Here is a 56,080-nt window from a genome sequence, read left to right as displayed (position 1 = left end):
TCTGTGGCAAGGGGAGTAGTTTCCTCTGTTTATGAAAGGTATCAGGGGTTAATGAGAAAAAAGACCGATTTGGATGCGACTTTGCTTCATTCACTCGACTTTCAGTGCTACAACACGTATCAGGCAATCCAGTTTTTGTTTGAAAACGATATCAGAAATCTGATGAATAAGTGCCAGTTAACTCATGTCGAAAACAACAACTGGTTGATGGAGCGTGCGGAAACCTACATAAAGAATTATTACACTACAGACATCAAAGCACAGGAAGTAGCCGATGTCATCAATATTTCCCCGAATTATTTTAGTTCTTTGTTCAAACAAAGAACTGGCAGGAATTTTAATGAATATGTGAATGTACTTCGGGTCGAACAAGCGAAGACACTACTCGCCGACACTCCTTTCAAAGTAAGAGAGGTCGCAGAACAGGTCGGCTACCATGAATACAAATACTTTGTAGAAGTCTTTAAAAAATTTGTAGGGATGACTCCGACAGAGTATCGAAAATGGAACACGACCCCAGTAAAGTGAATCGGCGGATTTACTGTTGCCGAATTCCAATATTACCAAAAAGGAGCGATAACGATGCAAACAAAAACGATTCGAGTACCAGAGAATTTCATGATTGGAGCAGCAGTATCCGCCTGGCAGACAGAAGGCTGGTCAGGGAAAAAAGATAGTCAGGATTCCTATTTGGATTTATGGTACAAAAATAATCAAAATGTCTGGCATGACGGGTTCGGACCGGCTGTAGCCACCGATTTTCGCAATCGCTATAAAGAGGATATCGGTTATATGAAGGAAATCGGTCTGACGCATTTCCGGACTTCCATCAATTGGTCTCGATTTCTAGAAGATTATGAAAATGCTGTTGTTGATGAAGATTATGCTGCCTATATCGATGACATGATCAATGAATTAATCGCGAACGGTATAGAACCGATGATTTGTCTGGAGCATTACGAAGTACCGGCTGTTCTATTTGAGAATTATGGCGGCTGGAACTCAAAGCATGTTGTCGAGCTTTTTGTAAAATATGCAGAGAGAGTGTTCGAGCGGTACGGTGACAAAGTCCGGCATTGGTTCACTTTCAATGAACCGATTGTTGTTCAGACAAGGGTATATTTGGATGCCATCCGTTATCCCTTCGAACAGAATACAAAGAAATGGATGCAATGGAACTTTAACAAGGCACTTGCCACAGCCAAGGTGGTTTCTTTGTTTAATAAAAGAGGGCTGAACCAACGGGGGAAAATAGGTGTTATTTTAAATCCAGAGGTCACTTATGCCCGATCTTTGTCGCCTCACGACCAGGAGGCGGCCCGAATTTATGATTTGTTTTTTAATCGTGTCTTTTTGGATCCCTCAATTAAAGGGGAATATTCTCAGGAACTATTCGATTTAATGGCAAAACATGATATAACATTTGAGCATACGAAAGAAGAACTACGAATCATACAAAACAATACGGTCGATTATGTAGGGCTCAATCTTTATTTTCCACATCGTGTCCAGGCTCGTACATCAGCCTGGAACGAAGGGGCCCCTTTCCACCCCGCCTTTTATTACGAAAAATTTGACCTGCCTGGCAAAAAAATGAACCCATACCGAGGGTGGGAAATCTATCCGCAAATTATGTACGATATGGGCGTTCGAATGAAAGAAGAGTATGGCAATATCGAATGGTTCATTGCCGAAAATGGAATGGGAGTAGAAAACGAACAGCGTTTCAAAAATAAGGATGGCATGATTGAGGATGATTATCGAATAGAATTTATCAGTGACCATTTAAAATGGCTGCTAAAAGCAGTCGAAGAAGGCGTGAATTGCAGGGGGTATATGCTATGGGCATTTTCTGATAATGTTTCCCCGATGAATGCATTTAAAAATCGTTATGGTCTCGTCGAGATCAATTTAGAAGATAACAGGAACCGCAATCTTAAAAAATCTGCCTACTGGTATCAGCGGTTAATTGCCGAAAGACAATTCGAAACGATAGTTGACGAGTATAAGTGAGATGACCGTTCATTCATAAGGATAAACACGGAGAAGAAATCGGTTCGCTTTAAGTGAAAGAGGAGAGGAGAAAAGCCGTGGATCATGTTTTAGCAGTAGATATAGGCGGACATTTCTAAAGTATGGGATTGTTACTAGGGAGGGGGATATCCTTTCAAGCAGCAAAATGAAGACACCGAAAACGATCGATGAATTGCTATTATTTCTTGAATCCCGAGCAATGTCTCAACCTCTTCTTACCGGAATTGCTGTGAGTTCGCCGGGAGCCGTATCAGAGGCTGGCTTTGTCTATGGTTCGAGTGCTGTCCATTATCTCCACGGTCCTAACATGAAAGAGTTGATCAAGGAAAGAACTGGATTGCCGGTTTTCATGGATAATGATGCCCACTGTGCTGCTTATGCAGAGATATGGAGAGGGGCGGCGGCAGGTAGAAAGGATGTAATGGTAATGGTTATCGGGACGGGAATTGGCGGAGCTGTTGTGAAAAATGGAGAGCTGCATAAAGGAGATCGTTTGCACGGCGGAGAGTTTGGTTACATGCTGCTTACCCCTGATATCCATAGTAGTGACGAAGTCTGGAGCCGGATTGCTTCTGTAAAAGCCCTCGTAAAAAAGGTTGCGAAGAAAAAGCGGCAAGATCCATCAAGGCTGACTGGAGAAAAAATATTTGAAATGGCAGAAACTGGCGATCCTGTTTGCCGTGAGGCAGTGGATGAGTTTTACCATCTATTGGCAGTCGGGATTTATAATTTGCAATATATTTATGATCCGGAAATCATTCTTATCGGTGGTGGAATAAGTGCACGTCCAGATTTAATAGAACACATAAACGGCAAGCTGGACAGGATTCTTGATTTAATTGATTTAGCTCAAATTAAGCCGCGCATTGAAGCCTGCCATTTCCGACAGAATGCCAATATACTTGGTGCCGTATATGGGTGGCTGAAACAAGAACAAGATAGTAGAGAAAGGATATAAAAAAACGAAGATTAAAAAATGTTAAATGAAATACTAATTTATTGGCGTTTCATTTGATTTTCCCTCCTGTGTAAGTAAAAATGGGTGTAGTGAGATTTTATGCAGGAGGATAAGTATATGGGACTATTTGGCGGAAATAATGAAAAGAAACAATCAAAAGAAGAAAAGCAGCTGCAAAAATTTATGGAAAAATATCAGTTAGAGGATTTGGATGAAAAGGATTTGGTAGTTCTCCAACGGATTGCCAACGATTTGGCAGGTAATAATTTTTTTAAGGCCGGAATGGCATTAAGTTTTGCAAAAGCAGAAGAACAGGCAAAAGTTACCTATTTATCTACTCTGGTAGAACAGAATTGGATGATTATACGCCAATTAGGACGGATGAATAGTAACATGGAAGAATTGTTGAAAAAACAAGAGCAAAAATAGCAGGTGAAAAGGTGCTTTTTAAAGGCTGAAACCCTAGGGTTTGGTCTTTTTTAAAAGGATTAGAAGAATTTATGGTTTTATCTTGATGGTGGTGGTGTTTCTCTATCTTGATATAGGCTGGATCAGTGTGTGCGAAAAAAACTCCTTTCCTTTGTTCCCCTAAAGTTATGCTGTACTCATATGTTTGTTGATGACGCACCTTACGAGTACATGGGAAACATCATCATTACCACACAACCTGTTTGTACAGAATGACCTTCAACCAGTTACTCCGATTAATGGTTAAAGAGACTCTATAAAATGAAATAGTGCGGGAGGAAATCAGCGAGACTCCTCCGAAAAAACGGACGATCGAGGCCCTAGTCCGAATTTGAGAGTAGGCACGTGCGTCCGGGAAACGAATTCTTTTGATGGAAGTTACCTTTCGATAGAGAGCTTGCGGAGTGTAGAGTTCACCAACTCATTTGCAAGAGAAACAACTTTTCTTCAATGCATCTGGACTGTCTTGTTTCATTACATTTTCCTGCTAGGTTTTAAATTCATTTTGTTGTGGCAAAAATTAAAAAAAGACTATTTTTTGTTTGTCCATGACAAGTATTATATAATAAACCTTTAATAGTGAGGAAATAACCTCATCTGGAGGGAATATTTTGCAAATTGCAGCTATAGACTTTGAAACAGCGAATCGTTACCGTACGAGTGCCTGTTCGATTGGTGTTGTGATTGCCAATGAGAACGGCATAATAGATGAATTTTATAGCTTGATTAACCCATTGATGGAGTTCGATTCTATGAATACGTATATCCATGGGATCGAGGAACAAGATGTCGTTGACGCACCAACCTTTGATGAGCTATGGCCGACATTAAAGCCGTATTTATCCGGCAGGCTGGTCGTCGCCCACAATGCTAGTTTTGACATGAGTGTATTGCGACAGACATTGGATCGATTCGAACTTACTTATCCGGAATTTGATTACCTTTGTACGGTCACCATGTCGAAAAAGGTTTGGCCGGAATTGCCAAATCATAAATTGCATACAGTTGCGGGTCATAATGGAATCGAATTTTACCACCACAATGCTTTAGAGGACGCAAGGGCTGCGGCGTTATTAATGGTGGAAGCAATAAAGCTTCAACAGGTCGAGGACCTTAACGCCTTGGCAGCCTTCTATGGATGTAAAAAAGGAAGGGTTTATGAGCGAGGTTATTTCCCTCCCAAAACCGAGAAAAGACGGCGGAAATCAGCTAATCGGAAATAAAGAAGGCAGCCACAGGCTGCCTTCTTTGTTTATCTGCATTCATGGCAGCACAATCATATAGAAATGGAGTGGATGGAGGAATGAAAAACTATCTAGCATTTGATATAGGCGGTACCTTTATTAAATTTGCTTTAGTTCAGGAAGACGCGACAATTTTGGAGGAAACAAAATCGGCAACACCTGAAACGATTGATGGATTAATAGAATTGATAACGAAGTATGCCGGAGAAAATCCAGAAACTGCAGGTATAGCAATCAGTGCACCTGGTGCCGTTTCAGGAGAAGGTATAATATATGGAGCCAGTGCTTTACCATATATTCACGGACCCAATTTGTTACAATTGGTAAAGGAAAAAACGAAGTTACCGGTTTTTATGGAGAATGATGCCAACTGTGCTGGTTATGCAGAGGTTTGGAAAGGAGCCGCCCAAGGTAAGCAAAACGTGCTGGCTGTTGTAATCGGTACCGGAATCGGGGGGAGCGGTTATTAAAGATGGAATCTTGCATAAAGGGGCCAATCTACATGGTGGCGAGTTTGGATATATGCTTTTACGGCCGGATTTGAGCGAAGAAAATATTACGTGGAGTGCGACTGCATCAACCGCAGCTTTGATTCGTCACGTAGCAGCCGAAAAGCAAGTAGACAATCGTTCACTGACTGGAGAAGCTATTTTTGATATGGCGGAAGCTGGAGATCTTGTATGTTTAAAGGCGATCGAACGTTTCTACCATCATTTGGCTGTAGGCATTTATAACTTGCAGTACATATACGATCCGGAAGTCATTTTAATTGGTGGAGGAATTAGTGCCAGACCAGACTTGATTGACAAAATTGACGAGAAACTAGCAATGATTCTTCGTAAAGTGGATATTGCTACCGTTAAGCCTAAGATAGCAGCCTGTCATTTTCGGCAAAATGCGAATCTGCTTGGCGCGGTATATGGGTTACTGAAGCAGCTTTATCCTTCTCTATAGACGAGGAAAAAACATAAAAATAGGTAAATTGTAGGAATTTTCAGCAAACTCGGTTGACAATCTGTTGACTGAGTTTTATGATACAGCACATAACAACGTTGTTATAAAATGAAAGCGTTTGCTTGGAGGGGGGGAAAGTCGCAAGGTTTTGAAGGATAGAAAATAGGAGGAGTGAATAAATGAAGGAAAAATGCTTTCGCTTGTTGATTGTTTGTGCCATTTTTTTGCTGTTATTTGGTAATCTTACCACGACTGTTTTCGCTGCTCAAACCTACTTGAATACCGATGAATGGCAGTTTGCTGCATTCGGATCCAATACAAGTGAAGAAAAAAATCCGCCTCCGGTATTTCATGAAGATGGGTCTTTCAGTATAGATGCGGCCGGTGGAAAAATAGCGAGCAGTGAAGAAGGATTGTCTTATTACTTTAAGGAGATATCCGTTCAGTCTAATTTTGAATTCCATACGAGAGTGAAGGTGGATCGCTATAACCCAGACAGTCAACGTTCTTTTGGATTAATGATTCGGGACCAAGTAGAAGGAAATGGAGATTCCGGCAAAGCGGCTTCCAATTATTTGGCCGTCGGGGGGCTGGATGATAAAATGCGTGGTTTTTATAACCAGGACGGTTTAACTAAAATGGATTCCTTTTCAGATAGTAACCCTCCCGTGACAGGTGAAGTTTATGACTTATCCATTAAAAAGTCCGGGGAAGCGTATGAAGTTGCGGTCAACGGAGAACAACAGGTGGTTACTCTTACAGAAAGCTTTTCAGACAATTTATATGTCGGGTTTTATGTGGCTCGTGAGGCTGCTGTTACTTTTGATGATTTTTCTGTCGAAGTAATAAAACCGGAACCGGACAAGCTGCTACTCGATGCTGAAAATATGAAGAAAGATTATTTAATCGGGGAAAAGCTCGAACTAGAAGGACTTCAAGTTACAGCTGTTTATCCTGATGGCAGCACACAGCTGCTCGATACGGAGCAATATTTTGTTACTGGCTTTGACAGTATGGAAGCAGGCGACAATCAGATTACCTTCCATTATGGAGGTGCTTCGGCTGTTTTGGATTTGACCATCCGCGAATTAGTCCTTACAGATTTGCGGGTCAAATACTATCCAGCCAAGTTGGATTATCATTTGGATGATTCTTTTGAAGCAGATGGATTGGTTGTGGAGGGTGAATATGACAATGGTTACCTGGTAAAGGAGCTTGATGAAGAGATGCTCCGGTTTGTTATTAATGGAGAAGACATCGATTCCTCGGACTATCGATTTACCGAGCCAGGTGTCAAGACGGTAACGGTTCAATCAAAGCAAGAACCTAGCATCACAAGTTCGTTTGATGTTTCTGTTTCTAACGCAGCACTTACCGGATTGGAGATTGAACAGCTTCCGGAAAAGACTACCTATTACCCGGGGGATGAGTTGGATTTGGCTGGTTTGATCGTCAATGCAACTTACAGTGATGGCACTACGGAACGGGTAATGCTACAGCAGCTAACTGCATCTGATATCGATGATGAAGTAATCGGAGAACAGCAGGTAAAGCTTTTTTATAAGCATGCCGAGACAGCCTTCTCCGTTAAGGTACAAGAAAACGGAGTAAGAGGTTTGAAGCTTGTTAACTACCCTAAAACTACCTATCATATTGGGGAAGACTTTGATTCTAGCGGTATTCAAGTCGGAAAATTCTACGCAAATAAAAACGTGGAGCTAATCGATGAATCAGATTATGAAATAGACATTTCTAGATTTGATAAGGAACGCGTTGGAGTTTATACTGTCGAGATTATCCCGAGTATTGCTGATATCGAACCGGTTACCTTCGAGGTTACCGTAAGGGAAACTTCTGAACCGGAGTGGAAAGTAACCCAGTTTGGTCAATCAACAGGAGCGGAGAAAAACTATATCGAACCATTGAGTGATGGAGGAATCCGGCTGGTTGCGGAGCCTGGAGCCGGCAAAATCACCGGTGATCATGACGGCATCACTTTTTATTATACGGAACTGGATGCGGAAGCGGATAATTTCCGGATTTCGGCTGACATTAAGGTAAATGAATATGCCAAAAGCCCAGCCCATGATGGACAGGAATCGTTTGGTATCATGGCAAGGGATGCAATCGGGGAGGAAGATGATTCAAGTGTTTTCGCCTCAAATATAGCAGCGATTGGTGGCTTCAGCGGCGGAACTCAGGAGGAAAATGGTACCCAACTGTTTATCCGGACAGGGGTAGAGACGCCAGATGGAGCTGGCAGCAATGGCATAATGAAAAACATGTTGAAGGCCGAAAAGCCCGGACTTGAAAACACCTACCCCGAAAATGATTATCGTCTAACACTTTCCAAGACTAACAGTGGCTTTACAGGTCAATTAAATGATGGGGAGCAAGCAATATTTTTTGAACCGGAAATATTAAATGTTCAGGACGCTAAGATGTACCTAGGGTTTTATGCAGCACGACTGGCTGATATCGAAGTTCATAATCTGGAGTTTGAGTCAACAGCTCAAGCTACTGATCCACCCAAAGTTGTCCCGCCCCACGAGCCGATTGAACCCGAGCTGAATGTACTATCACGCACTACTGCTTCTGAAACAGACTATGAATTATTGGTGCAACCTAACGTAGATGGTTTCGTCACCATTAGGCAAGGTATGGACACAATTGTCCGTTACCAGCCGATTCAGGCAGAGGAGACGAGTGTTTTTTCAACTGAATTGGAAGCAAGTGCGGATAATGACTTTAGCATATCTTTTATACCAGATGATACGCAGGATTTAACCAATTATAATAAAATAATACGTAACTATACGGTTACCATGAAGACATACCGGAACGGTCAGGATATTCACGTTTCTCCCGATGGGAATAATCTGGGAAACGGTACAAAAGACAATCCGCTTGACCTTGACACGGCAATTGCCTATGTCCAGCCAGGTCAAAAAATTATTCTTGCTGATGGAACGTATAAGCGGAAAGAGAGATTACTGATTGAGAAGTTTAATGATGGAACGAAAGAAAAAAGGAAGTATTTGATGGCGGAGGAAGGGGCAAGCCCTGTAATCGATTTTGACAAAAAATCCGAAGGGGTGGTATTGAGCGGTGACTATTGGCATGTAACCGGTATTGACTTTACAGGGTCAGCTGGGAATACAAAGGGATTCACGGTAGGAGGTAGTCATAACACTATTGAAAATAGCAGATTTTATGGAAACGGAGATACCGGTCTGCAAATAAGCCGCACAAGTCCAGATTCAGCCCGAGAAGATTGGCCGTCTCATAATTTGATTTTGAATAGTGAATCTTTCGATAACCGTGATCCCTCTGAAAATAATGCAGATGGATTTGCCGCTAAACTGACAGCGGGAGAGAACAACGTTTTCCGTGGCTGCATTGCACACCACAATATTGATGACGGGTGGGACTTATATACAAAGGCAGGAACAGGGGCAATCGGCTCCGTCCTGATTGAGGATAGTATTGCTTATCAAAATGGCACTCTTACCGACGGCACGGTCGGTGACGGGGATAAAAACGGTTTCAAACTAGGTGGGGAAGGGATACATGTACCGCATGTCATAAAAGATAGTATCGCATTCAGCAACGGTGCGGCTGGTTTTACTAGTAATAGTAATCCTGGAGTTATTGCAGTGAATAATGTCTCCTATGATAATGCAGGTGGTAATATCGATTTTTCTACCTATAGTACGATTGAACCTGATTTTACGATTGATGGTTTTGTATCTTACCAAACGCAGTATAATGTACGTGATTCTTTGCCGAGTGAACTGGTTTCCGAGTCGAACTTTTTCTTTAACGGAGATTCCTCGGAAAACAGCAATGGTGTACAGCTTACTGATGCAAGTTTTGTCAGCTTGGAGCCTGCATTGCCATACCAGCGCGATGGAGAAGGGAATATTATAAAGGGAGGTTTTCTTCAGGTTCTATTGCCAGCAGCAGTCACCATCGACCCGTCTGTCATCAAAAAAAGACAGGGGCAAGAGAATAAGTCTAGTAAACAAGGAGCTAAGCTAAACGTGTTTATTGAATTGAATCGGGCTATAAATCCAGAAGACATAGAGGAAAAAACGGTCAGATTAGACGGAGATTTGCAACCAGTCAGTGGAAAATCAGCCAAAATAGTGGACCATGACAATGATGGTACCCAAGAGCTGAAACTACAATTTTCCAAAAGTGAACTGGAAAGGAAACTCGAAAAAGGTGACCAGATGATAACGTTGAACGGAGAGCTTGTCTATGGACTTCCTTTTCAGGGGAAGGTGGAAGTACTAGTTAAATAGAAGACGTGCGGCTGCCCCATAAGTCTCTTATTAGACTAATGGGAGCCGCTTTTTTTATAATTAAAATCAAATCTAGTCTTTAAAGAAAAATGCGAAAGAAAAGACTTGAAAATCATCAGAATATTTTATAAACTGAAATAACAACGTTGTTATTAAAAGGAGAGGGTAATCGATGGATCGTTTTATAAAAGCTTCAGACCAAAAAGGATATCAAGACATATTTGGTGAGGATTATGAATTACTTGAATACCTTGCATTTGGGAAATTAACTTTGGACAAAGGAGGATCCTTTACTGCAGATACTGGCTCCTATGAAACTGCATTAGTGATTTTAAGAGGAACTGCATCACTTGAAACAGAAGGTCAAAACTGGAACGAGCTGGGTGGAAGAGAAAGCGTTTTCTCGGGGAAGGCAACTACTGTTTATATACCTTGTCAGTCTTCTTACCAAGTCGTAGCTGATACAGATGTACAAATTGCTGTCTGTAAAGTGAAAGCGGAAGAAAAATTCGAACCTTTTGTCGTCAAACCTGACGATATCGTCGTACATAAGCGCGGAGAGAAACAATGGAATCGAACCGTATGCGATATTATCGCCGACAATGCAGATGGAAGAGTCCATCGGATGGTACTAGGGGAAACAATCAACGAAGCTGGTCAATGGTCTGGTTATCCACCACATAAGCATGATGGGGAATTTTCGCCGGAAGAGCCTAACTTGGAAGAAATTTATCATTACCAAGTAAATCCAGAGCAAGGATTTGGTGTGCAGCACCATTATACGAAAGACGGAAAAATTGATACTGCCCATCCGATTAGACACGGAGACAGCTTTGCGATTGATATAGGTTACCATCCAGTTGGCGCAGCTGGTGGCTATCAGGTTTACTACTTGTGGTTTATGGCTGGAGAGTCAGGTCGGAAACTCAATCCTTATGAAGACCCAGATCACAAATGGCTGCATGATAAGTAGGGAATTTGAGGATAATGAAGAGAAACAGAGGGGGCATGGATTGCTCCCTGTTTTGTTTTTAAACATGGAAACATTCACTCAAGTTCCAGGAAGAATGAAGTAGTAACATGGATTATTTATGGAGTTCCTAAAAGGGGTTGAAAGGAATGGGTGTCAATAGTGGAAAAGTAGATCGGATACGTGGTGTGTTATTAGATTCGGGAAAAAACGGTTTATTGCTTTCCCTGCAAAAAAATATATCTTGGCTGACAAACGGACGAAGTTTTATCAATACAGCAACGGAAAAATCTCCGGCAAGTATCTTGGTTACCGAAACAGAGGTAGGATTGTTTGTTAATAACATAGAAGCAGAACGTCTGGTTGAAGAGGAATTTGATTTCGATTTTGATTTCATCGAAGTATTTCCCTGGTATGAACCAAAGCTGTTTGAAGAGTTGCTATTTGACTACGTGGACCGCCAAGAACTTTTATTAGACACGGATGTAGAGCAGCAGCTAATCGGAGTTCGAACGATATTGACAGGCACTGATATAGAGGAAATTCGTAAGCAGGGAGTACTGACCGGAAAAGCAATCGAACAAGCTGCTTTTGAACTTAAACAAGGGGAGAGTGAATATCAACTTGCCGGACGGATTGCCAAGGCATGCCTGGAAAGAGGATTGGAGCCGATTGTGAATCTGGCCGCAGTAGATGAACGGATATTCAAGCGCCGTCATCCACTTCCCACTTCCATGCGTTTGAATCAATATGCCATGCTGGTTGTCTGTACAAGGAAAAACGGGAAGGTGGTATCAGCCTCAAGACTTGTTCATTTCGGAGAACCCTCTGAGACGATTAAAGAGAGGCATCGCGGAGTGATCGCGGTAGATTCTCGCTTGATTGCAGCTACAGAAGCCGGCGTTGATTTTCGGAGTCTGTACGAGCAGATGCAAATTGCCTATCGTGATGCTGGTTATCCTCAAGAATGGAAGCAACATCATCAAGGAGGACTCTCCGGCTATAATTCAAGGGAAAAACTGCTTCTGCCATACCATGCGGATACGGTTGTCCAGGTTGGGCAGGTATTTGCGTGGAATCCGAGCATTGCAGGCGTGAAATCGGAAGACACCATCCTCGTCGGGGAAACGGGATCGGAAATTATCAGCTATACAGGTGATTATCCAATGCTGGAAGTGAAAGCTGGGACAAAGGTTATTGAACGACCGGATATACTCATTCGGTGAATAAACGAAAGTAAAAGCATGGAAAGAAGGGCGACAACCAGTGACTAAACAATCCCAAACATTTGGCTATAAAGAACTTGCGGGATTTTTTATTCCGCTCGGTTTTTCGGCAAGCTTGACTTCGATTACGCACGTAATTATTAACGGGACATTAAGTCGTGGCGAGCATGCAGCGTTTATTATAGCTTGTTATGCAGTAGCATTTTCGTTATTCGGAATTATTGAACGACCAATCATTGTGTTTCGTCAGACATGTTCAGCATTGGTTAAGGATAAACTTGCCTTTAGGAAGCTGTTGATGTTCATGGTGTATATATTGACAGTCATTATCGGTCTAAGTATGGCGATGGCCTACAGTACAGTTGGTGACTGGGTATATATCCACCTATTCCATGCCGATGAAAACATGGTCCAGACGATTTCGTCTGCATTTAAAGTAATTACCGTTGTCATCATTTTTTCAGGAATTCGTGGAATATATCAAGGTATTATCATCAATCACTTACAGACGAAGTGGCTAACCATAGGGGTTATTGTCCGTCTGCTTGCCATGTTTCTTATTGCCTATTTGTTTGTATTCTTCGGATACGTTACTAGTGCAACAGGTTCTGTGATTTTTTTGACGGGAATGATTATTGAGTGTGGCATTAGTGTGTGGAAAGGAAGAGAGATTCTAGCAACGCATTATCCAAAAGAGGTCCAGCCACTTGCGATGTTAGAGATAGTACAGTTTTATATGCCTTTGGTCTTTTACTTTGTAATTCAAACCATATTGATTCCGATTATTTATGTCTTCTTAGCCAAATCAGAAAATATGGAAATAGGGATTGCGTCGTTCGCGCTAGCCTACAGCATTACCCAGATGCTGTTGAGTTTCTTTATGTACACCCATCAACTGGTATTACAATTATATGAAACTAATAAACAAAAAGTGGTCAGATTCATGGCTGTTGCCAGTATTCTCCCAACTCTGCTCCTTTTGCTGCTTTGTTATACACCCGCTGGCTTTTGGTTCATGGATACTGTTATGGGGGCGAAGGGAGAATTGGCTGTCTCGACATTAGCTGTGATGAAATTTTTTATCATAAAAACCTTTGTATTCCCTTGGGTGGACTTCTTAAACGGTTTCCTAATGTTGAATCGTCAAACGAGGAAAATGCTGATCGCCCAGCTTTTTAACATGATGACTGTGATTCTTAGTATTTGGTTATTTGTCGGGTTGTTTCCGGAATGGAACGGCATAAGTGGTTCATTTGCTGCGTCTTTGGGTGAGTTGGCGGGTCTTGGACTTGTTAGCTTGATCGTCTACCAGATGATGAGGCAGCAAAAACGAAGAAAGCAGGACTTGGGGGCAGGATAACAAACAAGTGAAATGTCACCGCCTACTGTCCAGTAGAAAGTGCTATAATGATAGAAAATGTAAGCGCTTGACAGGGGGGTATTATGCGGTTTCGTCCTTTTTACAGCAGCATTAAAATAAAAAATAAAATATTTTCGATTTCGTTACTGCTTTTACTAATTTTTTGCATCATTGGAATGGTTACATACCATTACTTTACAAAGCTTTATGAAGAACGGATCTATCAGGAGTCGGCAGATATGCTTCAGTTGTCCTCCACTGTCATTGATGAAGAATTGAAAAAAATAGAGAATCTGACCTTCCAGGTCAGTACCGATTCCCTCGTACAGGAATATATGGAAACGATCAATGAGCGGAAACTCGGATTTGAAGATTATAAAACGAAAGCAAATCTGCTCGATCGTCTGCTTACTTTTGCCTCAACCGAAAGATACATTTCTTCCATTCAAGTAGTAGACAGATATGGTGAAAAGTATACGACGGGCTATGACACAAAGATAGAAAACGACGTTGAAAAAATAAGGGAACTGGTATATGCCTCGGAAGGTTCGAATAACTGGTCTAAAATCCCTGGAAAGAACGGAATTTCCGCTGCCAGGTTAATACGCAGAACGGAAAATGTCAACTTGGCAAACATGGGAATTCTGATTGTATCTATCGACATGAATAAATTTGTGGACCAGACGCTTGATTTTTCCAGACATAAAAACTTCATCGTAACGAATGGGAATGAAATCTACTACCAAAATGGGGAAATTGATTTAAATCTAAAAGAATTGCCGACAAGGAAAAACGGCTACGACATCATGGAATTGGACAGAAAGGATTATCTGCTCACTTATAAACATTCACGATTTTCCAAACTTACTTATTTTCAAGCACTGCCATTTAGTGATATTACTAGGCAATCCAAAACAATAAAACGAATTATGGTCATTTGTTTCCTGTTTATGCTGACGTTGACCGTCCTTTTGAGCAGAAAGGCTGCAGAGTACATTTCAAAGCCACTGGAAGCGTTGTCTGTGCGGATGAAACAAGTCCAGGACGGTAACTTTGAAGAGCAGGCTTCTGTTCCTGAAAATTATTACAACGATGAAGTTGGACAGTTACATGTTAATTTTCGTTTGATGCTCGATAAAATCAATCAGTTAATCAAAGAAAACTATACGAAACAATTGATTATCAAGGAAACGGAATATAAAGCATTACAGGCTCAAATCAACCCCCATTTTCTCTATAACACGCTTGATTCTATAAATTGGATGGCTAAACTTAACCAACAGGAAAAGATATCGGTAATGGCTGAGGCGCTAGGCAATATGATGCGGAATATTATCAGTAAAAAAGCAGCTATGATCACAATAAAAGAAGAATTGGAAATCGTGAACAATTACATTACGATACAAAAGTATCGCTATGAAAACAGACTGGAATTTCATCTTAGTGAATGGCAACCGTTTAAAGATTGCCAGATTCCTAAGTTGACCATCCAGCCAATCATAGAAAACGCAATTCAGCATGGTTTGGAAGAAATGGTTACTAAATGCTGTGTGACGGTCCGTTTTGAGCATGTCGGAGAGAACCTGCTAATCGTAGTAGAAGATAATGGACCTGGAATTGAGCCAAGTAAGCTGGAGGGAATTTACAAAGGGGAGATCCGTTCGAAAAGTTCAGGTATCGGGTTAAAAAACATTAACGAGCGAATTAAGCTGATGTTTGGCAAGGATTATGGAATCATGATTGAAAGCCGTGTTGGAGAGGGGACACAGGTAAGTATCTTAATACCGAATATGGTGGGGTGAGGACCATGTATGATGTGTTGTTAGTAGACGATGAAGTGAATATATTGGAGGGAATCGCCGCTTTGGTCAACTGGACAGCTTGTAAAACGTCTTTACAGGCCAAAGCTTCCAATGGGCAAATGGCTTTTGACCTTATCAAGCAAAGTCCCCCTGATATCGTCATTACCGATATAAAAATGCCAGGGATGAATGGAGTGGAGCTGATTCAACAAGTTTACAGCCTAAACCCGGAAATCCGTTTCATCGTCTTATCGGGATATGATGAATTCGAGTTTGCCAAAACGGCCATGGAATGCAACGTAAAGCACTATTTATTAAAACCGAGCAATGAAAAGAAGATCGAGGCAGCATTGCGAGAAATTGTAGGAGATCTTGATGAAAAAAATCAAAAGCAAGCATTCCTGGAAAGAATGAGAAGCCATTTGCAAAAAGTGATGCCGAAAGCAAAAGAGCAATTTTTGAAAGACTACATTACGAATAAGAGCTACAGTATTCAGGATTGGGAAAACTACAGTCAAATGTTCGGTCTGCAAACAACATCGAAATTGTTCCGGTTATTGGTACTGGTAGTTGACGGCAAACATGAATACGAACAACAATTTGCCCTCAAAGAAATGGTGACCGGACAGTTGGGTGAAGTTCAGTCGGTGCTTATGTCTACGACCATAGGTGAGCGAATCGTGCTCATGCTTGAGGATATATCGGTGGAAGAATTATCTCATCATTTGAAAGAAATTAAGAAGTCGTATACAAGTTTCTATCAAAAGACTTTTACTACTGCAATTAGCAATCCCGGCAGTATTAGCGAATTGAGGATGCTGTACAACGAAGCGATCAATTGCCTTACCCAACGATTTTATCTTGCCGATGGAAGCATTATCACGGTTCAGGATGTTGGGAATCCGGGGGGTGCCAGATTTAAAGACTTGCAATACGATCATGAAGATTTGCTGCTGGCCGTACGTAGTGGTAACGCTGAAGCGATGCGGCGTTATTTAAGTGATTTTTTCGAAGACATACACAGTCGAAAACTTGAGGCACGTCTGGTAAAATCCCATTGTTTGGAATTATACATGTCGATTATACGTCAGGCGGAAAAGCAGGCGATGGATCATTACTTTCAACAAATCGTTTTCTTTCAGCAGTACAATCATTTCCTGGAAATAAAACAATATATTATGGAGATTGCGGAAGAAATTACTGCTCATCACTATGAACGAACAAAGCAAACCCAGACAAACATTATCACCAGGGTGATAGAATATGTGGAAAACAACCTTGCAGAGCAGGAATTATCCTTGTCAAAGATTGCTGCCGATGTACTTTACATGAACCCTGACTACTTAGGAAAGCTCTTCAAAAAGGAGAAAGGGGAGCGGTTCTCAAACTTTTTGGTTAACCTTAGAATAGATGCAGCCAAAGAACTGATAGAAGAGACAGATCATGTCAAAGTGTTTGAAGTAGCAGAAGCTGTAGGATTCGGAAATAACCCCCGTTATTTCGGACAAGTTTTTAAAAAATATACAGGGATGACCCCCACTGAATTCAAAACAAATATCGTTGAAAAACAGGGTTGACCCAGTAAAGGGATCAACTCTATTTTTTATCAATCGCTATGCTGAAAATGAGTTGCTTTGACGCAGTTAATAGAAACTCCGAAATGAATGGCTCTTGACTTAGTTTCGTTGAGTAAAAACATGTAGATTAACCGTTGTCGTAATAATTTCTACGTAGGACTGGTGAGCTTCCTTGACTGTGCTCGTGTTCTGCGGAATCTCGTCGAAGACCTTTTCCCGTAGAAAGCGAGAGTGCTCCCGCAGCATGGTCAACCACTTGAAATCATTAAATTTGGAGAAAGACTAGCCGAAAAACTACTTATCGTTTCAAACTCCAAGCAACGTTTCCAAAAGGAATCTTAAGGTAAATGACCATATCTGTTTTTTGTACATAGAAGTCTGAAAATTTTATTTTTTCTGTAGATGGCTTGATTTATGATGGGTTTAAGTGATAGAAAGCGCTTTCAAAACAAAGGGGAGATGTAAAGATGAAGAGGAATTTGTTGTGGAGTTTTTGTTTATCATTAATTTTGATTCTATTGTTATCCGCATGTTCAGGTTCTGATGAAGCTTCCGGTGAGGGGAACAGTGATGAGGGAGGAGACGACGGCGATCAAGTGACCTTGCGGATGACTTGGTGGGGATCCCAAAGCCGTCATGACCAAACACAGGAAATAATCAAGAAATTTGAAGAAGAAAACCCGGACATCAAGATTGATGCCGAATTCACCGGATTTGATGGTTATTTCGAGAAGATGGCTGCACAGGCTGCCGGAAACAATCTTCCAGATATCATGCAGCAAAACTTCGGTGAATACCTTAATCAGTATGCGGATAAAGGTCTTCTTGCAGATTTATCCGAATTTGTAGATAGTGGTGAAATCAATGTTGAAGGCGTGAGTGACACGGTAATGGAGTCAGGAATGAAGGATGGTAAATTGCTTGGTATCCCGACTGGAACCAATGCGTTAACTGCTTTCTATAATACCGATATGTTAGAAGAGGCTGGAGCAGAACTTCCTGACGAAAATTGGACATGGGAAGACTATGTAGAAACAGCAAGAAAAGTACATGAAGAGACAGGAGAATTCGGAGCTAGATTGATGGAACCGAAAAACCTTTTTGAATACTATTTGCGCGAGAAGGGCAAAAAGTTGTTCAACGAAGATGGAACAGATTTAGGCTATGATGATGATCAACTACTTGCCGATTATTTCACCATGAACAAGCAATTGGTGGATGACGGGGTAGCACCTGGTTATGACACCATCCAGCAAATAAAAGGTGTTGAAGATGAATTGATTGTCCATGGAAAAGCACCTTTCGACTTTAGATGGTCCAACCAAGCTACTGCTTTAACTAGTGCTGCCGGAGATCGTAACTTGGAAATGACTTTGCTGCCAGGTACTAATAATACGGAAGGAATGTATTTAAAGCCGGCAATGCTTTGGTCTGTTAGTGAAAACTCCGAACACAAGGAAGAAGCTGTAAGATTTATCGATTTCTTTACCAATAATATAGAGGTCTACAAAATCGGTGGATCAGACAGAGGGGTACCGATCAAAGAAGAAATTCGTAACCAAATGTCCGATGAATTGAGCGAGACTGACAAGAAGGTATTCGATTACATCGAATTGGTAACAGAAAACAGTTCGCCAATCGATTCCAATTTCCCACCAGAGTCTTCTGAAGTATTAGCGGCTTTAGAGGAAGTAGATGAGCTGGTTATGTATGGGGAATTGTCTCCAGAGGAAGGTGCAACCCAGTTTAGAGAGAAAGCAACATCGATCCTGAGCAGATAATAAAAAAACAAAGATGGCCCTGAGCGAGGTGATCAGGGTCATCTTTCTAATTTAATCATTACAGAACATCCCTTGTAATGTTGTTGTATGACGGAGAGGAAGTTGATTCTTCTACATTAATTACAAAAGAGGTGAGGGCAATGTTACCGAAAAGAGAAGAAACCGCAGCAACCGTAACTGAAGTGTCTCCCAAACCCAACGTAAAAAAGCAGATGGAGCCGCTCAAGCCTGCCCGGCGAAAAGTGAAGTCAGGCAATCATAATGCAACTGGTTATTTGTTTATTTCACCATTTTTGCTGGGATTTTTCACGTTGACAATTTTTCCAATCCTGTATTCCTTGTATTTATCATTCACCGATTATGACTTGATGGGGACTCCCAGTTGGATCGGACTCGATAACTACGTAAGGATGTTTACGAATGATCCCACCTTCTGGAAATCGATGAAGGTAACCTTTTTTTATGCCGGAATTGCCGTTCCGATACGTCTCGTTTTTGCACTTATGGTTGCCCTGGCATTGAATAAAATTGTGGAGATGGTTGGGCTATACAGGACACTTCTTTATTTGCCTTCTGTTGTTGGTGGCAGTATTGCCGTTTCCATCATGTGGCGGCAATTGTTCGGAAATGAAGGGGCAGTCAACTCGATTTTAAGTGCTCTTGGCTTACCGACTCATTCCTGGCTTGGCGACCCGGACACGGCCATATGGACCTTGATTGTGCTTTATGGCTGGCAGTTTGGTTCGTCGATGCTGATATTTCTGGCCGGTCTAAGAAACATACCCAAAACTTATTATGAGGCATCCAGTGTAGATGGTGCCGGGCCGGTAAAACAATTTTTCATTATTACTATTCCTTTACTCACACCCGTCATATTGTTCAATACAATCATGCAGGTGATTCAAGGGTTTATGGCTTTCACGCCAAGTTTCGTGGTCACCAATGGCGGACCGGTCAACAGTACGTTGCTATATGTTCTTTATATGTACCAGCGTGCATTCGAATACTTTGACATGGGTTATGCTTCTGCCATGGCCTGGGTAATGCTTGTGATTATTGCTATTTTCACAGCACTGATTTTCAAAAGCTCTCCCCATTGGGTTCATTATGAATCCGACAATAAATAAGGAAAGGAGAATTTGGGCATGAAAAATAAAAAATGGAAAAAGCTCGTGCAGCATACCGTTATGATTGTTTTCACTCTGATCATGATTTATCCGCTTGTATGGATGATCAGCAGTTCCTTGAAAGAGAGTTCCAGTGTGTTTGTCGACGCCCATTCCCTGATACCAGAAGGCTGGCATTTTGAGAATTATATTACTGGCTGGAAAGGTTTTGGCGGAATCTCCTTTAATACGTTCTTTATCAATTCGGCCATTATTTCTGTAGTGGCTACTATAGGGAGTATTTTATCTTCGACTTTGATTGCCTATGGATTTGCCCGAATCAAATTTAAAGGTAAAAATATTTGGTTTGTCTGTATGATGTTGACGATGATGCTGCCATTTGAAATGGTCATGATCCCGCAGTATATCATGTTTAATAAATTTCACTGGATCGATACTTATTTACCGCTGATATTGCCGACATTCTTCGGTATTCCATTTTTCATCTTTTTAATTATGCAGTTCATCCGTACAATACCGACTGAATTGGATGAAGCGGCGAAAATCGATGGGTGTAATAGTTTCCAAATCTTCTATCGGATTATCGTTCCATTGATTGTACCAGCCATGATGACTTCCGCTATCTTCTCTTTTTACTGGAGATGGGATGATTTCATGGGACCGCTGATCTATTTATCTACCCCGGAAAAATATCCAGTCTCCCTGGCTTTAAAGCTGTTTTCCGATCCAAACTCGGTGACAAACTGGGGAGCTATGTTCGCTATGTCAACGCTTAGCATCGTGCCTATTTTCGTTATTTTCTTTATCTTCCAGCGCTACATTGTCGATGGCATTAGTACAAGTGGATTAAAATCATAAGGATAAAAAGGAGAGATTTGGAATGGTGACAACCAATCGAACAAGGACGAATGATCAATTAAAGACACCGTTGGACTGGGCAAAGGCTGCCTGCGAATCACTTATGGATGTGTATAAACCATCAGAACTGCCGCCTGATGGACGCTGGCATTACCATCAGGGGGTATTTCTGGAGAGCATGCGCCAATTGAAAGAGCGTACAGGTGGAGAAGCATTCCAAAGCTATATTAAAGCTTATGTAGATTACAATATTGATGAAAACGGTAATTTTTTGTGGAACCGAAAGGAATTGGATGCCATTCAAGCAGGACTGTTGTTATTTGAACTAGATGAGAAAACGGATGATCAACGATATCGGATAGCGGCAGCAAAATTACGAAATATGTTCCCAACCTTAAATCGGACCTCAGATGGCGGTTTCTGGCATAAAGACGGTTATCCTTATCAAATGTGGCTCGACGGCCTGTACATGGGTGGAGTTTTTGCCTTGAATTATGGCAAAAAATTTGATGAACCCGAGCTATTGGAAATGGTATTGGAACAAGAGCGGCTAATGAGAAAACATACGAGGGACCAGAAAACAGGCCTATATCACCATGCCTGGGATGAAAGTAAGAAACAACCATGGGCTGATATGGAAACTGGAAAATCTCCTGAATTCTGGGGCAGGGCTATTGGCTGGTATGGCATTACCTTTAATGAGATTCTGGACTTTCTACCTGACAGTCATGCATCCCGGATGGAAATCGCGTCAGCTCTGCGAGATTTGGCTGTTAGTCTCGTCAGATATCAGGATGATGAAACGGGGTTGTGGTATCAAATAGTTGATAAACCGGAGCAACCTGGCAATTGGATTGAAACGTCTTGCTCAGCATTGTTTATCTACACAATCGCACGTGCTATTCATGGAGGACATCTGGATAAAAGTTATCTTCCATATGCAGTAAAAGGATACAGGGGTCTAATCCAACGGATGAAATTTGATTCCAACGGGCGATTTATCATGCCGGATATATGTATTGGTACGGGAGTTGGTGACTATCAGCATTATATAAACCGACCAAAAACAGAAAACGATTTACATGGAGTCGGGGCATTTGTTCTGGCTAGTATAGAAATGGAAGATCTATTGCCTAATTTATAAATCAGTCTAATAGAGTATGGAGGGGAAACGATGAAAAAATTTGCCGTGTGCGGGGTGAGTAAACGTGCAATGAGCATGTTTATTAAACCCATGTTGGAGAGCTTCGCAGCGAATAGCAAGCTGACAGCCCTCCTCGACATGGATTCAAAGCGGTTTGCTGTTTGTAAAGCGGAATTCCCTGCAATAGAAAATGTACCAGAGTACAGGGAAACAGAGTTTGACAAAATGGTGGACGAAACCAAGCCGGATGTCATCATCGTCGCCAGCAGGGATGATACCCATGTGGAGTATATTTTGAAAGCATTGGAACGGGACATTGATGTGATAACAGAGAAGCCTATGACGACCACGGCAGCTGATAGCAAGAGAGTGATGGACGCCGAAGCGAAAAGCAAAGGAAAAGTAACTGTTACCTTCAACTATCGCTATAGTCCTTACCATATGCGGATTAAGGAGTTGATTCTTGCCGGCAAGGTGGGGCGTGTTACCTCTGTGGACTTGAATTGGTATATTGATACGTATCATGGATCGAGTTATTTTCAGCGCTGGAATAGAAAGCGTGAATTCTCGGGCGGCCTTTCCATTCACAAAAGTTCCCATCATTTCGATTTAGTTAACTGGTGGCTTGATCAAAAGCCCGTGGAGGCCTTTGCTTTTGGCGCGCTAAATTACTATGGACCGGAAGGGGAGCATAACCCTTTGAAGGAAGACGGACGCCACTGTAAGACTTGCCATGTCAAGCAAGAATGTGAGTACTACATGCGCTGGAATTCCAGAAGCGATAATGTGATTGTCCAGGATGATCACATCGATTCAGATGAAGCGAGAAAAGATGCTTATACCAGTTATCGACCTGATCAGTGTGTGTTTGATTCTGCGATTAATATCGAAGACACCTATACGGCGACAGTCAGGTACGATAAAGGTGCTCTATTAAGCTATTCGATCAACTTTTCTTTGCCTTATGAAGGTTACCGACTGGCCATTAATGGTACAGAGGGAAGGATAGAGACAACGGAATTCCATGCCCCTTCCCGTGTTCCGTTTCCCGTGCCGGAACAGACGATTGAATATTACCCTTTATTTGGCTCAAAGGAAACGATCCATGTGTTGAAGCGGGAAGGCGGACATGGCGGTGGTGACCCGGTCATACAGGAAGATATATTTTTGGGAGAGGACCCAAAAAGACCTTATTCCATTTTATCGGGAAGCAAGGATGGATCATATGCCGTAACGTTGGGAGAAGCTGTATGGAAGTCTGCTAAGCAAAACATGCCTGTTCGAATTGAGGAACTGCTGAATCAACAAAAAGTAAGCACTTGACAATTAGTATTATGGAAAGAGAGATAAGGGAGCAAACCGGGAGGGATAACCATGCAGATGGGAAGATTGTTGAATGGCGTGATGGCATGTTGTAAATGGATAACACACTTTGCCTTATTAAATTTACTATGGGTTGGCTTCACCCTGCTAGGGGGAGTGTTTTTCGGGCTTGCGCCTAGTACTGCGGCAATGTATTCGGTAGCAAGAAAACAAATGCTGACGGAGGAAGCGCCTCTTTTCCGTACGTTTTGGATGGTTTACCGCAAAGAATTTCTCCGGGCCAACGGGTTGGTGTGGTTGTTGGCTGGCATAGGATCTGTATGGTACTTTGATCTTCATTTTTTCCGACAGTTTGAAGGCGTGTTTTATTCCTTGATGAATTATGCCATGACCATGATCGGCCTGATATTTATTATCTTGCTGCTGTATATTCTTCCGGTTTTTGTTCATTATGACCTGAATATTCGAGGGTGTATCAAACAAGCGCTGATCATAGGTTTTCTGCACCCGGCCAATCTTGTCTTGATGCTAATTATAGGGTTATCATCGTACTACTTCTTCATTTATTTCCCTGGGTTAATCCCATTATTCGGCCTGACAGTTTTTGCTCATATAAATATGTGGCTGTCACTGAAATGTTTTGACCAACTAGAGGAAGCGAAATTCTCTGAAGGGGTAGTTTCATAAGGATGCAAGTATGGTCTGATGGAAGGTGACTTCTACAGGCCATGCTTTTTGCTGTCGATTCGGCTTTTCTTCGATTTTATTCTGAATTCCTTTTCGCTTTTTAATACCACTAGCGACTATTAATGAATAGATTTGAAAAATCTCCTATAAACTCAAAAAACGATGTTACATACAGGTGATAAGTATATGGAACTCTTATTTATATTTTTAAATATTATCCTTCCGGTTTTTATTCTTATAGGCATCGGAACATGGCTGCACAAGCTGTTCACATTAGATCTTTATACATTAGCCAAGCTAAACATCTACTTCCTGAGCCCAGGATTTGTTTTAATAAATCTCTATGAATCTGATTTTTCTCTTCAAATCCTTTGGGAAGTTTTTTGCTTTTTCGTTTTGTTTATCATAGGTCTGTATTTGATCGTCAAAATAATAGCTAGAATTGGCAGGTACCGTAAAAGTTTAGAAGGAGTGTTTACCAATAGCATACTCCTTTATAACTCAGGGAATTATGGTGTCCCGGTCAATGATTTGGCTTTTAAACAAGATCCGCTAGCAGCAACCATCCAGGTGATCGTTATGACTTTTCAAAATGTGTTGTCTTATTCCTTCGGTATTTTTTCTTTGAAAGCAGTAAGTGAAGGGAGGATCAGGGCGTTAACTGGTTTGTTACGCATGCCTGCAATATACGCGATGACAGCGGGGATATTATTGAATGTGCTGGAAGTCAAACTGCCTGTTTTTTTGCTTAAACCGGGAGAGTATATTGGCAGTGCTATGATTGGCATGGCTTTGTTGACCTTGGGAGCCCAGGTGGCACAATTAACCTTCCGTCCGAAACTTATGGTTGTCTATGTCAGTCTGGCGGTAAGGCTGGCATTGGGGCCAGCCTTAGCCGTCCTTTTGATTTGGAGTCTTGGATATGAGGGACTGCTTGCACAGGCACTGCTCGTGTCATCATCGATGCCAAGCTCTGTCAATAGCGCCATCATTGCACAAGAATATAAGAACGAGCCGGAACTTGCCGCCCAGATTGTCCTTGCTTCTACCATTTTTAGCATGTTTACGGTAACGATTACCATCTATCTATCCGGTTTACTTTATGGATGATGAACAGCGACTTTTGCTTCTTTTCGTTTTTGTTCAAGAAAGGTTTTAGAAATGTTTCGCTGATCGGTTGTATTGGCAGCTTCCATGATAATATCTGCCTCAGGCTTATAACGTTGCAATAATTGGAAATAGAAATCATAGTTCAGCTGCCCACTGCCAGGGGGGACGGTGATAATCTGTCCATCTTTTATGATTCTGTCTTTTGCATGGCATGCGAGAATTCTAGTACCCAGCCGTTCGAAAGCTTGTTCGATGACGTCATCCTGTTTATGAAAATTTTCCGCTGTCAGCAAGTTTCCAGGATCGAGTATGGCTCCTATGTTACTGGAAGGGAGTTGTTCTAGCATGTTATCAAGTGTATCGGCGTCACCAATCAAATGGTCGTTCGCAGGTTCAATCCCGATAAACACACCGTGCTTTTCCGCTTCTTCTGTAAGTATCGCCAAGCTTTCCGATAATACCTTCCAATCATTGGTAGTGAAACCTCCAGGCATCTTCCCCACTTCTGCGGCGACAACATAGCAATCGAAGAGGGGTGCATAACGGATCAGTTCTTTAAACCGATCAAGGTTCTCCTGTCGCTTTTCTGGGTCTCTCTCAAAAAGATGTAAGTAGCAGGCAAGTACCGAGATAGAAATCCCTCTTCGCTTGAATGCCTCCTTAATGCTCCTGGCAAGGCCGGGACTTAAATATCCTGGTTTCCGGAAATCCGGTGATTCAAATGCTTTCCATAAAGCAAGCTGGACATGAGAAAAACCCTCGATATCCACTTTTTTAGCCAATTGATCCCAATGCTGTTTTCCAAATAAATGTGCTAAAACCCCGATGCTCACGGTATCACCCCTAATTTGATTTACTGGACGGAATAATTATGCAAGAAAATCAGCCAAAGGTAGCTGTAATTTTTTTATCTTGTCGCAGACTAATCCTGCTACTTTATCGGCACCTTGTTCGTTAAAGTGGGTATTGTCTTTTAAACCGTATGGATAACTGTGGGAGACTCCTGGTTCGATCCACATAAACAGCTTCTTTGATATCTCTGGTCCTAGTCCTTCGAGAAGGACAGTCGTATCCTTGGTTAAATCAATGAGTGGTACCGATTCAGAGGTGGCCAGTTTTCTTACCGCTATCGGATAATCACCATGTGTATCTTTCACTCTGCCATTCTCTGAAAAGTAACGTCTTTGGACTGGAGTCACTAAAACAGGGTTTGCTAGTTTCTGCCTTGCAAATGAAATATACTGTTTCAAATAATCTTGATAAGTAATAAACGGATGTGTGCGTCTCTCGTGTTCCGGCTTGCTGTCGTTATGGCCGAATTGAATCAGCAAATAATCATCTGGTTTTAGTTCATTGGCAATGGCTTTCAATCTTCCTTCATTGATAAAGCTTTTTGAGCTTCTTCCACCGACAGCATGATTGATGCACACCGCTCCCGGTTTTAAATAACGGGGAAACATCTGCCCCCAGCCAGCCTGTGGTGCTCTTTCTTTGCCGTAAGTACATACGGTAGAATCACCTGCTAAGTAAATCTGTAATTCATCCACTTTATCTCCTCCACTTTCGACTGTTCAAGATATTGGCCGACAAGAACTGGATAAAGTTAATTCGGGTTCAAGATAGATGGCAGGATCCAAAGGTTTGTCCTCTATGACAGCCATCAATGCTTTTGCCAGCTCATCCGCAATCGTATCCAGGGGGACTCCTACAGTGGAAAGGGAAACTTCCATGTCTTCGGTTTGAGGCAGATTATCGTAACCTATAATTGAAACATCTTCCGGTATGCTGAATCCTTGTTCATGGAAAGCGCGTATCACTCCTTTGCTCAGATCGTGACTTCCACTGACAATTGCAGTGGGCAGGTCAGGCTGTTGCAGAATTTTTTTAGCAGCAGCATAGCCGTCATATTGCTCCAACCCAGATACTTGATTCAACTGTGCTTTTATAAGCGGTTTAGCTTCAGAAACTGCTTCTTGGAATCCTTTGACTTTGTCGGCCTGCAACCGGTCGCTTTCCAGCATTGCCCCTACATACTCAATATGGCGATGGCCTGTATCTATCAAATGTTCCACTGCGGCTTTGATGGCTTTACGCCGGTTGGCATCAATGACAGCATTTGTTGAGTCTCTACTTGCAATGCCATAGGTGACCATAGGAACCAAAGCTTCCACACTTGATTGACCGGTACCTTCTTCAAAGGCGAGAATGGCATCGACTTGATATCTATTGAAGGTCTTTACGGCATCTTCTAGTTCGTTTATGGAAATCAGTGTCGTATACGATAACTGTTCAAGTTTCTGGTTCAGTTTTGTAATTAGTGCGGCGTGGGCTGCCCGTTCGATAGTGGGCCAAACGACGCCGATGGTAAAGGATTTTTTGGATACCAGACTTCGAGCAGCAACATTGGGCTGATACCCTAATTGTTTTGCCAATTCCGTAATGCGTTTTTTAGTCGGTTCTTTTACCAGGGGACTGTCCCTCAATGCTTTGGAGACGGTTGAATAACTGACTCCCGCCGATTTTGCTATATCTTTAATCGTGACGCCCATAGGTCTTCCTCCGTTTTCTGGATAGTTTGTAACCAGTATATAATGGCAAGATGCCGATGACAACGTTGTCAGCTTCCGTTGACAGAATATTCTTTGCACCCTATAATAATAACAACGTTGTTATTGTTTTTCAAATCTATTTTTTCAGGAGGTTAAACATGAGTGAGTCGACCATCGTTATTCATGAGCGGGATAATGTGATAATAGCCCTTCAGGATTTTAATCCAGGGGATTCGATTACAGTGGAAGGAAAAGAAGTCATTGTTAATCATGAGGTCAAAGCAGGCCACAAAATAGCCAGGAAACCAATCGCCATAAGTGAAAACGTTGTCAAATTTGGTTATCCAATTGGAAAGGCATCGTCACCTATCGATATCGGTGATTGGGTGCATACACATAACGTAGAAACTAACCTGGAAGGGACCCTGGAATATGAATACCAGCCAACGACAGATAAAGTCACCAGTCAAGGAGAATCAGAGCGGACTTTCCAAGGTTATGTAAGAAAAAACGGTGATGTAGGCATCCGGAATGAGATCTGGATTATCAATACCGTCGGCTGCATTAATAAAACAGCTGAAGTCGTAGCGAAAATGGCTAATGAACAACACAAGGATGAACAGATTGACGGAGTTTTTCATTTTTCGCATTTATTTGGCTGTTCGCAGCTTGGTGATGATTTGCATAATACTCAAAAAATCCTCAGCTGTTTGGTGCATCATCCAAATGCTGCAGGAGTACTTGTTATGGGCCTGGGATGTGAAAACAACTATATTGCTGAATTCAAAAAAGTGATTGGCGAGTATGATGAAGACCGAGTCAAGTTTATCAGTGTCCAAGAGACAACAGATGAGATAGAGCATTCTTTAGATTTAATCGACGAGCTAGCTGACTATGCTCGTACTTTTAAAAGGGAAGCCGTATCCGTTTCAAAGTTGAAGGTAGGACTAAAATGCGGTGGATCAGACGGTTTCTCCGGTATTACCGGAAACCCATTGCTTGGAGCTTTTTCAGATAAGCTGATTCAACAGGGAGGATCTACTGTCCTAACGGAAGTCCCTGAAATGTTTGGAGCTGAAACGATTTTGATGAACAGGGCAAAAGACGAAATGACCTTCCGTAAAATTGTTGATTTAATCAATGATTTCAAGGAGTACTTTTTGCGGCATGGACAGAATGTCTACGAAAACCCTTCTCCTGGAAACAAGGAAGGTGGAATCACCACCCTGGAAGAAAAGTCTTTGGGAAATGTACAAAAAGGAGGATTTGGTGAAGTAGTAGATGTCTTGCCGTATGGGGAACGATTGACATCAGGGGGATTGAATTTGCTTCAAGGACCAGGAAATGACTTGGTTTCTACGACTGCGCTTGCTGCAGCTGGAGCACATATTGTGTTATTCACAACCGGTCGCGGGACACCGTTTGGGGGACCTGTTCCCACTGTTAAAATCTCCACCAATACCTCTTTAGCTGAAAAGAAAAAGAACTGGATAGACTTTAATGCCGGTGAATTGGTAGAAGGGAAAAGCAAAGAAGACCTTACTGAAGAATTTTTTGATTACATTGTTGATCTTGCTTCCGGCGCTAAACAGGCGAATAATGAAAAATTTGGTTTCAAAGAGATTTCCATTTTCAAAGATGGAGTTATTTTATAGACATCAACTCTTGATAGGGGATGATTTTTATCGTGGTCAAATTAAAACGTAATATTCCAAAGGAGACTCTGGCCAACGTGGCATACCAGGAGTCCGTTAGTAGTCTTCCGGAAAAAGTATTACAGATCGGAGAGGGAAATTTTCTCCGTGGGTTTGTTGATTGGATGATTCACCAGATGAATAAACAGGGGATATTCAATGGTTCTGTTGTGGCCGTGCAGCCGACACCCCATGGACGTGTGCTTCCGAAGCTGAAGGAGCAGGATTGGTTGTATACCGTTATACTTCGCGGTATGGCAGACGGAAAAAAAGTCGATGAAGGAGAAGTAATACCGGTTATATCAAGAGGGCTGAACCCATATGAACAGTGGCAACAGGTGTTGGAAACAGCCGCCTCCAAGGAATTAGAACTAATTATCTCCAATACAACGGAGGCAGGTATCACTTACATCAAAGAACCTTATCAGGAGGACTCCTCCCCGCTATCCTTTCCGGGAAAGTTGACAGCTCTTCTCTATCATCGGTACAAACAATTTGCGGGTGACGAACGTGCGGGTTTGCATATTCTTCCTTGTGAGTTAGTAGAAGAAAATGGTGGCAAGTTAAAATATATCGTGAAACGGATCGCAAGAGATTGGGAGCTTCCACCTGATTTTTTACACTGGCTTGAGGCTTCCAATCGATTTTATGACACACTGGTGGACCGGATTGTCACCGGATATCCGAAATCAGATTCAACAGCGTTTACTAAAAGGCTCGGGTATGAAGACGATTTTATAACAGTGGGGGAACCGTATCACTTATTTTGTATAAATGGACCTGAGGAGATAAAGCAAGTGTTTCCCCTTGATCAGGCAGGTTTACGGGTGAAGTGGGGGGATATCGAACAATATCGGGAGCTGAAGGTGCGATTATTGAATGGTCCGCATACTTTGATGGCCTCAACGGGTTATTTGGCAGGTGCCAATACGGTACTGGAAGTAATGAAAGATGAAACACTTCGTACTTTTATTGAACGAGGATTTGAGGAGATTATCGATAGCCTAAGCCTGGACAGAAAGAAAACATTTGAATATGCAGAGCAAGTCAAAGAACGTTTTTTGAACCCTTATAATCACCATTATCTACAGGATATAGGGATGAATGCAGTGTATAAATTCAAATCCAGGCTGCTCCCAACCCTTAGCAGATATGCAGAAAAGAATGGCACGCTCCCCAATGCCATCGCACTATCCCTTGCGGCTATTCTTGTTTTTTTCCGTCCAGTAGAAACGAATGAAAAGGGAATTGTCGGTGAACGAAACGGAATAAACTATCAAACCAGGGAAAGTGAACTGGTCAACAAAGTACTGACGGAATGTTGGGAAGAATTCTCACAGGACAGAATCAGTCTGGAGGAATTTGTGTTTACTGTTTTGGGTAACCGTGCTATCTGGGAAGAGGATTTAAATGAAATCGAATTGCTGACGCAGACAGTCAGTGCCTATATTCGTCAGATCCTTTCGGCTGGCATGCAAGACACGTTAAAACAAATGCTCTATCAGAATTAGTCCCATTTGTCATGAACAGTGGCAAATTGAAACAATGCCTTGTTATCTTTTCGACTACGTGCTAAAATCAAACCATAACGAACAAAAACGAACACAAACAGAACGATGCGAAATAGGAGAGGAGCATGGGTATGGTCGAACTATTCTCGTTAAAAGGAAAAACGGCGCTCGTGACAGGTGCCAGCAGGGGTCTCGGGCAGGGAATGGCTATCGGTCTCGCTGAAGCCGGAGCCAAAGTAATAGGGACAGGTACTAGCGATTTAGGTGACACAAAAGCAAAAGTGGAAGCAGCCGGAGGCAATTTTTATGAAATTATCCAGGATTTATCCCAACGAGGGGCAGCTGTTGCACTTGCCAATGAAGCAATAGAACTTGCAGGGAAAATTGATATCCTGGTAAACAATGCAGGGATTATCCGACGATCTGACTTGGAGGAGTTCAGCGATGAAGACTGGTATAAGGTGATCGATGTCAATCAGCATGCAGTCTTTCAACTGAGCAGGGAAATCGGAAAACATATGCTTGAGAATGGATCGGGCAAAATCATCAATGTTGCTTCCATGCTATCCTTCCAAGGTGGGTTGAAGGTGCCTGCATATACTGCGAGTAAACACGCCGTGGCGGGATTGACCAAGTCTTTTGCTAATGAATGGTCCAGCAAGGGAATTAATGTAAACGCTATCGCGCCTGGTTATATGGCTACCGATAACACAGCACCAATTAGAGAAAACCGTGACCGTAATGCATTTATAACGTCCAGAATTCCGCAAGGCAGATGGGGATCTCCAGAAGACTTAAAAGGTGCGGTTGTTTTTCTTGCTTCAGATGCGTCCAATTATGTTAATGGTCATGTGCTATGTGTTGATGGCGGATGGATGAGCTCTTAACCGGAAAGGGGAAAAGGAAATGGAAATCAGATACACGACTAATCCAACAGATGTTAAACAGTATGATACAGAACGGATTCGCAAGGAATTTTTGGTGGAAAATCTGTTTGAAACCGGAGAACTGAATCTCGTTTATTCTCATTATGACCGTCTTATTACTGGTGGAGCAGTTCCGGTAAACAATGAACTAAAGCTTGAAGCCGGAGATTTGCTGAAGACGGAATATTTTCTGGAAAGACGAGAAGTAGGGATTATCAATATTGCCGATGGCACTGGTGTAGTGACAGTAGACGGGGAAAAACATGAACTAAATAAACGAGATTGTCTATATGTGGGGATGGGACATGAAAATGTTTCTTTTGCCAGCAAGGACGGAGATACACCTGCCAGGTTTTATATCGTTTCTGCTACCGCACATAAACAATATCCGACCAAAAAAATTGCCATTGAAGAAGCGACCCCGAATCATTTGGGATCAGACAGCCAGTCCAATAAGCGGACAATCTATCAATATATCCATGCTGGTGGAATACAAAGCTGCCAGTTAATGATGGGAATGACACTCCTTGCTCCCAACAATATGTGGAACACAATGCCGCCACACGTACATGACCGGCGTATGGAGGCTTACTTATACTTTGATATGGATGAGGATTCCCGAGTCATTCACTTTATGGGACGTCCAGATGAAACCAGGCATATCGTCATGAAAAATGAACAAGTCGTCTTTTCTCCACCTTGGTCCATCCATTCCGGAGTAGGAACGGATAATTATACGTTTATTTGGGCAATGGCAGGAGAAAATTACACGTTCACCGATATGGATAGCGTATCGATGGATGAACTAAAATAACCTTTTTAAGTGAAAACAAGCTCGCTCAATCCGATTCATTGTTAACAGTGAATCGGATTTTTAGTACGGTAAAACAGACGGAACAGGAAGTTGGTGATGGAGTATGGAAAAAACACTGGAACAGTTTTTTTATGAACAATACAAGCAAGCGGCTGGCCATAAACGGACACTTGAACAGTACGAAAGCCATCGGTACCAGTTAAAGCAGAAGTTGGAAGCTTTGCTGGGAGAATTTCCGGATTGGGATAAACCGGCTTCAGAACCTGTAAAAGAGACCGTAAGGGAATTTGAGGATTATCGGCAGGAGCGGTATCACGTGCAATTAGGCAACCAGCTTGAGGTTCCTTTCTACGTGCTAACCCCTTTAAATGGCAAAGCGGCTCATCCTTCAGTCCTTGCTCTTCATGGCCATGGATATGGACCGAAACAAATAATCGGGCTTACAAAAAAGGGAACGAGGAATCTTCGTTCTAACGCTCAGTCTGACTATGCTTTGCAACTGGTCAAACGCGGCTGCAAAGTATTTGCACCGGCATTGTTGGGGATAGGAGAGCGGATTTTCCAAGCGGATGCAGAGGCGGGAAGAGATAAATCATGCGAACAGTTAGCAAAGTTATTTTTAATGGAAGGAAGGACACTTCTTGGTGCCAGAGTTTGGGAGACTGGCAGATTAATAGATGTATTTTCCTCCTTTGAGGACGTTCTTCCTCTCGGATTTGGTATTTTTGGATTTTCCGGGGGCGCTGCTGTCGCTGGATTTACGGCTATATTAGATGAAAGAGCCAAAGCGGTGGTTCTAGCGGGATATCCTAGCCAGTTTAGGGACAGCATCCTGGAAATTCCACACTGCCTGGACAACTATCTTCCTGGCATCCTGCAACTATCAGAGTTGCCTGGTCTGCTGGGATTGATTTCCCCACGTCCACTATTTATTGAAACAGGGGAAAAAGATCCTTTATTTCCATCGGAAAGTGCCAAAACTGCTATCAAGCAAATGGAGAAAATTTATCTGCAAAGCGGCAGCCCGGAAGCATTGCAGCATCACTTCCATAGTGGCGGACATGAAGTGGATGGCAGTTTGTCATATGACTGGCTTGCACGGCAATTTTGGAAGAGGGAAAATTCGTAGGAGACATTCTACTTTGATTATGGTAGGTTAAAAATAAGTGTATCTGCAGGAGGGTTGATATGCTATCAATTGAACGCTATCAACGTATATTAGCTGAACTGGAAAAACAGAAAATTGTCAAAGTCTCCGCTTTAAGTAGACAATTAGGGGTGACTGAAAAGACGATCAGGATTGACTTGGAAACACTGGAAAAACGAGGCTTGCTAACCCGGATACATGGTGGAGCGATGCTGGAGAAGTCGGAGGAAAGCTTACTGCCGATTGAAGAGCGTCAATCAAGCCATAATGAGGTGAAACAGGCGATTGCCAAACGGGCAGTAGAGTTAATTGAACCAGGAGAAACCATATTGATGGATGGTGGCAGCACAACGGTAGAAATCGCCAAATTGCTGGGCGACCAGGAGGTAACCGTCATTACGAATGATTTGAACATCGCTCATGTTTTGCAAGACAAACAGAACGTGCAGCTCCTCGTTCCGGGAGGAGCGAGAATAGTGGGCTCAAGTTCTCTTTTTGGTACACAGGCTACCGAGTTTCTGCAAAAGCTGCACGTTAACAGAGTGTTTTTTGGTGCAACAGGTGTATCGGTGAAGCAAGGATTATCTGTCTTCACAAGTTTGCACGCAGACTGGAAAAAGCAGATCGTGGAATGCGCGGAAGAGGTAACACTTGTTGCTGATTCCTCCAAATTCGGAAAGGTTGCCCTGATCCAATTTGCCGATATAGATCAAGTGGACATCATTGTCACCGATGGCCGTCTGGATAAGGAAACAAAGCAACAGATCCAGGAGAAGAACATTCAAGTACTACTTGTGTAATAAACAAAGGAGGGGTTTAGTCATGGATGTGGTAACTTTAGGAGAAAGCATGGTTTTATTTACACCTGATACAGAAGGGCCGCTCCGTTATGTCAGTGGCTTTCATAAAACAGTAGGCGGAGCGGAATCTAATCTTGCGATTGCTTTGACAAGACTGGGTCATCAAACAGGCTGGATCAGCCGGCTAGGGGACGATGAATTTGGACTGTTTGTCCGTAATTTTATCCGCGGAGAAGGTGTAGATACATCCAATGTTTCTTTTGATGAGGAAGCGCCGACAGCCGTCTTTTTTAAAGAAAAGCTGACGGGAGGAGATCCCAAGATTTATTACTACCGCAAGCTGTCTGCTGCAAGCCGGTTATCGCCTGACGATTTAGATGAGGATTATTTAAAGCAAGCTTCATACCTTCATGTAACCGGTATCACGCCAGCTTTAAGCAAGACGTGTAAACAAACGGTATTAGAGGCAATCCGTATGGCCAAAGCAAACGGGCTAAAGGTGGTCTTTGATCCTAATTTACGTTTGAAATTGTGGTCTGAGCAAGAAGCGGCCAAGACCCTGATGGAGATTGCTGCTGTCAGCGATATTGTTTTACCAGGCATAGACGAAGGGGAATTAATGACGGGCTACAAGGAAGAGAAGCAAATTGCCGCTGCATTATTGGACAACGGTTCAAAGCTGGTGGTCATCAAACTAGGAGCCGAAGGTGCATACTACGCTACAAGCAGTGAATCAGATTATGTCAAAGGCTACAAAGTAGACCGGATTATCGACACCGTAGGAGCGGGAGATGGTTTTGCGGCAGGATTTTTATCTGGTCAACTTCGAGGATGGAGTCTTGCTAATTCTGTCAAGTTAGGAAACCGTATAGGCGCTTATGCATTGACTGTCGCCGGAGATGTGGAGGGGTATCCATACTTGCATCAAGTCGATAAGGAACAGAGAAAAAAGGAAATATTGCGTTAAACATTAGGAGGCAGAAGACAAATGGAAAAAGCTGCAATCATGAAAGAAATGGTGGAAAATGGAGTAATAGCGGTCATTCGCAAAGTACCGGAGAAAGATGTAGAACAAGTGGCAGAAGCCTTGATTAATGGCGGCGTAAATGTACTGGAAGTAACGCTTGATGCGGAAAATGCCAATCAAATGATTCAATCCTTGAGTGAGAAATTTGCCGGGAAAGCAGTAATTGGAGCAGGTACTGTTCTCGANGTAATAAACAAAGGAGGGGTTTAGTCATGGATGTGGTAACTTTAGGAGAAAGCATGGTTTTATTTACACCTGATACAGAAGGGCCGCTCCGTTATGTCAGTGGCTTTCATAAAACAGTAGGCGGAGCGGAATCTAATCTTGCGATTGCTTTGACAAGACTGGGTCATCAAACAGGCTGGATCAGCCGGCTAGGGGACGATGAATTTGGACTGTTTGTCCGTAATTTTATCCGCGGAGAAGGTGTAGATACATCCAATGTTTCTTTTGATGAGGAAGCGCCGACAGCCGTCTTTTTTAAAGAAAAGCTGACGGGAGGAGATCCCAAGATTTATTACTACCGCAAGCTGTCTGCTGCAAGCCGGTTATCGCCTGACGATTTAGATGAGGATTATTTAAAGCAAGCTTCATACCTTCATGTAACCGGTATCACGCCAGCTTTAAGCAAGACGTGTAAACAAACGGTATTAGAGGCAATCCGTATGGCCAAAGCAAACGGGCTAAAGGTGGTCTTTGATCCTAATTTACGTTTGAAATTGTGGTCTGAGCAAGAAGCGGCCAAGACCCTGATGGAGATTGCTGCTGTCAGCGATATTGTTTTACCAGGCATAGACGAAGGGGAATTAATGACGGGCTACAAGGAAGAGAAGCAAATTGCCGCTGCATTATTGGACAACGGTTCAAAGCTGGTGGTCATCAAACTAGGAGCCGAAGGTGCATACTACGCTACAAGCAGTGAATCAGATTATGTCAAAGGCTACAAAGTAGACCGGATTATCGACACCGTAGGAGCGGGAGATGGTTTTGCGGCAGGATTTTTATCTGGTCAACTTCGAGGATGGAGTCTTGCTAATTCTGTCAAGTTAGGAAACCGTATAGGCGCTTATGCATTGACTGTCGCCGGAGATGTGGAGGGGTATCCATACTTGCATCAAGTCGATAAGGAACAGAGAAAAAAGGAAATATTGCGTTAAACATTAGGAGGCAGAAGACAAATGGAAAAAGCTGCAATCATGAAAGAAATGGTGGAAAATGGAGTAATAGCGGTCATTCGCAAAGTACCGGAGAAAGATGTAGAACAAGTGGCAGAAGCCTTGATTAATGGCGGCGTAAATGTACTGGAAGTAACGCTTGATGCGGAAAATGCCAATCAAATGATTCAATCCTTGAGTGAGAAATTTGCCGGGAAAGCAGTAATTGGAGCAGGTACTGTTCTCGACGCGGAATCTGCAAGAACCGCCATAGAACATGGTGCCGAATTTATTGTCAGCCCGCTGTTGGAACAAGAAGTCATCGAGGCAACCCTTGCACTTGATAAAGTTTCTGTACCGGGTATCATGACACCGACAGAAGCAATGAAAGCAGTGAAGCTGGGAGCAGACATTGTCAAAGTGTTTCCTGCGTCTGCAGTTGGACCTTCGTTTATTAAAAATATCAAGGGACCTTTGCCGAATATCACGATGATCCCAACTGGAGGCATTACAACAGAAAATGCAGGCGATTACATAAAAGCCGGCGCAGCGGCAGTCGGAGCAGGAGGGAATTTGGTTGATAACCAGGCAATCAGCCAAGGCAAATTCTCACATATAGAACAAGTTGCTGCCACATATACGGAAAAAGTCAAACAGGCAAGAGACAAGATAAAATAGAGTTTAATAGGCAAACGTTCAGACGAAAAATCTAGTGAATGGTAAATGTTTGACACAACCAAGTAAAAGATTTATGTTTGTGAAGATAGTAGAATTAATCAGGAATCACCCTCTTTCCCGGAGTGTGCCCGCAGACGAAGAAGATACATATATCCTTTCATTTTCCTTCTGTCGAGAAATGCTGGACAGAATTATCCCTATTTTCTTGTAGCGGGTGGATTTCTCATGTTTATAAGCGTAGCTTTTATGGCTATGCACTTTTATATAATAGAGAAAGGTGGACTACGAATATGAACAACAAACCTAGAATTGTCGTTCTTGGAGCGGGCTATGCCGGTATGATGACGACAAAACGATTAACGCAGAAATTAGGCCCTGACGAGGCTGATATCGTTCTGGTCAATAAGCATAACTATCACTATCAATCTACTTGGCTACACGAAGTGGCTGCAGGTACAATCGATGTCAATAAAGTGCGTATGCTGATCAGCGATGTAATTGATACAAACCGGGTCAGGCTTATCTTTGACACCGTACAAGAAGTAAAAAAAGACGAGCAGCGTGTGGTGCTAGAAAATGGCGAATTGGAATATGATTATTTAGTGTTCTCTTTAGGATTTGAAAAAGCTTCTTTCGGGATTCCCGGTATGGAAGAAAATTCAATGTCCATTGAGAGCGTGGAGAAAAGCCGCTTGATCCGTGAGCATATTGAGCATCAATTTGCCCGTTACAGCAGCGGTGAAGAAACAAATGACGATACACTCAACATCGTTGTGGGAGGTTCCGGTTTTACTGGTATCGAGTTTGTCGGGGAGCTGGCTGAAAAAGTGCCTGAGCTTTGCCGGAAATATGATATCGACCGCAGTAAAGTCCGCATTATCAATGTGGAAGCTGCTCCTTCCATTCTCCCTGGATTTGATGAAGAATTGGTGGCTTATGCTCGCAAATCCCTGGAGGACCGTGGTGTAGAATTCCGAATAGGAACCAAAATTCAGGAGTGCAGAGAAGATGCCTTTATCGTCGGAGACGACAACGAAGAAATTAAGGCGGGCACCATTGTCTGGACAGGCGGTGTACAAGGAAGCTCTATCTTAGAAAAATCCGGCTTTGAAGTATTTAAAGGCAAGGTAAATGTAAACGGCGATCTGCGTGTACCTGGCTACGATAATATCTTCATCCTTGGTGACTGTTCATGGGTAATGGATAAACAAAACGATCGTCCATATCCTCCGACTGCACAGCTTGCTATCCAGGAAGCCGACACAGCTGCTGACAACCTTACTGCATTGCTGCGCGGCGGCAGGGTAGAAGATTTCGTATTTGATAACAAAGGAACCGTTGCATCTCTAGGCGGAAGCCATGCAATGGGAACAGTCTTCTCTGGATATAAATTGTATGGTAAAACTGCCAGAGCAATGAAAAACGTGATTGATAACCGTTATCTATTCATGTTAGGCGGACCAAAACTGGTCTTGAAAAAAGGAAAACTGCGTCCATTTTAATTCAGGTCATCAAAACACTCAGGGAGGGAAGTAGGTTGAAAAATACATTTCTAGTAACACTGCTTGCGGTCCTTTCTACGGTTGTTTATGCCGTAGTTTTGAGGAAACAGGAAGAACAAAAAGATTTTTGGTAAAGGCGGAAACCGGGATTCTTCACGAATTCCGGTTTTATTTGTGTAAAAGACAAAGAGTAGGGAATCGTGTGAAAAACAGGTTAAAAGGCAAACAAATGTTCCGATGAATGCTTACACATGTTATAATAACCACAATAGTAACTTACGGTAGATCCTCTTGATTCTCTCCGTGTTTATTTTATAAACTCTCTTTCTAATTTCCAGAGGAATCCATATAGATTGGTGATGACACATGATATTAATTTTGGCAGAAAAGCCTTCTGTGGCAAAAAACATCGCAGATGCTTTGAACATAAAAACGAAACAGGATGGTTATTTTCAGGGAAACGGATATGTGATTACCTGGGCTTTCGGCCATCTATTGCAATTATATGATGCAAAAGATTATGACCGTAAAATGGCAAAATGGCGGATGGAAAACTTTCCATTCATCCCGAATTCATTTCAATATAAAGTAAAGACAGACATTCGAAATCGCAACAAGGCAGATGGGGGAGCCCAAAAACAACTCACTACCATAAAGCGTTTGATGAACCGGTCAGATGTAGAAACCATCGTATCTGCTTGTGACTATGACCGGGAGGGCCAAATAATCGGGGACAGTATCATCGAATATTTAAATCCGAAACAATCTGTATACCGTTTATTGATCAATGAGTGGACACAGACAGAAGTCCTTCAGGGGCTGAAGAATATGCAACCGAATGAAAAATTGCGCCCACTGCAGGATGCTGGCATTAGCCGTCAATGGGCGGATTGGGTGATTGGTATCAATTTAACTTCTGTTGCGACGCTTAAATATCAACAGGGGAGCGGGAAAGCCCTTAATATAGGGAGAGTTCTGCTACCGACACTGAAAATAATTTATGACAGGGATAAAGAAATCAAATCATTAGTCCCAGAGGACTATTTCAAGCTTACAGCCACTTTTTCCACGAAAAGCGGAAATACTTTTCAAGGAGTCTATCAGGATGAGGAACAAGAGAAATTCAGAAAGAAACAGCCTTTAGAGGAAATGGCAAAACAAATAGCTGGCAAACAGGCAAAAATAGTCGATAAACAAGTAGAGAAAAAGAAAGAATTCCCGCCATTTCTGTTCAACTTATCTAACTTACAAGGATATATGACAAATAAGTATAATGGCTGGACATCAGACAAGGTTTTAAAGGTTGCTCAATCTCTTTATGAAAAGAAATGGATCACATACCCGCGTACTGCGAGCACAGCTCTTGATGAAAGCCTGACAGGAAAAGCAGCAACAGTGTTAAAATCACTGTCAGAAGATTTACCTTATAAAGAAGAAATTCGTTTTTTGAAGTCTAAACGGGTTTTCAACAACGCAAAAGTAGAAAGTCATAGTGCGATCATGCCAACTTACTTAAAGCCGAAGCGGCTTACAAAAGACCAGGAACTCGTCTATCAAGCGATAAAAAACAGATTTATTATGCAGTTTATGCCTGTAGCAGAATATGAAGAAACAAGGCTTATCAGTAAAATGGAGGAACCCCAGTTACCCGGCTTGTTCTTTTCGAGGGGGAGAGTCCAGTTGAAAGATGGTTGGAAGAGGGTGGAGAATATCCAGTCAAAGGAGACAATCCTTCCATTCGTGGAACCTCAGGAAAGATTAGCAGTGGAGGAAACTGACGTTTCCTCCCATGTCACAAAGCCACCTAAACCCCATACGGAAAAGACGTTGCTGCGGTTAATGGAAACATGCGGCAAGATATCGAAAGAAAGGAGCCAAGAACAGGAGGAGGTAACCGAAGTATTATCAGGCTATAGTATCGGCACTCCTGCAACTAGAGCAGAAACCATTAAAAAATTGAAGGATGTAGGCTATATCAAGACGGAAAGAAAGAATCTCCTTTGTACTGAACTCGGAATCAAACTGGTAGAAACGTTCCCGATTGAGCAATTATTTGATTTGGAATTCACAGGTAGATTGGAGAAATCCCTTGCGGATATAGAAAAGGGGAAAGTGGATAAACGAAGCTTTCTGGACACAGTATTTGCTTTTACCGAACAATCGGTTGGAACGATTAAACAGGAAGCAGAAGTTACGATTAATAAGGTTGTCCGGCAAAAAGCTACCTATGAGATACTGGGGAACTGTCCAGTGTGCGGCGGCAAGGTTGTGGAAGGGAGCAAGGGTTTCGGTTGCAGCAATTGGAAAAGTGGCTGTAAATTTGTTGTCTGGAAAAATGACAAATATTTAGCCACTATGCGAAAACGGGCGACAAAGACACTGGTAAAAGGATTGTTGAAAAACGGAAGAGTATATGTCAAAGGATTGACCAGTAAAAAAGGCAAGAAATTCAACGCCTACTTAAGCTATCAAAAGAATGAATCGAATGATTACTTCAGCTGGAAAATGGACTTTAACAAATAAACGTTAAATAGCATGTCAGAAGATATGACAAAAGTAAAGCATTCAATTTGCAGGCTGTGTTACATTTAACCAACAGAACATCATAGCTGGCCCAAACGGAACACTTTCCATCCGCCATTTGGTTGACAGCTGAAGGTTTTGTACAAGAATGTTTGCGTCTCCCTATTTCTTTGCAAGGTGTCTGAATGATTGTCGCCCCTCCAACGACAATCGCAAAAAGCCAAACCGGTTCACGACGTAGCCGATTTGGCTTTTTTGCTGGGAAGAAATAGGAAGCATTTTGTGAATAAAAATTGTACCTTGCTGGGACACGTGATCGAGAGCGCTTAAAAAGAAGAAGTATGCACAGAGAAACAGTTATAAATGCCTAATATTATTGCTGGTATTTTTCAATTGCTGTTTTAACGGAATTCATCATACTTTGGAAAGCATCTGCAGCTTCTTCCTTGTTTCCCTTTCGGATTGCTTCTAGTAAAGCTACATGAAAAGGGTAGCTTTGATCAAAAATATCATCCTGGCCGAAGGGTTCATTCCAAAATTGGTGGAAAGTATCCCAAACAGAATCAATAATGCTGCTAAGCAAAGGGTTGTTGGCAGCATTGTACAATGCCTGATGGAATCCTGCATCAGCCTGGTTAGCTAAATCACGTTTTCCATCATTAATAAAATTCACATAGTCAGTAAGATGCTTCTGCATAATCTCTAGGTCTTGTTCAGTTGCTTTGTTCAAGGCCAAATCAACCGCTTTTCCTTCTAATGCTACACGGACATCAAGCGCATCCAATAAAAACTTCTTTTCATTCTCCACATCAAAAGCAGTCCTGATATAAAAAGGCTTAACGTCTTTGATATATGTACCTTTTCCATTTATTATCTCAAGGACATCCTGGGATTCGAGCAACTGTAATGCTTCACGGAGTGTAGATCGCCCGATGCCCAGGGAATCCATTAATTCGGCAACAGGAGGCAGTCGATCTCCTGTCGAAAGCTTCTCTTTTTTAATATAATGTTTAATTTCATCGGCGACTATTTCGGACAACCGTTTTTTCTTCACCATTTTCATATAAGCACCTCTTTTATCCGCAAATCAACTTATTCTATTATAACAAAAATGTAAAAAGGGAGGCATAACAACCTGAGGGAACAGGAGTCTGTTTGCTAAACTGAGCCGGGAAAGGGACAACTGCGATATAGTTATCCCTTCGTTTTATTCCGTATAATTACATGTGGCTGTAACATTTGCTCCGGCAAAAGGCTTTGTAACCGGGTGGGAACGTAATTTTTTCTCAAGCAGAACCGTACTTCGTAGGGAACGGATTCTCTAACAGGGAAGATAATGAGGATAAAAAATTATCAGAAAAATTAAACCTTTCATACAGGTAGATAGTATGATAGTATGTGGGTGTGCATAAATATTTTAGCAGTATGACCCTACAAGAAAGAAGGATGAGAAATGAATTTCAGCGATGAAGAGATTTGCACCCATTTCGGAGAATCTTATCATGAACACCATGGGGCAGTGTCGCCGCCTGTTTACCAGACAAGTTTGTTTGCATTTGATTCGTTTGAAGCATTTACCGAGGCCCAAAAAAAGGAGCAGGAAAATTATGTTTATACCAGGGGGGTAAATCCTACGACCGAAATACTAGAGAGGAAATTAGCCTTATTGGAGAGGGGGGAGAAATGTAAATGTTTTGCCTCAGGTATGGGTGCGATCAGCAGTATATTTTTTTCATTGCTGAAAAGTGGAGATCATGTATTGTTTGTCAATAACATTTACGGACCCACAATACAGCTAATGGAGCATTTAAATCGTTTCTCAATCGATTATAGTTCGGTAGACAATAACCTGGAAGAAATGGTAAAAGCAATCAAACCAACAACAAAACTGATATACGTGGAAAGCCCGGGGACGATGCTGATGAAAGTGGTCGATTTACAACAGGTTGCCCAAATTGCGAGGGAACGGGGAATTGTTACGGCAATCGATAATACGTGGTCTACACCGATTTTTCAAAAGCCATTGATGGATGGGTTTGATTTATCTGTCCATTCCTTGACGAAATATATTGGCGGTCACAGTGATGTTGTAGGTGGGGCAGTAATCGGAAATGAAGAATTAATTGATACAATATCGAGATACGGTTTTCAACTAAATGGAGCTGTCTTATCCCCACATGATGCATCTCTGATTATCAGGGGATTGCGTACATTACCGTTGAGACTGAAGCAACATCAACAGCATTGTCTTAAAGTAATTGAATATTTGAAGGGAAAGAAAGCGATAAGCAGAATCCATCATCCCAGTCTTGAAGCAGATACCAAGAGTTATATTAACAAACAGATGAAAGGGTTTTCGGGTCTGTTGAGTTTTGAATTGAAGCAAGCTGGTTTCGATCAGGTATCCCAATTTATAAATCATTTAAGGGTGTTTAAAATCGGTGTTAGCTGGGGTGGTTTTGAAAGCCTGGTAAATGCGCCAGTAAAAAGAGGGAATGAAGAGGAATTGAATAAACAGGGATTAAGCCCCGGTTTGATCCGATTATCAATAGGTCTTGAAGGAGCTGATGTATTGATCGAAGATTTGGAACAAGCTTTCCAAGCGTTAAGCTGCGAATAAAAAAGAATCATTAATAAGGAGAGGTTAAAATGAGCGAGGCAAAAATAAGACGGCCGTCAATTGGGATGGCATTAATCCCATTAAGTTTAGCATTGGCTATTTTTATTATTGGTATCGGGATATTGAAATTCCAGGCAGAACTGATGTTAATATTTGCTGGTGCGGTGTTTGCTTTATTCGCAATCGGTTATGGTCATAGCTGGGAAGAAATTTTAGGAGTGATGGGTGATAAAATCAAAAAAGCATTACCGGCCATATTGATATTGTTTAGTATAGGCATGTTAATCGGGACTTGGATGATTTCTGGAACCATTCCGTTTTTTGTCTATTACGGATTGGAAATTATCAATCCGGCTCACCTTTATGTTATGGCCTTCCTTGTAACGGCAATTGTATCCACATGTGTCGGTACGTCTTGGGGGTCTGCTGGTACGATAGGAGTAGCATTGATGAGTATTGCTCAAACTATGGATTTATCAATGGCTATTACAGCGGGCGCAGTCGTTTCCGGTGCTTATTTTGGGGATAAATTGTCACCGCTTTCAGATACAACCAACATGAGTTCTCTTGCCGCTGGTTCCAATTTATACGAACATATTCGCCATATGCTCTACACATCAGTACCCTCCTCCATCCTTGCCCTTATCATATTTTTTATAGCGGGCTTACAAATCAACGCAAGGACAGATCAACTTGACCAAGTGGAGGAGATGCTTAATGGAATAGGACAACTGTTCAATTTAAATATTGTGGTTTTGCTGCCGGCAATCATAGTAATTGCAGGTTCACTTATGAAGAAGTCTCCGCTGATCGTGTTGTTCCTTTCTGCTCTTAGTGCAATGCTTGTTGCTTTTATTTTTCAGCATGCCACGGTAAGCAATCTGATTACAGCAGCTGTAGAAGGGTTTAACGTCGAGATGATCGCAGCTTCTTTACCGGGAATCGATGCTTCTGTAATTGGACAGGATATGCAGGATTTACTGAATAGGGGTGGCTTGTACTCCATGTATGGAGCTACGTTTTTTGTTTTTTGTGCTTTTTTCTTCGCTTCGGCTCTAGAAGTATCCCAAGCCCTCAATGTTGTATTGGAAAAAGTCATCACCTACCTCCGTTCAGTAGGTAGTGTGGTTGCAGCTTCGTTAATTACAGGTTTTGCTGTTATTAATTGCACATCAAATGCTCTGGTGACATATTTCTTGATTCAAGACATTTATGGAGATGTTTATAAAAGGAAGAAATTGCATCCAGTCAATTTATCTCGCAGTATGGAAGATTCGGTAACAGTAACAGAAGCGTTGATGCCATGGACTGTATCCGGTGTTTTTATGGCCACAACGTTGGGGGTTGGAAACTTCGAATTCCTTCCATGGGCGATATTTAATCTAGGAGGAATTATCTTTTCAGCATTATATGCTTTCCTTGCACCAGTGACGGGTGGATTTGGGATTAGGAAATTAAAGGAAGACTCTGAAGATGGCCAAGCTGCTTCCAAAACGGCTATTTAAGCCGAATCATAAGTCCTTTATCTATCGGTTATTAGTTCCCCGTTGTTTTACACAAACAATTTCGTGGAAAACTAACTTTGAAAGTGATATGATTTGATGTGCCATCTTTTCGAAGAAGGCAAATGAACTGAAAAGGAGGGTAACCATGGCTGAAAAGATTACAGTAGATCAATTCAAAGAACTTACAAATACGATGGACAAGCCAATCATCCTCGAATTTGGAGCTGACTGGTGACCAGGCTGCCGTATGTTGAGACCGGTGGTCTCAAGCGTTGCTGAGCAGCTTGACACTGTAGACTTCTACTATGTTGATGTAGACGAAGCAGGAGAGTTAGCTCAACAGTTCGGGGTTCAAAGTATTCCGACATTAGTAAAAATAAAAGACGGTGGAGAGGAAGCAGATCGTTCTGTCGGCTTTATGCCGGAGGAGCAGGTCAAAGCTTTCGCTGAGTCTTAAAATTGTGTAAAAAAGTGCCCGCGTCCAAGGACGTCGGGCACCATTCAATTTTAAAAACTTTCAAATGCGATGGGTTACTGCTAACCTCAAGGTCTTAAGCCAATCCTCTAGGTGGTAAAAAGCACCACTACGAGGATTGGCTTAAGCTTGTCGGGGGTCAGCAAGGCGCTTACGCTTTTCTATGTCTAGCTTCAGCGCCTACCCCCTCGAGGTCTTAAGCCAATCCTTTAGGTGATAAAAAGCACCACTATGAGGATTGGCTTAAGCTTGTCGGGGGTCAGCAAGGCGCTTACGCTTTTCTTAGCTGTTTATGGTAACAATTGAAATGTGTACCCTTCTTGTTTAATCGATTGGATTAATTGGGGGAGTGCTTCCACCGTTTGTTCTAGCTCGTGAAGTAAAATAATCGATTTATCCTGCAAATGATGAACCGTATTTTCAACAATTTGCTGAGGGTTATCTTTTAATTCCCAGTCAATGGAAGCGATTTTCCATAACACGACCGATAATCCCAGCTTCTCTGCAGCGCGTTTTGTATTTTCGTCATACTGCCCGAAAGGAGGACGGAAATAGTCGACTTTTTCCCCAGTAATCGCTTCAATACTTTTGACACTGGCAGCCAGCTGCCGATATTGCGCATTGAAATCGAGTTTGGTCAAGTTAGGATGTGTAATAGTATGGCTACCGATGCGGTGTCCTTCTTGAATCAGTCTTTTCCAAGGTCTCTTTGGATGTAGGAGCTTGGACTGCCAAAAGAACATCGCTGGTACATTTTCCTGTTTAAGAATATCAAGCAATTCAGGCAGTACACTGCTTGGACCGTCATCAAAGGTCAACATTACGCTTTTTTCCATCGAATTCGGAAGGCTGGTTATGATTTGCTCATCTTTTGAGTCGTACACGACTCTTGATTGATCTGCAATTCATGGACTGTTTGTCATCTTTATCCCTCCTTGTTTTAAAACTTCCCGTTAAATCAACGAGTATTACTGTCTGTGTAATTGTCTTTCGACTCGTATATTTCGAGGAATTCTTGATTAGTAAATTCCTCGGGTTTCCCATCAAAAATAACTTGCCCATTTTTCAAGGCGACAAGTCTGGTTGCATATCTTTTCGCCAAGTTGACATCATGCACATTGATAATCGTCAATAGATTGCGTTGCTTATGCATCTGGTCGAGAAGGGAAAAAATATGGTTGGACGTTCCAGGATCAAGGCTCGAGACCGGCTCATCCCCCAGCATGATTTGTGGCTGCTGTAACAAGGCCCTGGCAATGCCGACTCGCTGTTTCTGTCCACCGCTTAAATGTTCGACACGCCGGTCAGCCATACTGGATAAATCGACATCTGCAATGACTTGCTTGGCCTGTTGTTTTTCCTGGTCACTAAACCATCCTATAAGGTTTTTAAAACTATTGCGATAACCGAAAGTACCAGTCAGTACATTTTGGATGACACTAAGACGGGGTACCAAATTAAAATGTTGAAAAATCATTCCCATTTGCCTGCGGACCTTCCGCAATTGTTCTTCTTTCATATTTGATAACGCCTGACCTTTCCATCGGACCTCTCCGGTGGTAGGTGTTTGTAACCCGTTTATACAGCGGATCATTGTAGATTTCCCAGACCCGCTCTTACCAAGGATGCAAACAAATTCTCCCTGTTCAAATGTTAAGTTGATATCGGACAAGGCATCCAACTTACTGCCAGGATACCGGACAGACACTTCATTTAACTCCAGCATAGGCCGTACCTCCTTATATGACCCGATTTCTTACAAAGCTTCCTAGTAAATCAACGATAATTACAATCACCATAATGATCAATACATCAAGCGAAACAGAGGAGTATTGGAAAGTCTTGAAATCGTTGAATAAACGCTGTCCAATTCCACCGCCACCGATAAAACCGAGAACAAGCGAAGTCCTGATCGCTACTTCGAGCCTGTAGAAATAATGCGAGAGAACATTCGGCCAGATTTGCGGAATGATGCTGAATAGATGGGCAAACCAGGTTTTTGATCCGACTGCTTTCATCGCTTCTTGCGGCCCGGGGTCGGACGCTTCGACCAGTTCGGAAATAAGCTTGCCTAACACTCCGATGTTGTGAAAGGCAATAGCAAGAACAGCGGGAAATGGGCCGAGCCCCAACGCTGTTAACAAAATTAGTCCAAACACTATTTCGGGAATGGAGCGCATGAAACTCAAAATGAAGCGCGACAAATGGTACATCGGTTTAGAAGGGGAGGTATTCCAGGCAGCGATAAAACTGACTGGAAGACCGAAAATTAAACCGATAACACTTCCTAAGAAAGCCATTCCCAATGTTTCCAGACTGTCATTGATCATTCCCGGCAATTTGGAAGTGTCCATAGGAAACCACTGGGCAAGAAAATCGATCATATTGCGAAAGTCACGAAATTTGGATAGATCAAATTCGGTCAGGCGCATGCTAAAATATATTAGAAGACAAAGGATTAGCAAAGTCACTATATTTTGTCTTTTAAACCACATGGTAATCAGCTCTATTCTTCTATAACGCCTTGTTTGACAGCGGCATTCCGGATGCTTTCATAGTCTTCATTCGTAGCAGTTGTAAACCCTGTCGCTCCAAAAGCATTAAGGATTTGTTCATCTTCAATTCCTTGGAATGTTTCTTGCAAAATGGAAATCGTTTCTTCATCCGTGTCTTTGTGGACAGCCCAAGGATATTGGAAGAGCTCTTCCGATTGCCAGATGGTTTTGATCTGGTCACCATCTACTTTTCCTGATTCCACTAACTGATTGAAAATTGCACTGTCAATTGCACCCGCATCGACCTGTTCATTTTGTACAGCTAGTGCTGTTGCATCATGAGATCCGGTGAACCGTACAGAATTAAAGGAATGCTCATCTTCCGATTGATAAACCCCTTGTTCCTGAAGTTCTATTTCTGGTATCAGGGCTCCTGAAGTGGAATTAGGGTCGCCAAAAGCAAAATCGGTTTCTTCTGAATTTGCTAGCAAGTCATCCAAAGATTCCATTGGATTATCCTTTTGAGTAATAATATAGGAATGATAGTATGGTTCACCATCTATAAGCTGTGTGATGATTGCTTTTGCACCGCTTTTCTCGTGGGCTACAACATATGTCAACGGTCCAAAATAGGCCATATCGATTTTGTCGTAATTCATCGCTTCCACAACACCATTATAATCGGGATAAACATCGACAGTGACGTCCTGTTCCATCGCATCGTCCAAAGTCGCTTGGAGTTTATCCATTGCCTCTTGCATTTCGCCTTCAGTCTGAGCCGGAATAACTCCGATGGTAAAGGTATCCTCTGTATCGTTATTTTCCTGTTCGTTTGCATTATCCTTCTCCTGATCATTCCCACATGCGGAGAGAAGGATGGTCAATCCTAAAATTAGTAATAAGTATGTCCATTTTTTCATGCTTCATCACCTCTTCATTTCGTTTAGACGTCTAATATTATGCGTCATTTTCATGAAGAAAAAGGACTCTTTTGAGCCCTTTTCCCTACAAACAGAAAGTTTATATCACCGTGATACGTCCGCAATTTTCACTGGAGACATCGCCGATAATCGCTGATGGAACTTTGCTGTTTTCCAGTTTTTGCAGTAGTTCATCAGCTTCAGCTTCTGGTACAGCAATTAGAAGTCCACCGGATGTGACGGCATCACACAAAATCAATTGGTCGACTTCGGTTATTTCCTCGCTGTAATCGATACAATCAGCAAGCCATTTATGGTTCTTCTTAGAACCTCCAGGAATAACATTTTTTTCAGCTAGCTCTTTGGTGCGGGATAGCAACGGTACTTGATCATAATGTACAGTAATTCCAACATTGCTGCCTTCCGCTATTTCCCGGGTATGGCCCAGTAATCCAAAGCCGGTGACATCTGTGCATGCATTGATGGTATGGTGTTCCATCGCTTCGGCAGCCTGTTTATTTAATGCAGCCATCACTTGCATTACTTCATCGGTTGATTGTTCGTCCAACAAACCGTTCTTGATGGCGGTTGTTAAGATTCCAACCCCGATGGGTTTTGTCAAAATCAGCTTGTCACCCGGTTTTGCACCGACGTTTGCTCGGATTTTCTCCGGATGTACGGTACCAGTAACTGACAAGCCAAATTTAGGTTCCTGATCGTCGATGGAATGACCGCCGACTAGTACAGCTCCTGATTCATTCACTTTATCAGATGAACCAGCAAGGATATCAGCGAGTATGCTTTTATCTAAGTCATTAATCGGGAAGCCTACAATGTTCATGACCGTTATTGGTTTACCACCCATTGCATAAACATCACTCAATGCATTTGCAGCTGCAATTTGCCCAAACATATATGGATCATCCACAATAGGAGTGAAGTAATCCAACGTCTGTACGAGGGCCGTATCTTCATTAATTTTATAAACACCTGCATCGTCTGATGTTTCCAATCCGACAAGCAGATTTGGATCCGGTACGGATTTTGGTAAGTGACGCAGCACCTGCGTCAGGTCCTCAGGACCAATTTTGCATCCTCAGCCACCTTTGCTCGATAAAGAAGTCAATTTTACAATTTCTTCTTTAGACATATATCCCACACTCCTTTTATACCTGAAGGACAGTGCTCAGCCATCTTGTACTTCTCATTTAATTAATCAAGTAGTTGTTGATATATCTCTGCTAAACGAGAAGCTTCCTGTTCACTAGAATGATGTTTTGAAATATAGCTGGCAGCAGCTTGTCCTATGGTTTGTCTTAAATTGTAATTATTCATGATTTTTTCCGCATAATCAAGAAATTCGTTTTCCTCATGGTAAATGAAGCCGGTTTGTTCATGAGTAACAATACTTCGATTCCCTTGGTTATTGGAAACTAATACTGGTATCCCGGCTTTCATCGCTTCCAATATCGTTGACGGTTGCCCTTCTGAAATAGAGGTGTTAAGCAAAACATCTGCCGAGTGGTATAGGGTTCCCATTTTTTCATGCTCAACCTGTCCATGATAATGGACCCAGTCTTTATTTTCTTCCACGAGTTGTTTTACTAGGGTTCCTTCTTCTTCTTCCAGTATCGGGCCCACTAGCGACAACCTGACATTAGAATGATCATCATGAAGCTTTTTCAACATTCGGATAGCCTCCGGAACATTTTTAATTTTCCTGATTCCGGCTGGCAGTAAAAATTGAAAGGTATCCGGTTCTTTTTCGGGCTTGTCATCTGTTTCAAGGAACTCATCTGTTCCTTGTGGGATGACATGGATTTTTCCGGCTGTTTCCGGTATTTCTTTCAAAAGGGTAGACTTGGCTTCCTCATTAAATACATGAATGGCGCCAGCTCCTGTCAACGAATCGATTACATCCGGTCTTGTCGATTTCTCATACAGAAATTGGCTTAAATCCGTGCCGGTAATGGTGATGACATATGTTTCCGGTTTATCTCTAAGCTGTTTCATAAACTGATAAGAACGGTAGGCATGGAAACCATGAAATAAATCGGCAGCCGGCAGCTGTTTCTGTTGATTATCAGCGGTGATGGAGATGATTTCTGTTTGTATTTCCAGCTTCTTTAGTGCATTAGAAATCCGTTGTACTGTTACAGTATTGCCGCGTTGTTGATGATAATTCGGCGTAGCCAGGATTATCTTCATCGTACACATCCTTTATAGAGAAGATCTTTGATGACGATTATAAAGCTCCCAATCCGCTGTTGTGAAATAATGGAGCAGAATGAAGATGGAGTGCGATGTTATTGCTCTTACTCTACCCCTTAATAGCAAATAATAAGCCGCAATCCTTTTCCAGGAATTGCGGCTTTGCTTTCCTTATGTATGGCGGGACTGTGTGGGAATCGAACCCACCGGAGACGGCACGCGCCTCCCTCAGGGTTTTGAAGACCCAGGGGGACACCAGTCACCCATCCAGCCCCATCAGTCATTATCGCCAAGCCTAAACAAGTTTATAATGAATTTTCCTGAGGTGCAAGTACAAAGACTCAATAATTTTTACCAGCTTACATGGGAATGGGAGGACGGGCAATACTATGCAGGAAATCGATTGAAAAGAGGTGGAAATAATGGGAAGAGATGAACACCGACATTCAAGAGGAAAAAATAAAGCCAAATTACCACAAACACCATCCTACGAAAAAAATAGAACCGGGGTCGATATCGACATGTCCAAAAACCCCCGAGTACAATACGGCATTAACGAAGAAGAGAAATAATCAGACTAAGATCGGGGTCTAAGATCGGGGTCAGTCCCCCTATCCGCAATTTTGCATAAATTGAAGGGAATAACGGAGAAAGGGGGACTGACCCCGAATCGGTCACATAGCATGCTTTTTATGTTTTGGGGTCAGTCCCCGAAACGCCGAGGAAAGCACTCAATCGTTGGGGCTGTGAGACAGTGTTGTCAGCAGAGGCACGGGTTGTTTAGCACTTGTATTCATAGGGGACTGTCCCCATTTAACAAGATTTTTGTTTTAAGAGTCGGAGGGGGTCAGTCCCCGAAGCTGTCCAAAATAATGGACACTTGCTTTGGAGGGACTGACCCCTCTTCCTGCTGACCCCTCTTCCTGACCCTTTTATTTTTCTTTCTTGATACTTACTGCTTGAATCACGGGCTTGGGATGATTAAAGTGATAGTATCATTACTGTAAGAAAGCGGGTGTGGGTAGATGGACGCTGCTTATTACACAATTGGAATGGCTGGTCATATTGATCACGGGAAAACGACATTAACCAAAGCACTGACCAATGTGGATACGGATCGTTTGAAAGAGGAAAAAGAAAGAAATATTTCAATAGAAGCTGGATATGCTCCTTTACATACAGAGGATGGGACGTACGTATCGATTGTGGATGTTCCCGGTCATGAACGGTTTATCAGGCAAATGATAGCCGGGGTTGCTGGAATCGACTTGGTGGTATTGGTTGTTGCTGCAGATGAAGGCGTGATGCCCCAAACAAAGGAACACTTGGAAATCCTGCAATTTCTTGGTATCAAAAGATGTATGGTGGCAGTAACTAAAATAGACCGGGTCGATCAGGAATTGCAGGAGCTGGTCGGTACGGATATTAAAGAAGCGTTGGAAGGAACCATTTTTGCTGATGCAGACATGCTATTTGTCGACAGTGTGTCAGGAAAAGGGATTGAAGAGCTTCGAACTTCTATTTTCACTGCTTTGAAGCAAGTGGAGTTCCGGGATCGTTTTGGCTCTTTCCGTCTGCCTATTGATCAGGTTTTCACTGTGCAAGGGCAAGGTACAATTGTTCGTGGAACCATTTACGAAGGGGTCGTTCGACAGGGCAGTTCGTTGACGGTATTACCTTCAGGAAAAAAGGCAAGGGCTCGTAATATTCAAGTTCACCATGAGGATGTGCAGGAAGCAAGGGCTGGGCAGCGCACCGCAGTAAATGTGACCGGAGTGGATCGAGAACAAATCAACAGGGGAGATGTCTTAGTCGCGTCCAATCACTTCTTGGTTAGTAAAACGATCGATGTATCGATTCGGTTAGTGGATGATATGCAGTTCCCGATCAAGCAGCGCGCTCCCATCAAGTTACACATCGGGACCTCTGAAGTGATGGGGAAAATCGTGTTTTTTGATCGGAATGAAGTACAAAAATCATCTGAAGAGATTGTTTGCCAATTACGACTGGATGACGAAGTTGTTGTTCGGAGGGGCGATCGCTTCATTATTCGGAGACCAACACCGGTAGAAACCATCGGAGGCGGCTGGGTAATCGATCCAAAAGGGGAAAAATACCGTTTTGGCAAGGAAACAATGGCAATGCTGGAACAGAAGAAGGAAGGTACCCCGGCGGATTTGGTTGCGGCCGTATTAGATGATCACATTATGTTGAATGAACAGCAAATCATTCAGTACACTTCTTTAGATAAAGCGGTTGTGAATGAAGCATTGAACAGCGGAATTCAATCAGGACAATTTCTTCCTTCAGGAGGAAAATATGTTTTGACGAAATCCTTTGAAACAGCTAAAGAACTCATACTCGGATATTTGAGGGATTTTCAAGAAAAGTATCCCATGCGCGCTGGAATGAACAAAGCGGAATTACGCCAAATACTTCGAAGCCGTTTTCCCAAGGCATTTATCGATTTTGTTATAGCCGAAATGCTTGATCAGAAGCTTTTAAAGCAACAGGAACAGTACCTGACAAATGCAGAATTCCAACAGCATCTACCAAACCGGTGGAAAGCGAGACTGGAAGAAATCATCGACCAACTGAACCAGGATGGATTGCAAATCCGGAAATGGGAGGATTACTTCCGTGACACACCGCTCCCTGAAGAAGTTGCACGAGATTTAAAAAGTTATTTGCTGCAAACAGAGAAGGCTTATGCGCTTACGGATGACATGGTCATCGACCGCCAGGTATTCCAACAAGCTGTAAAACAACTTCGTAGTCAGACCGGGGAAACGTTCAATTTACAAGATGTGAAAGAAGTTTGGAATGTCTCTAGAAAATTCATGATCCCTCTGCTTGAGTTGTTGGATGAGTGGGGTTGGACTACCCGTGAAGATGGCAACCGGCGCTGGCTGGTATCAGAAAATTGATTGCGACCGCAGCAGAATTTTTTTGTTTTTCGCCAAGCAAGTGATTAGGTAAAATAGATAAAGTGAAATGTAATGGAGGAGGTGCAAGATGAAATACGAAGTGACAATAGAATTTTGCATGCAATGAAATTATGCTCCAAAAGCCGCAAGTTTTGCGGAACAATTATTCACACACTATCGTTCTTCGATTACATCCCTCCAGTTGATTCCCAGTTCCGGAGGCGCTTTTGAGATTCATGTGAACGGTAGTATTCTGTATTCGAAACGAAAAACGGGAAAATATCCCGAAGTGGAAGCAATAATCAATCAAATGGATGCCTTAACCTAAACAGGCGTTTTTCGAAGGAGCCGGTAATTACACGGCTTCTTCTTCCTTTTGTCAATGCACAGGATTCGAATTAATGGGTTTAACGAGAACATTCGGGCTATAATGAAATATAATAGGATGTTAGGCACAATGGAGGACGAAGAGATGAAGCATTTGCTGCGGCAACTTCCGCCGGTTCATGAATTACAGCAGCACCCAAGATTCGAAAGCCTTACAAGACAATTTGGCTTTCCGGAAGAGGAAGTGACCAATACGATAAAAAACGAATTGGCTGCATTGCGCCAAAAGCTGCTGGATGGTGTTAACCCTGTTGAAAATAACGAGGATAAAAGCTTTATGGAATACATTTGGAACAACACCGAGAAGCGTTTGCGACGCTTTCAACAGGATCGACTTCGTGGCGTAATAAATGCCACCGGTACCGTTTTGCACACGAATCTTGGAAGAGCCCGTCTCAGTAAGGAAGCAATTGAACATGTTGGACAGGTTGCAGCCAATTACTCTAACTTGGAGTATGACATAGATGCAGGTAAACGAGGGTCGCGTCATGATATCATCGAGGATTTAATCGTGAAGCTAACGGGTGCTGAAGCGGCTATGGTTGTAAACAACAATGCAGCTGCTGTATATCTCGTTTTGCGAGCATTAGCGAATGAGAAGAACGTCATCGTTTCACGGGGACAGCTGGTGGAAATTGGCGGGTCTTTCCGTGTCTCTGCAATCATGGAGGAGAGTGGAGCTCGACTTGTGGAAGTCGGCACAACCAACAAGACACATCTATATGACTATGAAAAGGCTGTAGATGATGAAACAGGAATGGTTTTAAAAGTCCATACAAGTAATTTCCAAACGATCGGTTTTACGGAAACAGTCGGTACGAAAGAATTGGCAGAATGGAAAAGCCAATACCCGGGTGTCGTTTTTTATGAAGATTTAGGAAGTGGTGCGCTGTATGACTTTCAAGCAAAGGGAATCGGAAACGAGCCATTAATCAAGGAAGTCATCAAAGAGGGTGCTGATCTAGTATCCTTCAGCGGGGACAAGCTTCTGGGCGGCCCTCAGGCCGGCATAATAGCCGGAAAGCAGGAGCTGATTCAACGATTGAAAAAACACCAACTTGCACGTGTGCTGCGCGTAGATAAAATGACGTTTGCCGGGCTCGAAAAAACTTTGCGTGCTTACATTGCCGGAACCGCGTCAGAACAATTGCCTACCGTGCGGGATATCGTTAAAAGCCCGGAAGAAATCAGACGCCAAGCAGAAACAATGATAGCGCGGCTTGCGGATAAGCTTCCTCGTCTTGCATTTGAACTGTTAGAAGACACTTCCCAAATTGGCGGGGGC

General features: G+C 42.4%; 48 protein-coding genes, 1 tRNA gene and 1 pseudogene. 39 read left to right on the top strand and 11 right to left on the bottom strand.

Features of this window, described 5'->3' with window-relative positions:
* The 20 genes from BN1067_RS16705 to BN1067_RS16615 all read left to right on the top strand — a co-directional run.
* On the top strand, positions 1–528 hold a 528-nt coding region (locus tag BN1067_RS16705), incomplete at its 5' end, for a helix-turn-helix domain-containing protein (protein WP_199868547.1).
* A 54-nt stretch (positions 529–582) separates the two neighbouring features.
* Positions 583–2,013 (top strand): glycoside hydrolase family 1 protein, encoded by a 1,431-nt coding sequence (locus BN1067_RS16700; protein WP_053219958.1) that lies wholly within the window; start codon positions 583–585, stop codon positions 2,011–2,013.
* Between the two features lie 166 nt (positions 2,014–2,179).
* Complete coding sequence (locus BN1067_RS16695; RefSeq protein ID WP_234400721.1) at positions 2,180–2,992, top strand: ROK family protein; 813 nt, start codon at positions 2,180–2,182, stop codon at positions 2,990–2,992.
* 117 nt (positions 2,993–3,109) lie between these two features.
* Complete coding sequence (locus tag BN1067_RS16690; RefSeq protein ID WP_053219956.1) at positions 3,110–3,421, top strand: hypothetical protein; 312 nt, start codon at positions 3,110–3,112, stop codon at positions 3,419–3,421.
* A gap of 650 nt (positions 3,422–4,071) precedes the next feature.
* A complete protein-coding gene (locus tag BN1067_RS16685) occupies positions 4,072–4,683 on the top strand; it encodes a 3'-5' exonuclease (RefSeq protein WP_110943536.1) in 612 nt (203 codons plus the stop codon).
* Between the two features lie 80 nt (positions 4,684–4,763).
* Positions 4,764–5,174, top strand: coding sequence for an ROK family protein (locus BN1067_RS20295; protein WP_234400720.1), 411 nt, complete (start codon positions 4,764–4,766; stop codon positions 5,172–5,174).
* A 10-nt stretch (positions 5,175–5,184) separates the two neighbouring features.
* Complete coding sequence (locus tag BN1067_RS20290; protein ID WP_234400719.1) at positions 5,185–5,658, top strand: ROK family protein; 474 nt, start codon at positions 5,185–5,187, stop codon at positions 5,656–5,658.
* Positions 5,659–5,837: 179 nt separating this feature from the next.
* The gene (locus tag BN1067_RS16675; protein WP_053219954.1) at positions 5,838–9,965 is read left to right on the top strand and encodes a bacterial Ig-like domain-containing protein; all 4,128 of its coding nucleotides are present in this window, start codon (positions 5,838–5,840) and stop codon (positions 9,963–9,965) included.
* 172 nt (positions 9,966–10,137) lie between these two features.
* Positions 10,138–10,938: a 5-deoxy-glucuronate isomerase gene (iolB, locus tag BN1067_RS16670; protein ID WP_053219953.1), complete on the top strand. Its 801-nt coding sequence runs from the start codon at positions 10,138–10,140 to the stop codon at positions 10,936–10,938.
* Between the two features lie 146 nt (positions 10,939–11,084).
* Positions 11,085–12,161, top strand: coding sequence for a M24 family metallopeptidase (locus BN1067_RS16665; RefSeq protein WP_053219952.1), 1,077 nt, complete (start codon positions 11,085–11,087; stop codon positions 12,159–12,161).
* A gap of 40 nt (positions 12,162–12,201) precedes the next feature.
* A complete protein-coding gene (locus tag BN1067_RS16660) occupies positions 12,202–13,521 on the top strand; it encodes a hypothetical protein (protein WP_053219951.1) in 1,320 nt (439 codons plus the stop codon).
* A gap of 83 nt (positions 13,522–13,604) precedes the next feature.
* Entirely contained in the window at positions 13,605–15,323 is a 1,719-nt protein-coding gene (locus BN1067_RS16655) for a sensor histidine kinase (RefSeq protein ID WP_053219950.1), read from the top strand.
* Between the two features lie 5 nt (positions 15,324–15,328).
* A complete protein-coding gene (locus BN1067_RS16650; RefSeq protein WP_053219949.1) occupies positions 15,329–16,900 on the top strand; it encodes a response regulator transcription factor in 1,572 nt (523 codons plus the stop codon).
* A gap of 467 nt (positions 16,901–17,367) precedes the next feature.
* The gene (locus tag BN1067_RS16645; RefSeq protein ID WP_053219948.1) at positions 17,368–18,681 is read left to right on the top strand and encodes an ABC transporter substrate-binding protein; all 1,314 of its coding nucleotides are present in this window, start codon (positions 17,368–17,370) and stop codon (positions 18,679–18,681) included.
* Between the two features lie 212 nt (positions 18,682–18,893).
* Complete coding sequence (locus BN1067_RS16640) at positions 18,894–19,808, top strand: carbohydrate ABC transporter permease (protein WP_053219961.1); 915 nt, start codon at positions 18,894–18,896, stop codon at positions 19,806–19,808.
* A gap of 18 nt (positions 19,809–19,826) precedes the next feature.
* The gene (locus BN1067_RS16635; RefSeq protein ID WP_053219947.1) at positions 19,827–20,666 is read left to right on the top strand and encodes a carbohydrate ABC transporter permease; all 840 of its coding nucleotides are present in this window, start codon (positions 19,827–19,829) and stop codon (positions 20,664–20,666) included.
* Between the two features lie 22 nt (positions 20,667–20,688).
* A complete protein-coding gene (locus tag BN1067_RS16630; protein ID WP_053219946.1) occupies positions 20,689–21,810 on the top strand; it encodes a glycoside hydrolase family 88/105 protein in 1,122 nt (373 codons plus the stop codon).
* A gap of 30 nt (positions 21,811–21,840) precedes the next feature.
* The gene (locus BN1067_RS16625) at positions 21,841–23,133 is read left to right on the top strand and encodes a Gfo/Idh/MocA family protein (protein WP_053219945.1); all 1,293 of its coding nucleotides are present in this window, start codon (positions 21,841–21,843) and stop codon (positions 23,131–23,133) included.
* A 51-nt stretch (positions 23,134–23,184) separates the two neighbouring features.
* Positions 23,185–23,820, top strand: coding sequence for a YesL family protein (locus BN1067_RS16620; RefSeq protein ID WP_053219944.1), 636 nt, complete (start codon positions 23,185–23,187; stop codon positions 23,818–23,820).
* Between the two features lie 186 nt (positions 23,821–24,006).
* On the top strand, positions 24,007–24,930 hold the full coding sequence (locus BN1067_RS16615; protein ID WP_053219943.1) for an AEC family transporter: 924 nt from the start codon (positions 24,007–24,009) through the stop codon (positions 24,928–24,930).
* On the opposite strand, the gene BN1067_RS16610 is transcribed toward BN1067_RS16615, so the two are convergent.
* Genes BN1067_RS16610 through BN1067_RS16600 form a run of 3 tightly spaced genes read right to left on the bottom strand, consistent with a single transcriptional unit; the run spans position 24,921 to position 27,479 of the window.
* Complete coding sequence (locus tag BN1067_RS16610) at positions 24,921–25,763, bottom strand: sugar phosphate isomerase/epimerase family protein (protein ID WP_053219942.1); 843 nt, start codon at positions 25,761–25,763, stop codon at positions 24,921–24,923. The two genes, BN1067_RS16615 and BN1067_RS16610, sit on opposite strands and share 10 nt — an antisense overlap.
* Positions 25,764–25,799: 36 nt before the next feature.
* Positions 25,800–26,477, bottom strand: a complete 678-nt coding sequence (locus BN1067_RS16605; RefSeq protein ID WP_053219941.1) for a rhamnogalacturonan acetylesterase — start codon at positions 26,475–26,477, stop codon at positions 25,800–25,802.
* Positions 26,478–26,501: 24 nt separating this feature from the next.
* The gene (locus tag BN1067_RS16600; RefSeq protein WP_053219940.1) at positions 26,502–27,479 is read right to left on the bottom strand and encodes a LacI family DNA-binding transcriptional regulator; all 978 of its coding nucleotides are present in this window, start codon (positions 27,477–27,479) and stop codon (positions 26,502–26,504) included.
* 158 nt (positions 27,480–27,637) lie between these two features.
* On the opposite strand from BN1067_RS16600, the gene BN1067_RS16595 reads away from it, so the two are divergent.
* From BN1067_RS16595 to BN1067_RS16540, 12 genes are all read left to right on the top strand, one after another.
* Positions 27,638–29,134 (top strand): UxaA family hydrolase, encoded by a 1,497-nt coding sequence (locus BN1067_RS16595; protein ID WP_053219939.1) that lies wholly within the window; start codon positions 27,638–27,640, stop codon positions 29,132–29,134.
* A gap of 32 nt (positions 29,135–29,166) precedes the next feature.
* Positions 29,167–30,684 (top strand): tagaturonate reductase, encoded by a 1,518-nt coding sequence (locus BN1067_RS16590; RefSeq protein WP_053219938.1) that lies wholly within the window; start codon positions 29,167–29,169, stop codon positions 30,682–30,684.
* A 131-nt stretch (positions 30,685–30,815) separates the two neighbouring features.
* On the top strand, positions 30,816–31,571 hold the full coding sequence (kduD, locus tag BN1067_RS16585) for a 2-dehydro-3-deoxy-D-gluconate 5-dehydrogenase KduD (RefSeq protein ID WP_053219960.1): 756 nt from the start codon (positions 30,816–30,818) through the stop codon (positions 31,569–31,571).
* 19 nt (positions 31,572–31,590) lie between these two features.
* A complete protein-coding gene (kduI, locus tag BN1067_RS16580; protein ID WP_053219937.1) occupies positions 31,591–32,424 on the top strand; it encodes a 5-dehydro-4-deoxy-D-glucuronate isomerase in 834 nt (277 codons plus the stop codon).
* Positions 32,425–32,527: 103 nt separating this feature from the next.
* Entirely contained in the window at positions 32,528–33,553 is a 1,026-nt protein-coding gene (locus BN1067_RS16575) for an alpha/beta hydrolase family protein (protein ID WP_053219936.1), read from the top strand.
* A 59-nt stretch (positions 33,554–33,612) separates the two neighbouring features.
* Positions 33,613–34,371: a DeoR/GlpR family DNA-binding transcription regulator gene (locus BN1067_RS16570; RefSeq protein WP_053219935.1), complete on the top strand. Its 759-nt coding sequence runs from the start codon at positions 33,613–33,615 to the stop codon at positions 34,369–34,371.
* 22 nt (positions 34,372–34,393) lie between these two features.
* The gene (locus BN1067_RS16565; RefSeq protein ID WP_053219933.1) at positions 34,394–35,338 is read left to right on the top strand and encodes a sugar kinase; all 945 of its coding nucleotides are present in this window, start codon (positions 34,394–34,396) and stop codon (positions 35,336–35,338) included.
* A 21-nt stretch (positions 35,339–35,359) separates the two neighbouring features.
* Positions 35,360–35,608 carry a beta/alpha barrel domain-containing protein gene (locus tag BN1067_RS16560; protein ID WP_053219934.1) on the top strand — a complete coding sequence of 83 codons (249 nt, stop codon included), beginning with the start codon at positions 35,360–35,362 and terminating at the stop codon, positions 35,606–35,608.
* A gap of 2 nt (positions 35,609–35,610) precedes the next feature.
* Positions 35,611–36,555: a sugar kinase gene (locus BN1067_RS16555; RefSeq protein ID WP_053219933.1), complete on the top strand. Its 945-nt coding sequence runs from the start codon at positions 35,611–35,613 to the stop codon at positions 36,553–36,555.
* 21 nt (positions 36,556–36,576) lie between these two features.
* Entirely contained in the window at positions 36,577–37,230 is a 654-nt protein-coding gene (locus BN1067_RS16550) for a bifunctional 4-hydroxy-2-oxoglutarate aldolase/2-dehydro-3-deoxy-phosphogluconate aldolase (protein ID WP_053219932.1), read from the top strand.
* Between the two features lie 290 nt (positions 37,231–37,520).
* On the top strand, positions 37,521–38,732 hold the full coding sequence (locus BN1067_RS16545; protein WP_053219931.1) for an NAD(P)/FAD-dependent oxidoreductase: 1,212 nt from the start codon (positions 37,521–37,523) through the stop codon (positions 38,730–38,732).
* Between the two features lie 366 nt (positions 38,733–39,098).
* Positions 39,099–41,255, top strand: coding sequence for a type IA DNA topoisomerase (locus BN1067_RS16540; RefSeq protein ID WP_053219930.1), 2,157 nt, complete (start codon positions 39,099–39,101; stop codon positions 41,253–41,255).
* 373 nt (positions 41,256–41,628) lie between these two features.
* Here the strand turns inward: BN1067_RS16540 and BN1067_RS16535 are convergent, their stop codons facing one another.
* The gene (locus BN1067_RS16535) at positions 41,629–42,318 is read right to left on the bottom strand and encodes a FadR/GntR family transcriptional regulator (protein WP_053219929.1); all 690 of its coding nucleotides are present in this window, start codon (positions 42,316–42,318) and stop codon (positions 41,629–41,631) included.
* A gap of 390 nt (positions 42,319–42,708) precedes the next feature.
* On the opposite strand from BN1067_RS16535, the gene BN1067_RS16530 reads away from it, so the two are divergent.
* The 3 genes from BN1067_RS16530 to BN1067_RS16520 all read left to right on the top strand — a co-directional run bounded on the left by BN1067_RS16530 (position 42,709) and on the right by BN1067_RS16520 (position 45,837).
* Positions 42,709–43,875, top strand: coding sequence for a trans-sulfuration enzyme family protein (locus BN1067_RS16530; RefSeq protein ID WP_053219928.1), 1,167 nt, complete (start codon positions 42,709–42,711; stop codon positions 43,873–43,875).
* 29 nt (positions 43,876–43,904) lie between these two features.
* Positions 43,905–45,380: a Na+/H+ antiporter NhaC gene (nhaC, locus tag BN1067_RS16525; protein WP_053219927.1), complete on the top strand. Its 1,476-nt coding sequence runs from the start codon at positions 43,905–43,907 to the stop codon at positions 45,378–45,380.
* A gap of 247 nt (positions 45,381–45,627) precedes the next feature.
* On the top strand, positions 45,628–45,837 hold the full coding sequence (locus BN1067_RS16520; protein ID WP_053219926.1) for a thioredoxin family protein: 210 nt from the start codon (positions 45,628–45,630) through the stop codon (positions 45,835–45,837).
* Between the two features lie 308 nt (positions 45,838–46,145).
* On the opposite strand, the gene BN1067_RS16515 is transcribed toward BN1067_RS16520, so the two are convergent.
* The 7 genes from BN1067_RS16515 to BN1067_RS19935 form a co-directional block, all read right to left on the bottom strand.
* Positions 46,146–46,739 (bottom strand): polysaccharide deacetylase family protein, encoded by a 594-nt coding sequence (locus BN1067_RS16515; RefSeq protein ID WP_053219925.1) that lies wholly within the window; start codon positions 46,737–46,739, stop codon positions 46,146–46,148.
* Between the two features lie 74 nt (positions 46,740–46,813).
* On the bottom strand, positions 46,814–47,581 hold the full coding sequence (phnC, locus tag BN1067_RS16510; RefSeq protein WP_053219924.1) for a phosphonate ABC transporter ATP-binding protein: 768 nt from the start codon (positions 47,579–47,581) through the stop codon (positions 46,814–46,816).
* A gap of 13 nt (positions 47,582–47,594) precedes the next feature.
* Positions 47,595–48,350, bottom strand: coding sequence for a phosphonate ABC transporter, permease protein PhnE (phnE, locus tag BN1067_RS16505; RefSeq protein WP_053219923.1), 756 nt, complete (start codon positions 48,348–48,350; stop codon positions 47,595–47,597).
* A gap of 11 nt (positions 48,351–48,361) precedes the next feature.
* Complete coding sequence (gene phnD / locus BN1067_RS16500; RefSeq protein WP_053219922.1) at positions 48,362–49,270, bottom strand: phosphate/phosphite/phosphonate ABC transporter substrate-binding protein; 909 nt, start codon at positions 49,268–49,270, stop codon at positions 48,362–48,364.
* A 100-nt stretch (positions 49,271–49,370) separates the two neighbouring features.
* Entirely contained in the window at positions 49,371–50,420 is a 1,050-nt protein-coding gene (selD, locus tag BN1067_RS16495; protein ID WP_199868546.1) for a selenide, water dikinase SelD, read from the bottom strand.
* Positions 50,421–50,482: 62 nt separating this feature from the next.
* The gene (locus tag BN1067_RS16490) at positions 50,483–51,478 is read right to left on the bottom strand and encodes a glycosyltransferase (protein ID WP_053219920.1); all 996 of its coding nucleotides are present in this window, start codon (positions 51,476–51,478) and stop codon (positions 50,483–50,485) included.
* Between the two features lie 181 nt (positions 51,479–51,659).
* Positions 51,660–51,756, bottom strand: a tRNA-Sec gene (locus BN1067_RS19935).
* Between the two features lie 147 nt (positions 51,757–51,903).
* On the opposite strand from BN1067_RS19935, the gene BN1067_RS16480 reads away from it, so the two are divergent.
* From BN1067_RS16480 to selA, 4 genes and pseudogenes are all read left to right on the top strand, one after another.
* The gene (locus tag BN1067_RS16480; protein WP_110943533.1) at positions 51,904–52,053 is read left to right on the top strand and encodes a YfhD family protein; all 150 of its coding nucleotides are present in this window, start codon (positions 51,904–51,906) and stop codon (positions 52,051–52,053) included.
* A 453-nt stretch (positions 52,054–52,506) separates the two neighbouring features.
* Positions 52,507–54,408 (top strand): selenocysteine-specific translation elongation factor, encoded by a 1,902-nt coding sequence (gene selB, locus BN1067_RS16475; RefSeq protein WP_053219918.1) that lies wholly within the window; start codon positions 52,507–52,509, stop codon positions 54,406–54,408.
* 139 nt (positions 54,409–54,547) lie between these two features.
* Positions 54,548–54,736: pseudogene (locus tag BN1067_RS20650) on the top strand (Rdx family protein); the annotation flags it as partial.
* A 129-nt stretch (positions 54,737–54,865) separates the two neighbouring features.
* On the top strand, positions 54,866–56,080 hold a 1,215-nt coding region (gene selA, locus BN1067_RS16465), incomplete at its 3' end, for an L-seryl-tRNA(Sec) selenium transferase (protein ID WP_053219917.1).

Source organism: Virgibacillus senegalensis, from assembly GCF_000821245.2.
In the GTDB taxonomy this organism is placed as follows: Bacteria; Bacillota; Bacilli; order Bacillales; family Amphibacillaceae; genus Sediminibacillus; species Sediminibacillus senegalensis.
This window is presented reverse-complemented; position numbering and strand designations above follow the sequence as displayed.

Bases quoted from the DNA above. Each gene is read 5' to 3' on its own strand.
- BN1067_RS16700 (WP_053219958.1), top strand. From the start codon at position 583: ATGCAAACAAAAACGATTCGAGTACCAGAGAATTTCATGATTGGAGCA.
- BN1067_RS16695 (WP_234400721.1), top strand. From the start codon at position 2,180: ATGAAGACACCGAAAACGATCGATGAATTGCTATTATTTCTTGAATCC.
- BN1067_RS16690 (WP_053219956.1), top strand. From the start codon at position 3,110: ATGGGACTATTTGGCGGAAATAATGAAAAGAAACAATCAAAAGAAGAA.
- BN1067_RS20295 (WP_234400720.1), top strand. From the start codon at position 4,764: ATGAAAAACTATCTAGCATTTGATATAGGCGGTACCTTTATTAAATTT.
- BN1067_RS16675 (WP_053219954.1), top strand. From the start codon at position 5,838: ATGAAGGAAAAATGCTTTCGCTTGTTGATTGTTTGTGCCATTTTTTTG.
- iolB (WP_053219953.1), top strand. From the start codon at position 10,138: ATGGATCGTTTTATAAAAGCTTCAGACCAAAAAGGATATCAAGACATA.
- BN1067_RS16665 (WP_053219952.1), top strand. From the start codon at position 11,085: ATGGGTGTCAATAGTGGAAAAGTAGATCGGATACGTGGTGTGTTATTA.
- BN1067_RS16655 (WP_053219950.1), top strand. From the start codon at position 13,605: ATGCGGTTTCGTCCTTTTTACAGCAGCATTAAAATAAAAAATAAAATA.
- BN1067_RS16650 (WP_053219949.1), top strand. From the start codon at position 15,329: ATGTATGATGTGTTGTTAGTAGACGATGAAGTGAATATATTGGAGGGA.
- BN1067_RS16645 (WP_053219948.1), top strand. From the start codon at position 17,368: ATGAAGAGGAATTTGTTGTGGAGTTTTTGTTTATCATTAATTTTGATT.
- BN1067_RS16640 (WP_053219961.1), top strand. From the start codon at position 18,894: ATGGAGCCGCTCAAGCCTGCCCGGCGAAAAGTGAAGTCAGGCAATCAT.
- BN1067_RS16635 (WP_053219947.1), top strand. From the start codon at position 19,827: ATGAAAAATAAAAAATGGAAAAAGCTCGTGCAGCATACCGTTATGATT.
- BN1067_RS16630 (WP_053219946.1), top strand. From the start codon at position 20,689: ATGGTGACAACCAATCGAACAAGGACGAATGATCAATTAAAGACACCG.
- BN1067_RS16625 (WP_053219945.1), top strand. From the start codon at position 21,841: ATGAAAAAATTTGCCGTGTGCGGGGTGAGTAAACGTGCAATGAGCATG.
- BN1067_RS16620 (WP_053219944.1), top strand. From the start codon at position 23,185: ATGCAGATGGGAAGATTGTTGAATGGCGTGATGGCATGTTGTAAATGG.
- BN1067_RS16615 (WP_053219943.1), top strand. From the start codon at position 24,007: ATGGAACTCTTATTTATATTTTTAAATATTATCCTTCCGGTTTTTATT.
- BN1067_RS16600 (WP_053219940.1), bottom strand. From the start codon at position 27,479: ATGGGCGTCACGATTAAAGATATAGCAAAATCGGCGGGAGTCAGTTAT.
- BN1067_RS16595 (WP_053219939.1), top strand. From the start codon at position 27,638: ATGAGTGAGTCGACCATCGTTATTCATGAGCGGGATAATGTGATAATA.
- kduD (WP_053219960.1), top strand. From the start codon at position 30,816: ATGGTCGAACTATTCTCGTTAAAAGGAAAAACGGCGCTCGTGACAGGT.
- kduI (WP_053219937.1), top strand. From the start codon at position 31,591: ATGGAAATCAGATACACGACTAATCCAACAGATGTTAAACAGTATGAT.
- BN1067_RS16575 (WP_053219936.1), top strand. From the start codon at position 32,528: ATGGAAAAAACACTGGAACAGTTTTTTTATGAACAATACAAGCAAGCG.
- BN1067_RS16570 (WP_053219935.1), top strand. From the start codon at position 33,613: ATGCTATCAATTGAACGCTATCAACGTATATTAGCTGAACTGGAAAAA.
- BN1067_RS16565 (WP_053219933.1), top strand. From the start codon at position 34,394: ATGGATGTGGTAACTTTAGGAGAAAGCATGGTTTTATTTACACCTGAT.
- BN1067_RS16555 (WP_053219933.1), top strand. From the start codon at position 35,611: ATGGATGTGGTAACTTTAGGAGAAAGCATGGTTTTATTTACACCTGAT.
- BN1067_RS16550 (WP_053219932.1), top strand. From the start codon at position 36,577: ATGGAAAAAGCTGCAATCATGAAAGAAATGGTGGAAAATGGAGTAATA.
- BN1067_RS16545 (WP_053219931.1), top strand. From the start codon at position 37,521: ATGAACAACAAACCTAGAATTGTCGTTCTTGGAGCGGGCTATGCCGGT.
- BN1067_RS16540 (WP_053219930.1), top strand. From the start codon at position 39,099: ATGATATTAATTTTGGCAGAAAAGCCTTCTGTGGCAAAAAACATCGCA.
- BN1067_RS16535 (WP_053219929.1), bottom strand. From the start codon at position 42,318: ATGAAAATGGTGAAGAAAAAACGGTTGTCCGAAATAGTCGCCGATGAA.
- BN1067_RS16530 (WP_053219928.1), top strand. From the start codon at position 42,709: ATGAATTTCAGCGATGAAGAGATTTGCACCCATTTCGGAGAATCTTAT.
- nhaC (WP_053219927.1), top strand. From the start codon at position 43,905: ATGAGCGAGGCAAAAATAAGACGGCCGTCAATTGGGATGGCATTAATC.
- BN1067_RS16520 (WP_053219926.1), top strand. From the start codon at position 45,628: ATGTTGAGACCGGTGGTCTCAAGCGTTGCTGAGCAGCTTGACACTGTA.
- phnC (WP_053219924.1), bottom strand. From the start codon at position 47,581: ATGCTGGAGTTAAATGAAGTGTCTGTCCGGTATCCTGGCAGTAAGTTG.
- phnE (WP_053219923.1), bottom strand. From the start codon at position 48,350: ATGTGGTTTAAAAGACAAAATATAGTGACTTTGCTAATCCTTTGTCTT.
- phnD (WP_053219922.1), bottom strand. From the start codon at position 49,270: ATGAAAAAATGGACATACTTATTACTAATTTTAGGATTGACCATCCTT.
- BN1067_RS16490 (WP_053219920.1), bottom strand. From the start codon at position 51,478: ATGAAGATAATCCTGGCTACGCCGAATTATCATCAACAACGCGGCAAT.
- BN1067_RS16480 (WP_110943533.1), top strand. From the start codon at position 51,904: ATGGGAAGAGATGAACACCGACATTCAAGAGGAAAAAATAAAGCCAAA.
- selB (WP_053219918.1), top strand. From the start codon at position 52,507: ATGGACGCTGCTTATTACACAATTGGAATGGCTGGTCATATTGATCAC.